56 protein-coding genes and 1 tRNA gene (2 of these 57 only partly in view) are annotated in these 57,414 nt (G+C 44.2%); 32 read left to right on the forward strand and 25 right to left on the reverse strand.

Going from position 1 to position 57,414, the window contains the following annotated elements; all coding sequences use genetic code 11:
- The 5 genes from D0T92_RS02845 to D0T92_RS02865 form a co-directional block, all read left to right on the forward strand.
- On the forward strand, positions 1-405 hold the 3' end of the coding sequence (locus tag D0T92_RS02845; protein WP_151050035.1) for a cytochrome b. The gene continues 945 nt to the left of window position 1, outside the view; the window shows 405 of its 1,350 coding nt (coding positions 946-1,350); the start codon falls outside the window, past its left edge; the stop codon is at positions 403-405.
- Entirely contained in the window at positions 405-1,202 is a 798-nt protein-coding gene (locus D0T92_RS02850; protein ID WP_151050037.1) for a cytochrome c1, read from the forward strand. Before D0T92_RS02845 ends, D0T92_RS02850 begins: the two co-directional genes overlap by 1 nt.
- A gap of 240 nt (positions 1,203-1,442) precedes the next feature.
- Positions 1,443-2,006 (forward strand): nucleotide exchange factor GrpE, encoded by a 564-nt coding sequence (gene grpE / locus D0T92_RS02855; RefSeq protein WP_151050039.1) that lies wholly within the window; start codon positions 1,443-1,445, stop codon positions 2,004-2,006.
- Positions 2,007-2,261: 255 nt separating this feature from the next.
- The gene (gene dnaK / locus D0T92_RS02860; RefSeq protein WP_151050041.1) at positions 2,262-4,190 is read left to right on the forward strand and encodes a molecular chaperone DnaK; all 1,929 of its coding nucleotides are present in this window, start codon (positions 2,262-2,264) and stop codon (positions 4,188-4,190) included.
- A gap of 373 nt (positions 4,191-4,563) precedes the next feature.
- Positions 4,564-5,727, forward strand: a complete 1,164-nt coding sequence (locus D0T92_RS02865) for a polyamine ABC transporter substrate-binding protein (protein WP_151050043.1) — start codon at positions 4,564-4,566, stop codon at positions 5,725-5,727.
- A gap of 140 nt (positions 5,728-5,867) precedes the next feature.
- On the opposite strand, the gene D0T92_RS02870 is transcribed toward D0T92_RS02865, so the two are convergent.
- The 5 genes from D0T92_RS02870 to tpiA form a co-directional block, all read right to left on the reverse strand.
- Positions 5,868-6,734, reverse strand: a complete 867-nt coding sequence (locus D0T92_RS02870) for a YoaK family protein (RefSeq protein ID WP_151050045.1) — start codon at positions 6,732-6,734, stop codon at positions 5,868-5,870.
- Positions 6,735-7,072: 338 nt separating this feature from the next.
- On the reverse strand, positions 7,073-7,285 hold the full coding sequence (locus tag D0T92_RS02875) for a hypothetical protein (protein ID WP_151050047.1): 213 nt from the start codon (positions 7,283-7,285) through the stop codon (positions 7,073-7,075).
- A gap of 399 nt (positions 7,286-7,684) precedes the next feature.
- Positions 7,685-7,770, reverse strand: a tRNA-Leu gene (locus tag D0T92_RS02880).
- Between the two features lie 19 nt (positions 7,771-7,789).
- A complete protein-coding gene (secG, locus tag D0T92_RS02885; RefSeq protein WP_151050049.1) occupies positions 7,790-8,143 on the reverse strand; it encodes a preprotein translocase subunit SecG in 354 nt (117 codons plus the stop codon).
- A 5-nt stretch (positions 8,144-8,148) separates the two neighbouring features.
- Positions 8,149-8,904: a triose-phosphate isomerase gene (gene tpiA, locus D0T92_RS02890; RefSeq protein ID WP_151050051.1), complete on the reverse strand. Its 756-nt coding sequence runs from the start codon at positions 8,902-8,904 to the stop codon at positions 8,149-8,151.
- A gap of 295 nt (positions 8,905-9,199) precedes the next feature.
- Between tpiA and aroE the strand changes: the two genes are divergently transcribed.
- Both aroE and mtgA read left to right on the forward strand, forming a co-directional pair.
- A complete protein-coding gene (aroE, locus tag D0T92_RS02895) occupies positions 9,200-10,021 on the forward strand; it encodes a shikimate dehydrogenase (protein WP_151052949.1) in 822 nt (273 codons plus the stop codon).
- Positions 10,021-10,716 (forward strand): monofunctional biosynthetic peptidoglycan transglycosylase, encoded by a 696-nt coding sequence (gene mtgA / locus D0T92_RS02900; protein ID WP_151050053.1) that lies wholly within the window; start codon positions 10,021-10,023, stop codon positions 10,714-10,716. The genes aroE and mtgA overlap by 1 nt, the downstream gene beginning before the upstream one ends.
- 94 nt (positions 10,717-10,810) lie before the next feature.
- On the opposite strand, the gene D0T92_RS02905 is transcribed toward mtgA, so the two are convergent.
- The gene (locus tag D0T92_RS02905) at positions 10,811-12,940 is read right to left on the reverse strand and encodes an AsmA family protein (protein WP_191963660.1); all 2,130 of its coding nucleotides are present in this window, start codon (positions 12,938-12,940) and stop codon (positions 10,811-10,813) included.
- Positions 12,941-13,059: 119 nt separating this feature from the next.
- Between D0T92_RS02905 and D0T92_RS02910 the strand changes: the two genes are divergently transcribed.
- From D0T92_RS02910 to D0T92_RS02955, 9 genes are all read left to right on the forward strand, one after another.
- On the forward strand, positions 13,060-13,965 hold the full coding sequence (locus D0T92_RS02910) for a chorismate mutase (RefSeq protein ID WP_151050057.1): 906 nt from the start codon (positions 13,060-13,062) through the stop codon (positions 13,963-13,965).
- A 17-nt stretch (positions 13,966-13,982) separates the two neighbouring features.
- Positions 13,983-14,183 (forward strand): hypothetical protein, encoded by a 201-nt coding sequence (locus D0T92_RS02915; protein WP_151050059.1) that lies wholly within the window; start codon positions 13,983-13,985, stop codon positions 14,181-14,183.
- 283 nt (positions 14,184-14,466) lie between these two features.
- Positions 14,467-15,465: a tRNA dihydrouridine synthase DusB gene (gene dusB / locus D0T92_RS02920; protein ID WP_151050061.1), complete on the forward strand. Its 999-nt coding sequence runs from the start codon at positions 14,467-14,469 to the stop codon at positions 15,463-15,465.
- Between the two features lie 87 nt (positions 15,466-15,552).
- On the forward strand, positions 15,553-15,798 hold the full coding sequence (locus D0T92_RS02925) for a Fis family transcriptional regulator (protein ID WP_151050063.1): 246 nt from the start codon (positions 15,553-15,555) through the stop codon (positions 15,796-15,798).
- A gap of 71 nt (positions 15,799-15,869) precedes the next feature.
- Positions 15,870-16,310: a hypothetical protein gene (locus tag D0T92_RS02930; protein WP_151050066.1), complete on the forward strand. Its 441-nt coding sequence runs from the start codon at positions 15,870-15,872 to the stop codon at positions 16,308-16,310.
- 122 nt (positions 16,311-16,432) lie between these two features.
- A complete protein-coding gene (purH, locus tag D0T92_RS02935; protein ID WP_151050068.1) occupies positions 16,433-18,010 on the forward strand; it encodes a bifunctional phosphoribosylaminoimidazolecarboxamide formyltransferase/IMP cyclohydrolase in 1,578 nt (525 codons plus the stop codon).
- 194 nt (positions 18,011-18,204) lie between these two features.
- Complete coding sequence (rpmB, locus tag D0T92_RS02945) at positions 18,205-18,438, forward strand: 50S ribosomal protein L28 (protein ID WP_085364522.1); 234 nt, start codon at positions 18,205-18,207, stop codon at positions 18,436-18,438.
- 29 nt (positions 18,439-18,467) lie between these two features.
- Positions 18,468-18,623 (forward strand): 50S ribosomal protein L33, encoded by a 156-nt coding sequence (gene rpmG, locus D0T92_RS02950; protein ID WP_004283097.1) that lies wholly within the window; start codon positions 18,468-18,470, stop codon positions 18,621-18,623.
- A gap of 383 nt (positions 18,624-19,006) precedes the next feature.
- A complete protein-coding gene (locus D0T92_RS02955) occupies positions 19,007-19,267 on the forward strand; it encodes a hypothetical protein (RefSeq protein ID WP_151050070.1) in 261 nt (86 codons plus the stop codon).
- A gap of 90 nt (positions 19,268-19,357) precedes the next feature.
- On the opposite strand, the gene D0T92_RS02960 is transcribed toward D0T92_RS02955, so the two are convergent.
- The 6 genes from D0T92_RS02960 to D0T92_RS02985 all read right to left on the reverse strand — a co-directional run bounded on the left by D0T92_RS02960 (position 19,358) and on the right by D0T92_RS02985 (position 25,395).
- Positions 19,358-20,917, reverse strand: coding sequence for a TerC family protein (locus tag D0T92_RS02960; protein ID WP_151050072.1), 1,560 nt, complete (start codon positions 20,915-20,917; stop codon positions 19,358-19,360).
- 198 nt (positions 20,918-21,115) lie between these two features.
- Entirely contained in the window at positions 21,116-22,150 is a 1,035-nt protein-coding gene (gene queA / locus D0T92_RS02965) for a tRNA preQ1(34) S-adenosylmethionine ribosyltransferase-isomerase QueA (protein WP_151050074.1), read from the reverse strand.
- A 161-nt stretch (positions 22,151-22,311) separates the two neighbouring features.
- Complete coding sequence (gene ptsP / locus D0T92_RS02970) at positions 22,312-24,063, reverse strand: phosphoenolpyruvate--protein phosphotransferase (protein ID WP_151050076.1); 1,752 nt, start codon at positions 24,061-24,063, stop codon at positions 22,312-22,314.
- Between the two features lies 1 nt (position 24,064).
- On the reverse strand, positions 24,065-24,334 hold the full coding sequence (locus D0T92_RS02975; protein ID WP_151050078.1) for an HPr family phosphocarrier protein: 270 nt from the start codon (positions 24,332-24,334) through the stop codon (positions 24,065-24,067).
- Positions 24,328-24,747, reverse strand: a complete 420-nt coding sequence (locus D0T92_RS02980; RefSeq protein WP_151050080.1) for a PTS sugar transporter subunit IIA — start codon at positions 24,745-24,747, stop codon at positions 24,328-24,330. The genes D0T92_RS02975 and D0T92_RS02980 overlap by 7 nt, the downstream gene beginning before the upstream one ends.
- A gap of 87 nt (positions 24,748-24,834) precedes the next feature.
- The gene (locus D0T92_RS02985) at positions 24,835-25,395 is read right to left on the reverse strand and encodes a hypoxanthine-guanine phosphoribosyltransferase (protein ID WP_151050082.1); all 561 of its coding nucleotides are present in this window, start codon (positions 25,393-25,395) and stop codon (positions 24,835-24,837) included.
- Between the two features lie 1,302 nt (positions 25,396-26,697).
- Here D0T92_RS02985 and D0T92_RS02990 point away from each other — a divergent pair.
- Positions 26,698-27,372, forward strand: coding sequence for a DUF2625 domain-containing protein (locus tag D0T92_RS02990; RefSeq protein ID WP_151050085.1), 675 nt, complete (start codon positions 26,698-26,700; stop codon positions 27,370-27,372).
- A gap of 339 nt (positions 27,373-27,711) precedes the next feature.
- Positions 27,712-27,957, forward strand: a complete 246-nt coding sequence (locus D0T92_RS03000; RefSeq protein WP_151050087.1) for a hypothetical protein — start codon at positions 27,712-27,714, stop codon at positions 27,955-27,957.
- Between the two features lie 253 nt (positions 27,958-28,210).
- On the opposite strand, the gene D0T92_RS03005 is transcribed toward D0T92_RS03000, so the two are convergent.
- Together D0T92_RS03005 and D0T92_RS03010 are read right to left on the reverse strand one after the other, a co-directional pair.
- Positions 28,211-28,837, reverse strand: a complete 627-nt coding sequence (locus D0T92_RS03005; protein ID WP_151050089.1) for an alpha-ketoglutarate-dependent dioxygenase AlkB family protein — start codon at positions 28,835-28,837, stop codon at positions 28,211-28,213.
- Positions 28,838-28,932: 95 nt separating this feature from the next.
- On the reverse strand, positions 28,933-29,667 hold the full coding sequence (locus D0T92_RS03010) for a BUD32 family EKC/KEOPS complex subunit (RefSeq protein WP_151050091.1): 735 nt from the start codon (positions 29,665-29,667) through the stop codon (positions 28,933-28,935).
- A 466-nt stretch (positions 29,668-30,133) separates the two neighbouring features.
- On the opposite strand from D0T92_RS03010, the gene D0T92_RS03015 reads away from it, so the two are divergent.
- The 3 genes from D0T92_RS03015 (at position 30,134) to fabF (ending at position 34,209) form a co-directional block, all read left to right on the forward strand.
- Positions 30,134-32,146 (forward strand): prolyl oligopeptidase family serine peptidase, encoded by a 2,013-nt coding sequence (locus tag D0T92_RS03015; protein ID WP_151050093.1) that lies wholly within the window; start codon positions 30,134-30,136, stop codon positions 32,144-32,146.
- A 431-nt stretch (positions 32,147-32,577) separates the two neighbouring features.
- On the forward strand, positions 32,578-32,814 hold the full coding sequence (gene acpP, locus D0T92_RS03020; protein WP_151050095.1) for an acyl carrier protein: 237 nt from the start codon (positions 32,578-32,580) through the stop codon (positions 32,812-32,814).
- A gap of 147 nt (positions 32,815-32,961) precedes the next feature.
- Positions 32,962-34,209 carry a beta-ketoacyl-ACP synthase II gene (fabF, locus tag D0T92_RS03025; RefSeq protein ID WP_151050097.1) on the forward strand — a complete coding sequence of 416 codons (1,248 nt, stop codon included), beginning with the start codon at positions 32,962-32,964 and terminating at the stop codon, positions 34,207-34,209.
- 163 nt (positions 34,210-34,372) lie between these two features.
- Here fabF and D0T92_RS03030 read toward each other — a convergent pair whose 3' ends face one another.
- The 5 genes from D0T92_RS03030 to hslO all read right to left on the reverse strand — a co-directional run bounded on the left by D0T92_RS03030 (position 34,373) and on the right by hslO (position 39,212).
- Positions 34,373-34,996 carry a glutathione S-transferase family protein gene (locus D0T92_RS03030; protein WP_151050099.1) on the reverse strand — a complete coding sequence of 208 codons (624 nt, stop codon included), beginning with the start codon at positions 34,994-34,996 and terminating at the stop codon, positions 34,373-34,375.
- A 119-nt stretch (positions 34,997-35,115) separates the two neighbouring features.
- Positions 35,116-35,820 (reverse strand): helix-turn-helix transcriptional regulator, encoded by a 705-nt coding sequence (locus D0T92_RS03035; RefSeq protein WP_151050101.1) that lies wholly within the window; start codon positions 35,818-35,820, stop codon positions 35,116-35,118.
- Between the two features lie 133 nt (positions 35,821-35,953).
- The gene (locus tag D0T92_RS03040) at positions 35,954-36,466 is read right to left on the reverse strand and encodes an RNA pyrophosphohydrolase (RefSeq protein ID WP_151052950.1); all 513 of its coding nucleotides are present in this window, start codon (positions 36,464-36,466) and stop codon (positions 35,954-35,956) included.
- 197 nt (positions 36,467-36,663) lie between these two features.
- Positions 36,664-37,833 (reverse strand): methionine adenosyltransferase, encoded by a 1,170-nt coding sequence (metK, locus tag D0T92_RS03045; protein WP_151050103.1) that lies wholly within the window; start codon positions 37,831-37,833, stop codon positions 36,664-36,666.
- A gap of 455 nt (positions 37,834-38,288) precedes the next feature.
- A complete protein-coding gene (gene hslO, locus D0T92_RS03050) occupies positions 38,289-39,212 on the reverse strand; it encodes an Hsp33 family molecular chaperone HslO (protein WP_151050105.1) in 924 nt (307 codons plus the stop codon).
- 267 nt (positions 39,213-39,479) lie between these two features.
- On the opposite strand from hslO, the gene D0T92_RS03055 reads away from it, so the two are divergent.
- Both D0T92_RS03055 and D0T92_RS03060 read left to right on the forward strand, forming a co-directional pair.
- Positions 39,480-40,208: a YebC/PmpR family DNA-binding transcriptional regulator gene (locus D0T92_RS03055; protein WP_151052951.1), complete on the forward strand. Its 729-nt coding sequence runs from the start codon at positions 39,480-39,482 to the stop codon at positions 40,206-40,208.
- Positions 40,209-40,486: 278 nt separating this feature from the next.
- Positions 40,487-41,329 (forward strand): class II glutamine amidotransferase, encoded by an 843-nt coding sequence (locus D0T92_RS03060; RefSeq protein ID WP_151050107.1) that lies wholly within the window; start codon positions 40,487-40,489, stop codon positions 41,327-41,329.
- Between the two features lie 77 nt (positions 41,330-41,406).
- On the opposite strand, the gene D0T92_RS03065 is transcribed toward D0T92_RS03060, so the two are convergent.
- Positions 41,407-41,826, reverse strand: coding sequence for a stringent starvation protein B (locus D0T92_RS03065; protein ID WP_263641703.1), 420 nt, complete (start codon positions 41,824-41,826; stop codon positions 41,407-41,409).
- A 70-nt stretch (positions 41,827-41,896) separates the two neighbouring features.
- Entirely contained in the window at positions 41,897-42,502 is a 606-nt protein-coding gene (locus tag D0T92_RS03070; protein ID WP_151050111.1) for a glutathione S-transferase N-terminal domain-containing protein, read from the reverse strand.
- Positions 42,503-42,870: 368 nt separating this feature from the next.
- Here D0T92_RS03070 and D0T92_RS03075 point away from each other — a divergent pair, with 368 nt between their 5' ends.
- Together D0T92_RS03075 and D0T92_RS03080 are read left to right on the forward strand one after the other, a co-directional pair.
- On the forward strand, positions 42,871-44,067 hold the full coding sequence (locus D0T92_RS03075) for a family 20 glycosylhydrolase (protein WP_318527728.1): 1,197 nt from the start codon (positions 42,871-42,873) through the stop codon (positions 44,065-44,067).
- A gap of 506 nt (positions 44,068-44,573) precedes the next feature.
- Positions 44,574-45,386 (forward strand): factor H binding protein domain-containing protein, encoded by an 813-nt coding sequence (locus tag D0T92_RS03080; protein WP_151050113.1) that lies wholly within the window; start codon positions 44,574-44,576, stop codon positions 45,384-45,386.
- A 137-nt stretch (positions 45,387-45,523) separates the two neighbouring features.
- Here D0T92_RS03080 and D0T92_RS03085 read toward each other — a convergent pair whose 3' ends face one another.
- The gene (locus tag D0T92_RS03085) at positions 45,524-46,726 is read right to left on the reverse strand and encodes a uracil-xanthine permease family protein (protein ID WP_151050115.1); all 1,203 of its coding nucleotides are present in this window, start codon (positions 46,724-46,726) and stop codon (positions 45,524-45,526) included.
- 279 nt (positions 46,727-47,005) lie between these two features.
- Here D0T92_RS03085 and cmk point away from each other — a divergent pair, with 279 nt between their 5' ends.
- The 7 genes from cmk to D0T92_RS03120 all read left to right on the forward strand — a co-directional run bounded on the left by cmk (position 47,006) and on the right by D0T92_RS03120 (position 55,036).
- Positions 47,006-47,665, forward strand: a complete 660-nt coding sequence (gene cmk, locus D0T92_RS03090) for a (d)CMP kinase (protein WP_151050117.1) — start codon at positions 47,006-47,008, stop codon at positions 47,663-47,665.
- A 155-nt stretch (positions 47,666-47,820) separates the two neighbouring features.
- A complete protein-coding gene (gene rpsA / locus D0T92_RS03095; RefSeq protein ID WP_151050119.1) occupies positions 47,821-49,506 on the forward strand; it encodes a 30S ribosomal protein S1 in 1,686 nt (561 codons plus the stop codon).
- 9 nt (positions 49,507-49,515) lie between these two features.
- Positions 49,516-49,821 carry an integration host factor subunit beta gene (locus D0T92_RS03100; protein WP_151050121.1) on the forward strand — a complete coding sequence of 102 codons (306 nt, stop codon included), beginning with the start codon at positions 49,516-49,518 and terminating at the stop codon, positions 49,819-49,821.
- 440 nt (positions 49,822-50,261) lie between these two features.
- A complete protein-coding gene (locus D0T92_RS03105; RefSeq protein WP_191963661.1) occupies positions 50,262-50,984 on the forward strand; it encodes an excalibur calcium-binding domain-containing protein in 723 nt (240 codons plus the stop codon).
- A 215-nt stretch (positions 50,985-51,199) separates the two neighbouring features.
- Complete coding sequence (argS, locus tag D0T92_RS03110) at positions 51,200-52,921, forward strand: arginine--tRNA ligase (RefSeq protein WP_151050125.1); 1,722 nt, start codon at positions 51,200-51,202, stop codon at positions 52,919-52,921.
- A gap of 131 nt (positions 52,922-53,052) precedes the next feature.
- Positions 53,053-54,240, forward strand: a complete 1,188-nt coding sequence (locus D0T92_RS03115) for a hypothetical protein (protein ID WP_151050127.1) — start codon at positions 53,053-53,055, stop codon at positions 54,238-54,240.
- 196 nt (positions 54,241-54,436) lie between these two features.
- On the forward strand, positions 54,437-55,036 hold the full coding sequence (locus D0T92_RS03120; RefSeq protein ID WP_151050129.1) for a hypothetical protein: 600 nt from the start codon (positions 54,437-54,439) through the stop codon (positions 55,034-55,036).
- Positions 55,037-55,103: 67 nt separating this feature from the next.
- Here the strand turns inward: D0T92_RS03120 and D0T92_RS03125 are convergent, their stop codons facing one another.
- The 3 genes from D0T92_RS03125 to D0T92_RS03135 all read right to left on the reverse strand — a co-directional run.
- Complete coding sequence (locus tag D0T92_RS03125; protein ID WP_151050131.1) at positions 55,104-55,550, reverse strand: universal stress protein; 447 nt, start codon at positions 55,548-55,550, stop codon at positions 55,104-55,106.
- Positions 55,551-55,808: 258 nt separating this feature from the next.
- A complete protein-coding gene (locus tag D0T92_RS03130) occupies positions 55,809-56,228 on the reverse strand; it encodes a DoxX family protein (RefSeq protein WP_151050133.1) in 420 nt (139 codons plus the stop codon).
- Positions 56,229-56,504: 276 nt separating this feature from the next.
- On the reverse strand, positions 56,505-57,414 hold the 3' portion of the coding sequence (locus D0T92_RS03135) for an extracellular solute-binding protein (RefSeq protein ID WP_151050135.1). It continues 872 nt past the right edge of the window; 910 of the gene's 1,782 nt are visible here — the last part of the coding sequence; its start codon lies off the right edge, out of view — the gene reads right to left on this strand; its stop codon occupies positions 56,505-56,507.

Raw genomic sequence — 57,414 nt, forward strand, 5'->3', positions numbered from 1 at the left:
CGTGCCATTCCTTCTTTCTTCGGTACACAAGTTTGGGGTGTGATCGGTATGGGTGCGGCAGTAGTATTGATTGCCTTATTGCCTTGGCTTGATCGTTCACCGGTTAAATCCGTCCGCTATCGTGGCCCGATTTTCAAAGTGATGCTGGTGTTGTTTATCATCTCTTTCATCGGCTTAGGTATTTTAGGTGCAATGGTTGCAACCGATACCCGAACCCTTGTGGCTCGTATTCTGTCTTTCATTTATTTTGCATTCTTCTTGGGTATGCCGTTCTACACCAAACTGGATAAAAACCATCCGGTTCCGGAACGTGTCACCATGAGTACAGGTAAACAGAAACTGATGTTCTTTGTTTATGTTGCCATTACCGTAGTCGGTGCATACCTGTTTGCAAGCAATATTTAATGAGGGCAGCGAAAATGAAAAAAGTTTTAACAAAATGGGTTGCTGCCTTAGTATTGGCAGCGCCACTAAGTGCAGTAGCCGCAGAGGGCGGTCATTATGAAAAAGTTGATATCGACTTAAGAGACCAAGTAAGTTTGCAACGTGGCGCACAGATTTTTACAAACTACTGCTTATCCTGCCACTCGGCAACAGGTATGCGTTTTAACCGTTTACAGGATATAGGGTTGTCTGAAGATGAGATTAAGAAAAATCTGATGTTTACCACCGATAAAGTCGGTGATGTGATGCAGTCGGCAATGAATCCTCAAGATGCAACCAAATGGTTTGGCGCAGCACCTCCGGATCTAACATTGATTGCCCGTTCTCGCGGAGCAGATTATCTTTATGCCTATATGCGTGGTTTCTATAAAGATCCGACACGTCCAACAGGTTGGAATAATACTGTTTTTGATAAAGTCGGCATGCCGCATCCGTTATGGCAGCACCAAGGCGTACAAGCGGTAGAGCTGGATGCAGATGGTCAACCTGTTATGGAAAAAGATGAGCATGGTAATATGGTGCCCAAGCTGTATTGGGAATCAACCGGGTTGCAATCGCGTCGTTTGCCTAATGGTAAAGTAATTACTAAAGAATACGACGATTATGCGCGAGACTTAGTCAACTTCTTGGTATATATGGGTGAACCGGCTCAGTTGCAGCGTAAACGTACCGGCTATCTGGTGTTGATTTTCTTGATGGCGTTTATGTTGCCTTTGGCATATTTCTTGAAGAAAGAATATTGGAAAGACGTACATTAAATTCCGCATTTTAGTTAAAAAGCAAAGCCAATATGTGCTTTGCTTTTTTTATTTCTCTAAAATAGATATTAAAAATCCAATCTGTTCGTTTTGCACATGCTGTTGATTAAAACTATAGATGCATACTTATTATCAAATAATAATAGTCGGATTATTACTTATAAACTGCTTGAATATTATTCAGACGGCCTTATATAAAACACTATTAATTTTCTCCCTGTAGATATAGGAAAAATAAAGATGACTGAACAAAACCAACCCACAGAAGTTGAGGATGTATTAGAAACATCTGAAGCCAATGAAAATGAAGCAGAAGAGCAAGCGCAGGAAAAGCCTTCTTATGAAGATTTAGAGGCTAAAGTAGCAGAGTTAGAGGGCTTATTGAAGGAGGAACAGTTGCGCGGATTGGCCAATGAGCAAAATTTGCGCCGTCGCCATCAAGAAGAAGTTCAAGCTACGCATAAATATGCAGGTCAAAAATTTGCCGCAGAAATGTTGCCGGTTAAAGACTATTTAGAAATGGCGTTGCTTGATCAAAGTGGTAATTTTGATGCTTTAAAAACAGGTGTTCAAATGACTTTAAACGAACTAAATAAAGCATTTGAACATACTCAAATCACTGAAATCAACCCTGCTCAAGGTGATAAATTAGATCCTTATTATCATCAGGCTATACAAACGGTTGAAAGTGAACAGGAGCCGAATACTATTGTAGGTATTATGAAAAAAGGCTACCAACTCGCCGACCGTGTATTGCGTCCGGCTATGGTAACGGTGGCTAAGAAGAAGGAAAGTGAAAGCTAATCAATTTTTTGCAAGATGTGATTAGAGAATAGAAGTTGATTTTTCAGATGGCATGAAATTATAGGCCGTCTGAAAAAATCTTGTGGATAAGTAAATCAAGCACTTGAATTAAAAATCAATATTGAATTAAGATTTAATGAAAAAAATGACATTTCAGGCTTGAAAAGTGACAAAACCGCCTTATTTACGAATCCGACAAGAGGATAACCTCGAATAAAGTTTATAAATTATTATTTAAATTTAAGGAGCAACACAATGGCAAAAGTTATCGGTATCGATTTAGGTACAACCAACTCTTGTTTGGCTATTTCGGAAAACGGCCAAACTAAAGTAATTGAAAATGCAGAAGGTGCGAGAACCACGCCTTCGGTGATTGCATACCTTGATGGTGGTGAAATCTTGGTAGGTGCGCCGGCAAAACGACAAGCCGTAACCAACGCTAAAAATACCATTTATGCTGCCAAACGGCTAATCGGTCATAAATTCGAAGATAAAGAAGTACAAAAAGACCTTGATTTAATGCCTTTTGAAATCGTTAAATCAAACAATGGCGATGCTTGGGTGAAAGCGCAAGGTAAAGAATTATCTCCTCCTCAAGTTTCTGCCGAAGTATTGCGTAAAATGAAACAAGCTGCAGAAGCTTATTTGGGCGAAACTGTAACGGAAGCTGTGATTACTGTTCCTGCTTACTTTAATGACAGCCAACGTCAGGCCACCAAAGATGCCGGCCGTATTGCCGGTTTGGATGTAAAACGTATTATTAACGAACCGACTGCCGCCGCATTGGCTTTCGGTATGGATAAAAATACCAAAGGCGATCGCAAAGTTGCCGTTTATGACTTAGGTGGCGGTACATTCGATATTTCAATTATTGAAATTGCTGATGTTGACGGTGAAAAACAATTTGAAGTTTTGGCAACCAACGGTGATACTTTCTTGGGTGGCGAAGACTTCGACCAACGTTTGATTGACCACATTATTAGTGAATTCAAAAAAGAGCAAGGAATTGATCTAAAACAAGATGTTATGGCCTTGCAACGTTTGAAAGAAGCTGCCGAAAAAGCCAAAATCGAATTGTCTAGCGGCCAACAAACAGAAGTAAACCTGCCTTATATCACTATGGATTCAACAGGCCCGAAACACTTGGCCATGAAAATTACCCGTGCCAAATTTGAAAGCTTGGTTGAAGATTTGATTGAACGCTCTATCGAGCCCTGCCGCGTGGCCGTAAAAGATGCCGGCTTGAGCGTAGGCGATATTGATGATGTGATTTTGGTCGGCGGTCAAAGCCGTATGCCTAAAGTGCAAGATGCTGTTAAAGCTTTCTTCGGCAAAGAGCCGCGTAAAGATGTGAACCCTGATGAAGCCGTTGCTATCGGTGCCGCTATTCAAGGTGAAGTATTAGGTGGCGGCCGTAGTGATGTTTTACTGCTTGACGTAACCCCGCTGTCTTTGGGTATTGAGACTATGGGCGGTGTGATGACCAAGTTGATTAATAAAAACACCACTATTCCGACTAAAGCATCACAAGTGTTCTCAACTGCCGAAGACAACCAAAGCGCAGTAACCATTCATGTGTTGCAAGGTGAGCGCGAGCGTGCATCTGCCAATAAATCATTGGGTAATTTCAATTTAGGCGATATCGCACCGGCTCCTCGCGGTATGCCGCAAATTGAAGTAACTTTTGATATCGATGCCAATGGTATTCTGCATGTGTCTGCCAAAGATAAAGGTACCGGCAAAGAAGCGAAGATTACCATTCAAGGTTCTTCAGGTTTGAGCGAGGAAGAAATCGAACGTATGGTTAAAGATGCCGAAGCCAATGCGGAAGAAGATAAAAAACTGACCGAATTGGTAGCATCACGCAACCAAGCCGAAGCTTTGATTCATTCTGTGAAAAAATCATTGGGTGACTATGGCGATAAATTGGATGCTGATGAAAAAGCCAAAATCGAAGACGCTTTGAAAGCTGCTGAAGAAGCGGTAAAAGGTGAAGATAAGGCCGATATCGATGCTAAAGCGGAAGCTTTGGGTACAGCCAGCCAAAAATTAGGCGAGATGGTTTATGCGCAGGCACAAGCCGAAGCCAATGCGGCAGAGGGACAAGCCGAAGGCGGTGCTAAAAACAACAATGATGATGTTGTAGATGCCGAGTTTGAAGAAGTTAAAGATCAGAAAGATTAAGATTTTTTATTTTCAAACCCAATATCTATTATTCATTTGGTAACCGGAAACAGCCGAAACCTAATAAAAGGTTTCGGCTGTTTATATTTTCTTCAGAAGTGTAGGCAGAGGCCGTCTGAAAGATTCAGACGGCTTTAATATTGGGTTATGTGCAATAATTAGGTAATAGGATGTGATGTTGTTTCATGGAAATAGTAAGATTGTTCTGTTAAAAAATGTTTGTTTTTTTATAGTAAAGCCTTGCATTGGAAAGTGTTTTGCCGTTTAATGCGCTCTATTGCCGAGTGTTTGGCATTTGCTGCATATAGTTTGAGTAATTGTAGTAGGGTAATTTTTGTGCCTGTTAGGGTACAGTATTTGAAGGATATTAAAGATGAAAAAAACTTGGTTAGTTTCTGCACTGGCAGGCTTGGTTTTGGCTGCATGTGGTGGTTCGGGAAGCGATACGCAACAAGTTGCAGACAACGCAGCAGCAAGTGGCGGGGAGCAAAAAGAAACCGTACAGGCAACGGGTGATTTGAATATTTATAACTGGTCGGATTATGTGGCGCCGGAAACCGTTAGTGAATTTGAAAAAGCCAACGGCGTCAAAGTACGTTATGACTATTATGATAGCAATGAAACGCTGGAAGCTAAAGTGCTGACCGGTAAATCGGGATATGATTTGGTAGCACCCTCAATTGCCAATGTAGGCCGTCAGATTAAAGCCGGAGCTTATCAAGAAATCGATAAAAATCAAATTGCCAATTATGGCAATATTGATTCCGAATTATTGACGATGATGGATAAAGTGGATCCCGGTAATAAATATGCCGTACCGTATTTCTGGGGAATTAATACGTTAGCGATAAATAAAGAGCAAGTTCAAAAAGCGCTTGGTACAGATCAGTTGCCCGAAAATGAATGGGATTTGGTGTTTAATCCTGAATATACGGCTAAGTTGAAATCATGCGGTATCAGTTTTTTAGATAGCCCGACCGAACAAATTCCTTTGGCTTTGAATTATTTGGGCAAAGATGCCAATAGTGAAAATGCCGATGATTTAAAAGCGGCGGTAGATATGATGAAGAAAGTGCGCCCTGATGTGAAGCGTTTCAGCTCGTCCGGCTATATCGACGATATGGCTGCCGGTAATCTATGTGTGGCAATTGGTTATGGCGGTGATTTGAATATTGCCAAAAACCGTGCCAAAGAAGCGGGCAACGGCGTGGATGTTCAAGTATTGACGCCGAAAACTGGTGTGGGTATTTGGATTGATTCGTTTATGATTCCGAAAGATGCACAAAATGTTGCCAATGCACATAAATATATCAGCCATACTTTAGATCCTAAAGTGGCTGCACAAAATGGTAATGCCGTTACCTACGCACCTGCCAGCAAACCTGCCCGTGAACTGATGGATAAACAGTATGCGGAAGATAATTCTATCTTCCCAAGCGATGAGGTTAAGGCAAAAAGTTTCGTTGTATTGCCGAAATCACCTGATGCGGTAAAACTCAGTGTCCGTTTGTGGCAAGGCTTGAAAGCCGGTCAGTAAGGCCGTCTGAATGTATTAAGTGATAAGTAAAAACACGGCATTTGTTGATGCCGTGTTTTTCTTTCGTGTGATGAATGAGTACATTTGGGGCTATATGATTCAGACGGCCTTTGTGATTTAAAGATTCTTGTGTATATATTTTATTTGCTATGAGTTTTTTTATTTCTACGCATTCTATGGTGTTTCAGGCGGCGTATTAATCTTAGTTTCAGCCTTAATTTAACATCATAGCCGACAGAACCAAAACCCAGTATAAATAAAATTAGTGCGACGGGTAGGGCGAAATGGTGGCCGACGGTATGGTAGCCCCATGCGCCGATAATGCCGCCGGTGATAAAAGCAATAAGTAATCCGCTGAGTAGTTTGGCTTTGGGAACATTAACGCTAACATGAGGCAGCTTGGGGTTATCGCTGCGGCTGTAATAAAGCATTTTGGAAATTTCAATCCCTAGATCAGTTGCCGTGCCGGTCATATGGGTTGAACGGATAGCCCCACCGGATAAAATGGTTATGACCGTATTGTGCATGCCCATAATAAAACACAATGAAAATATGGCAAATAAGGGCATATTGCTGTTGTCCCATTGAAATGCAGTAACCCCCAATATTCCGAAAATCAGTAGATATAAGCTTTCTACCCACATAGAGAAACCAAAACCACCACGAAAACGTCTTCGTTTTGCCCACAATACAATCCAGCTCGAATGTGCTGCTCCGAGAATAAAACAACTTAGGCTCAGCATCGCCACGATAAAAATTTTCCATTCCCCTAGGTAAGCCATATCGGCTGCTTGAGAAACGATTCCGGTAACATGGGAAGTATAGCGGGCAACGGCAAAAAATCCGCCGGCATTAATGGCACCGGCCAATAATGCCATTAAATAGCCGAGAATACGGAAACGAACGTCACTAATGTTGTGTTCATGCAAATAAGGTTTATCAGCCTGCCAAAAGGGCGGGGCTGATCGGGTTCTGTGTCGAATACGGGGCGGTATTTTATTTGCCATGAAATGTTGAAATCGGAATAAATGGATGCACAGCTTATTGTATATAACTGTCTGAAAAAAGAAAGCTTCAATATAATATAATGTTTGGTTCTGGATGAGTATTTATTTTATGGTTTTATCTTATTCGGTTGCATATATTCAGACGGCCTATTTTATTTGAATAGTTTATTTGGGCTGGGGGGATTGCTGGCCACTTTTGATATTATTAATTGATTTTTTCGAGAAAAAAAGCCTGTTTTTAGAAACAGGCTTTTTATGGCTAAAATGACTTATCAAGAAAATAATGATTAGGTGCTTATCAGTGTAATACTACCTAAGATTTTCTTTTATTCAGTCTTTTAAAAGTTTACGCCACTTGCGGTTTTGGCATCAGAAGCATTAATAGGTTTTGCATCAGTCGTTGAGCTTTTAGATTGGCTTTGGGTTGTTTTGCCGGTTTTTGCTGCAGTAACTGTATTGTCTGCTTTTTTAGCTCCTGTTCCATTGGCAGGGGCAGCCATAACAGCAGCAGACATCAGGGCGGTTGAAATCAATAAGGTAAATTTTTTCATCTGTATATCCTTTTATGAATTGAAATAAAAAATAGCATGTTACGAAACATGTGTTGATAGGAGTGGTACGGTCTAGAAAAGTTTGCGTATTAAATTTATTATGGAGTTAAAAAATATTAAATTAATTCAATGATATAAATATATTTTATATTGGGTTTTATTGTTTGGAAGGTTGAAAAAGCTGCCTTTGAGATAGATTGAAGGTATCTTGTTGATGTTAATGATTTATACGATAATGTAAGATTATATTGATAATAAAAGTGATAGATATGGATTGGATATATTTTTAATGGAAGTATATTCAAGTATTTGAAAATCAGTAGGATATATGGCTAAGAAATAGGTGTGATATCATAAAAAGAAACCGGCTCTTTATTAAAGAGCCGGTTTCTTTTTATGTGGTGCCGACAATGAGACTTGAACTCATACGACCTGCGGTCACTACCCCCTCAAGATAGCGTGTCTACCAATTCCACCATGTCGGCATAAAATTTAATTATTAAATTATTGACCCTGTGAGGCCGGTGTTTGAGGTGCAGTATCTGTCGATATGCTTTGTGTATTAGCTGGTACGCTTTGTTCGACAGTACTGAAATCTAAACCATGTTTATTTGAATGGGTGTTAATATAAACCATCGCCATGCAAGTAGCAAAAAATATTGTTGCAGCAATGGCCGTGCTTCTGCTTAAAAAATTGGCATTACCGCCGGAGCCGAATACACCTTGTGCACTACCGCTTCCAGAGCCGAATGTGGCACCCGCATCCGCACCCTTACCATGTTGCATTAATACAAGGATGATAACGGCTAATGCGGAAAAGATGTTGATAATCCAAATAACGGTTTTAAAGGCTTCCATAATTTCTATGCTTCTTGTGCGGCATCAATAATAGCGGCAAATGAGTCGTAAGACAATGATGCGCCGCCTACCAAAGCACCGTCTACATGCGGTACGGAAAAAATATCGGCCGCATTTTTTGCGTTGACACTTCCGCCGTAAAGGATGCGGATATTAACATTGTTACCGCATAAAGACAAGATTTGTTTGTGAATAAAAGCGTGCATGGCGGCAATTTGATCAGTCGTGGCAACTTTGCCGGTACCGATAGCCCATACTGGTTCGTATGCGACAGCGATATTGTCAGTGCCTAAATCTTCTAAAATAGATAATTGGTGGGCAATGACTTCCTGCTCCCTGCCTGCTTCTCTTTCTTCCAAGCTTTCTCCAACACATAATAATGGTGTTAGTCCGACATTCAAAACATTGACCATTTTTTGGCGTTGGATTTCATTTTTTTCACCAAAATAGAGGCTGCGTTCCGAGTGGCCGATAAGAACAATATCCACACCGATATCAGCCATCATTTCAGCGGAAACTTCACCGGTGTATGCGCCATTACCGGGAAAACGGCTTACGTCTTGTGCACAAGTCAGAATACGGTTGTTTAAAACAATCTGCATGGCATTGTGCAATTGGAGCAGGTAAACAGTTGGTGCGGCTAGGCCGATAACAACATGGTCGGCAGTCGGCATAATGCGGAAGCGGTGCATCAGTGTATTATTGTTTTGCAGACGGCCATTCATTTTCCAGTTGCCGATAACCCATTTTTTATCCCACATATTTGCTATCCTTGAATTTTGTTTGTTTTGGACTGAGTGGTTTTCCATGTATACAGAGGGAGATGCCTCAATAAATTATTATATGTCGTATTGAATATCGTTTTGTGTCAAAGTGTAATAAATATTGTTGCAACAGGCAATATGAAGCTTTGGTAAGGTAAAGAAAAAAGAATAGCAGGCCGTCTGAAAGCAATGGGTTATATCAAGCTGATTATGTATTGATATTGTTGAAATATGCTTGGATGGGTGTTTCGATATTATAATGATACGAATTTGAATGTTTGATGATATAGATATGGATAATCTTCCCCGCTATGCGGTTTTTGGTAATCCCGTTGCCCACAGCAAATCGCCGCAGATTCACCGGCAGTTTGCCTTGCAGGAAAATGTGGCGATTCAATATGACCGTATTTTGGCCGAGCCGGATACGTTTGCCCAAGTTATCAGGCGGTTTTTCGATGATGGCGGGCAGGGTGCCAATATTACCGTACCGTTTAAAACCGAGGCATATCAGTGGGTGGACGAGCTTTCGCCGCGTGCCGAAGTTGCCGGTGCGGTGAATACGGTTATTCCGTTGGGTAACGGGCGTTTCCGTGGCGACAATACCGATGGTGTGGGTTTGGTGAACGATATTGTTCAGGCCTGCGGAGTGGCTGTACGCAATCGCCGCATTTTGATTTTGGGCGCCGGCGGTGCGGTACGGGGTGTAGTGCCCGAACTTTTGGCGCAACATCCTGCGGGCATCACTATTGCCAACCGTACCGAAGCGAAGGCTTTGGATTTGGCTGTACGTTTCGGTATTCAGGCATTGCCGTTAAATCAATTGCCCGAAGATTATTTCGATATCATTATTAACGGAACTTCGGGCAGTTTGAATGGTGCACTGCCCGATGTATCGGCAAAAGTATTCGGGAAGTGTTTGTTGGCCTACGATATGGTATATGGTGCGGCAGCGGCCGGTTTTCTATCTTTTGCCCGTGAGAGCGGAGCGCAGCAAACGGCGGACGGTTTGGGCATGTTGGTCGCCCAAGCGGCCTGTTCTTATCAATTATGGCGGGGCTTCAAACCGGATATTGTGCCGGTTATCCGTTATATGAAAGAGGCGGAGGTGTTGTAATGCGTGTGTTTAAATGGTTGGTTGCTCTGCCGTTTGCCGTGTTTATTCTTTTTAATGCCTATGTGTACGGCAGCATTATCACCTATCGTGCTGTCGCACCGAATCAAACGGCTTTTATGCGCATGCGGATACAGTCTTTCAGCGAGCAAGGGAAAGATATTGCATTGGATTATCGTTGGGTGCCTTATCATCAAATTTCGGTGAATTTGAAAAAAGCCCTGATTGCATCGGAGGATGCCCGTTTCGCCGCACACAGCGGTTTTGATTGGGACGGTATCCGCCATGCCTTTGAGCGCAACCAGCGTAGTGGCAAAATACGCGGTGGCGGATCGACCATCAGTCAGCAGTTGGCTAAAAATCTGTTTTTGAATGAAAGCAGAAGCTATTGGCGCAAAGCCGAAGAAGCCGCGATTACCGCTATGATGGAGGCGACCACCGATAAAGACCGTATTTTTGAGCTGTATCTGAATTCGATTGAATGGGGGTACGGTATTTTCGGGGCGGAGGCGGCTTCTCAGCATTTTTATAAAAAGCCGGTGGTAAAGCTGACCAAGCAGCAGGCGGCACAATTGGCTGCCCGTGTGCCACGTCCGTTGTATTATGTGGAACATCCGCGCGATAAAAGCTTGAGGGCGCGAACCAATATTATTTTGAAAAGAATGGGTTCTGCGACCCTGCCCGATACAGGTGAATAAACCGATAGTTTGATTGGGTTGGCATGATTGTTTGGTGTCGTATCTTATTGATTAAATGAAAGGCCGTCTGAAAGGTTTCAGACGGCCTTTCATATTATTTAGATGGTTTATTGAGCCATTGCCATTGTTCGCGTAATGTTTCGGCCAAAGCGCGTTGCCGTTCTTCGGGGGAGTCCAATCCATCGGTGAGGCGGTTGTAATCTAGGGTGACGGACGGATTGTTGATCGAGCCGCCGATGGTTATCGGCACAGGTTTGGCTTTCGGGTTGGCAGCATTTCGGATAAGCAGGTTTTCCGAAACGGTTTGGGTATTGAGATTGGTTTGGCCGTAGCTGCTGATATGCAGGATATCGGAGGTTAATTCTGTATTGTCATGGCGGCTGATGCCGTTGCTGATTTCGCTGTTGAGGGAGAAGCGGCGGAACCGTGTTTGTACATCCGCCCCGTTTTTACCCGGTGCATGATTATTGCTGAGATTTTTTAAAATATTGGCCATATCAACGCCGTACCAAGCACCGTCGGCAACGTTCAATTGCAGATTGCCGTTTAGGGTTTGTGTCAGGCTGCGGCGGTCTGTTCCTGCGGCGGTGAGGTCTATCACGGCATCACCCGTGCCGCCTATGCCGTGATAGTTTAATAAATCCTGTAATAACGGGCGGATTTGTACGCCATGGGTGTTTTGTTGCAGGTGATAGGCGGGCGGGTCGGTATTGGCAATGCTGATGCCGCCTTCGGTATGGCCGCCGTATAGTCCGGCGCGAAAGTTGGTGAGGGCGATACGGCGGTTGTCGGCATAAAGTATGGTGTCTATCTCATCTATTTGCAGGCCGGGTATGGCGAGGTTGCCGATATGGATATCGGCTTTGATTTGCGGTATCTGTTCGCGGTTTAAAAAGGTTGGGAAAAGCCGACCGCCTTTGGCTTGAAGGTCTTTCCAATAGGGGGCGAGTAAGAGTTTGCTGAGGCTGAGTTGTGCTTCCAGTGTGGCAGCTTGCTGTCGGTTGGCCGCAATATAGTCGGCTGAAAATCGGGTGGCCTGCCGGTCGAATAGGCCGTTTAATTGTAGTTGCCAGTTTTTATTTGCCGACAAGGTAAACTTACCAGTCATTTGGCTGGAAAAACGTGGTTGCGGGGCGGCATTTAATTGGTTTTGATAGGTGGTGAGTGTCAGGCCGTCTGAAGTTAGCGCACGGTTTTTCTGCCAATCCAAAGGAGCGGAAAAGTTGAAGGTGGTTTGTTGTGCGTTGTGTTTGAAACTGCCGCTTAAATCGATTTTGGCCACTGTTGCCGTTGTGGGGCGCAGATTGAGGCGGGATAGGGAAAATGATCCGTCCCATCTGCCTTCTTCTTCGGAGCCGGCGGTAAACACGCTGCGTATATCCCCCGAGCTGATGCGGTTTCCGTTCCATAAAATCAGTGGGCTTTGCGCTGTCAGGTGCAGATCATGGTAGCTACTGTCGGCACGCAGGCGCAGGTTGCGGGTTTGCAGGGTGTTTTGTTGTGACTGCCAGGTAAGATCGGCATCGGCCATGAGCTTGGTTTGATGGTTTTGAAAAGGAATATCCGCTTCGATATGTACGGCAGGCAACAGCCATTGTCGGTTGGCAGATTCGGCCTTGCCGTTGCTTTCCCACGTTATGATGGTATCGTCGGTGCGGTTGGTATGGCCGTTGATGTCAAAAATATAGCTACGTTCCGAAGCACGGCTCAGTTTGAGGTTAAATTGTTTGGTGAGGTAGCTGCTTGCGGGAGTGTGGATGTTAATCCGGCTGTTTTCAATAATGAAACGATTAATACCGATATGGTCATTACGGTTGCGCCATAAATCTTGAAAAGTCCATCTGCCGTTTTTGTCGTGGGTAATATCAGCTTCGGCTTCTTCCCATACCCATTTTTCGATAGACGGATGCCCCCATAAACTTTGCCACGATAAGCCGATACGCATTTCTTTAACATGCAGGTCGGGTTTGCCGCTGTTGCGCGCGCCGAGGGTAACGTTGGTGAGGGTAACGGTAGGGCGGGGCAGCCATGTGCGGCCTATTTTACTGCCGAAACGTACTTCGTAACGGTTACCGACGGCCTGGTCTGCCGCGGCTTGGATATGCTCGTTACTAAACAGATAAAGTAGTAAGGTGTGCATACCGATTCCGGCGGCAATAACAGCCAGTAAGCCGAAAACACTGAAGCGTAGCCAGAACTTTCCCGAATGGAGCAGATTTTTCATGATATCAGAATAATAAGGGTTGTTTGAAGTATAGCATATAGGCCGTCTGAAACAGTGTATCGGTAGCATCTGCGGCCGATTATTGTTACTATTCGGTCAGATAAAATGTGGAGATTGTGATGATTATCGTCATGCAGAAACAGGCTTCGCCGGAATCGGTAACGCGCGTGGTGGCATTTATCCGCAGCAAGGGTTTGCAGGGGCATGTTTCCCGTGGGGAAGAGCGCACGATTATCGGTGCGGTGGGCGATGAGCGGGTGTTTCATCCCAATGAGTTGGAAAGCTTGCCGGGTGTGGAGCGGGCGATTCGGGTGTTAAACGAATGGCGGATTATCAGCCGCGAAAGCCAAGCTGACAATACGGTGATTACCGTGCGCGGCGCATCGTTCGGCGGCGGCAAACGGTTGGATATTGTTGCGGCCGATGTCGGCAGGCAGGATGCGGATGTGGTGTTTGCCGATCCGTTTTATATGCCCGCCCGCCCTTATGCGGTAACGGAACATAGCAATGAAAAAAACCATATCCGCGCCATGCAGGCAGTGGTTGCTGATGCGCATGAACGCGGCAAACCTGTGATGGTTCGGATACGCGATGTGCGTCAGATTGAATCGGCATTGGCCTCGGAGGCCGATGTGTTGTATTTGGGCGGTGAGTTGATGAGTAATCGTACTTTGCAGGATGAAGTAGGCCGTCTGAATACGCCGGTGGTTTTGTGTAAAGACAAACATCACCGTGCCGATGAATGGTTGGTTGCCGCCGAGCATATTGCTTTGCGTGGTAATCACCATATTATTCTCGGTGAGGCCGGCACGCTCAGTTTCGAGCCGGATCATCCTTATCGCTTGGATGTAGATGCCATTGTCCGCGTGCGTAAAATCAGCCATTTGCCCGTTATCGCGAATATTACCCGTTTGTGGCATGGCGATATGCCGCAGGAAGTGTTGTATCGATTGGCGGAAGCGGCGGGTGCGGATGGGATTGTCAGCAGCTTGGCAGCGCGGCCGGTTATGCGCTTAGCCGATTGATTAGGGAGGGCAGATAGATGGATCAGCAAACGAAACAAACCGTGCAAACCATACGCCGTGTGAAACACGAGCTAACCGATGAGGAAAGATTGCAAGGCTGGCAGGAAGCCTGTGCGGAAAAAGGTTTCAGCGGCGAATTTGTTTTAGCCGCTAAAATTAACGGCGAGGCTTATACCGAAGAGCAGGTTAAAATGGTGTCGGAGTTGTTCGGCCGCTAGCCGTTGGTGACGATTAAAAACATCAGGCCGTCTGAAACCCTTTTTCAGACGGCCTGATGTTGTTTTTTTTAGGCAATAATATTTTTATGCTTTTAACATTTTATCTTAGTGTTGGTTTTATGCATTTAAAATATAAAGTGTTGGCGTAAAACTATTTTATCGTTCGGGTGTGCGTCGGCGGTGGTAAAATGACTATGGGTTTTATAGTGGATAACATGCATTTCAAACTGGTAAAAACTGCTTAAAAATTGTACAATCCTGATTTTATCAAATGTGGATTTTTATGCGTATTGGTGCTTATTCTGTCCGTACGCCCATTGCGCTGGCGCCGATGGCGGGAATAACCGATAAGCCTTTCCGCCAACTATGCCGTGAATACGGAGCAGGTTGGGCGGTTGGCGAGATGCTTAATAGCGATCCGGCCTTGCGTCATACGCGTAAAACCTTGCGTCGTAGCGATTTTAACGGTGAGGACGGTGTGGTTGCCGTGCAAATTGCGGGCAGCGATCCCGAACAAATGGCGGAAGCGGCGCGTTATAATGTCGAGCAGGGCGCGCAGGTGATTGATATTAATATGGGTTGCCCTGCCAAAAAGGTTTGCAATGTGTCGGCAGGCAGTGCGCTGATGCAGAACGAGCCGCTGGTGTCGGCTATATTGAATGCGGTAGTTCGCGCGGTTGATGTGCCGGTAACTTTGAAAACCCGTTTGGGTTGGCATGATGAGCATAAAAATATCCTGACCGTTGCCCGTATGGCGGAAGATGCCGGTATCAGTGCGATTGCCATTCACGGGCGTACCCGCACCCAGATGTATAAGGGTGAAGCCGAATACGGCCTGATTGCCGAAGCCAAAAGCCGTCTGAATATTCCTGTGTGGGTTAACGGCGACATTACCAGCCCGCAAAAAGCTTTAGATGTGTTGGCGCAAACCGGTGCCGACGGCATTATGATAGGGCGCGGCGCACAAGGGCGGCCGTGGTTGTTTCGTGATTTGAAATACGTTGCCGAACATGGTTGTTTGCCCGAAGCATTGAGTATTGCCCATTGTAGTGAAACGGTCTTGCGGCATCTTTATCAGATGTATGCGTTTTATGGCGAGCGCGACGGCGTTAGGATTGCGCGTAAACACATTGGTTGGTATATCGTCGGTTTGCCCGGCGGTGAGGATGCCCGCCGTAATATCAATAAGATAGACAGTGCGGCAGGACAATATGATGCGGTTGCGGCGTTTTTAGACAAGCTGCCGCAGCTAACCGATCATTGGTCTTGTGCGTATCGCTAATACGCTTTCAGACGGCCTGTAGGGTTGTATTGGCATAGGCCGTCTGAAACAATATTTCTTCAATAATAAATAATATAAGAGAAACTTATGAAACAGAATGTTCCTGAAATAGCCCATTGTATCGAACAAAACCTATACCGGTATTTCCATGATTTAAACGGTGAAACCGCTTGCGGCGTTTATGAAATGGTTTTGGAGCAGGTGGAGAAGCCGATGCTTAAATGTGTGATGGAAGAATGCGGCGGCAATCAATCGAAAGCGGCTGCTATGCTGGGGTTGAACCGTAATACATTGCGTAAAAAATTAGTGCGCTACGGGCTGTTGGAAAATTAAATTTGGGCCGTTTGAAAATCATCTAGGTTTTCAGACGGCCTTTAATCACTAGGTGACTATAGGGAGAAATCATGATGAAAAAAATATTATTTATGATTGCCATGTGTTTGACTGCCGGTGTTGTGGGTGCTCAAACCAAAGATGTGGTATTGGAGAAAAAAATTATCCGTGCGGTACAGCCGGTTACGCAAAAATTAAAGTATGTATTGCAAACCGGACCCAATGTTGAAAATCAAGAAGGTATTCATTTTACCGATAAGTCTGCCTGCGAAGGCAGCGTATGTTGTGATGGTACGCACTACTGTACCCATTTAGCTATTTATTATGATAAGCAAAAAAATTGCCGCCGTAATTTTGGTAAGGAAGGTTTGGGTTTTGTCGATACCAGTCGTTCGGGCGGTAATGGAAGTAATTATTATAATATGGTGCATAAAAATATCTGCTATGTGATTTCCACGCATAAGAAAAAAGACGCGGAAGCTTTGGCCCGTGCGATAAAAAGTAAGATATAACTCTGTTTCTGTTGCCATATAGCCGAAATATTAATAACAGGCCGTCTGAAAGTAGAATATATTAAGCATATTGTATTTTCAGACAGCCGGATTTTTCATTAAACAAACCATAAGGAAACAATATGGCCGCCGTAAAACGTGCCTTAATCAGTCTGTCCGATAAAACGGGCGTTGTTGAATTTGCCCAAGCCTTAAACGGGTTGGGTGTGGAAATCTTGTCTACGGGCGGTACGGCCAAAATGCTGGCGGATGCCGGCGTGCCGGTGGTGGAAGTTGCCGACTATACCGGTTTTCCCGAAATGCTTGATGGCCGAGTAAAAACCCTGCATCCGAAAATCCACGGCGGTATTCTCGGCCGTCGTGACTTGGAAGAGCATGTGGCCAAAATGAAAGAACACGATATCGGTAATATTGATTTGGTATGCGTGAATCTGTATCCGTTTGCCGCCACTGTTGCCAAGCCCGGTTGCACTTTGGAAGATGCGATTGAAAATATCGATATCGGTGGGCCCACAATGGTGCGTTCTGCGGCTAAAAACTGGAAACATGTCGGTATTGTTACCGATAATGCCGATTTTGACCGTGTGATTGACGAATTGAAAGCCAATGGCGGCGCGTTGAGCGATAAAACCCGCTTTAACCTGTCGCGCAAAGCGTTCAGTCATACCGCACAATACGACGGCATGATTTCCAACTATCTCACCAGCGTATCTGATGAAAAATTATCGGGCGAGCCGGAAATGGGTGAATTCCCGCAACAGTTCAATCAAAGCTGGGTAAAAGTGCAAGAAATGCGCTATGGTGAAAACCCGCATCAAGATGCCGCGTTCTATCGCGATTTATATCCGGCTGCGGGCAGTTTGTCGGCATATAGCCAATTGCAGGGCAAGGAATTGTCTTATAACAATATTGCCGATGCCGATGCAGCTTGGGAAGCGGTAAAAGCCTTTGACCAACCTGCCTGTGTGATTGTGAAACACGCCAATCCTTGCGGTGTGGCGGTGGCAGATTCCCCGCTTAACGCCTATAAATTGGCTTTTGCGACCGATACGACCAGCGCGTTCGGCGGCATTATCGCGTTTAACCGAGAAGTGGATGCCGATACGGTGGAAGCGGTAACCGGTCAGTTTTTAGAAGTATTGATGGCACCGAAATTTACCGATAAAGCAAAAGAAGTGATTGCGGCTAAGAAAAACGTGCGCGTATTGGAAGTGCCGTTGATGGCCGGTGCCAACCGTTTCGAGCTAAAACGTGTCGGCGGCGGTTTATTGGTGCAAACGCCGGATATTCACCGTATCCGTCGTGAAGATTTGAAAGTGGTATCGAAACGCCAGCCGAGCGAGCAGGAATGGCATGATTTGATGTTTGTGTGGAATGTGGCCAAGTTTGTGAAGTCTAATGCGATTGTATTCGGTAAAGGCGGGCAGACTTACGGTATCGGTGCGGGGCAAATGAGCCGTGTCGATTCGACCCGTATTGCCGCACGCAAAGCGCAAGACGGCGGATTCGATTTGAATGGCGCCTGTGCCGCTTCCGATGCATTCTTCCCGTTCCGTGACGGTATTGATGTGATTGCCGAGCAGGGCATTAAAGCGATTATCCATCCGGGCGGTTCGGTGCGTGATCAGGAAGTGTTTGATGCGGCGGATGAACACGGTATTGCTATGGTGTTGACCGGTATCCGTCATTTCCGCCATTAATTTCAGATAAACCAAGGCCGTCTGAAAACTTTTTCAGACGGCTTTAAAGTTTTATTTTGAATGTTGCAGAGTACACAACATTTATCAGTAATCGAAAGCAAAAAATACCGCCGTTTCAAAAAACAAGCTTGAAACAAAACCGATTTTTATGGTATAAATCGCGTTTTACTATTTTAGAAGTTTGGAGACTAACCATGGCACGAGTTTGCAAAGTGACCGGTAAACGCCCGATGTCTGGCAATAACGTATCACACGCCAACAACAAAACCAAACGTCGTTTTTTGCCTAACTTGCAATCACGTCGTTTCTGGGTAGAAAGTGAAAACCGCTGGGTTCGCCTGCGCGTATCCAACGCTGCGTTGCGCACCATCGACAAAGTAGGCATTGATGTTGTATTGGCCGAAATGCGCGCCCGCGGCGAAGCCTAATTTAAATCGGTTTTATAAGGAATACTGCAATGCGCGATAAAATTAAATTGGAATCAAGTGCCGGTACCGGTCATTTTTACACCACGACCAAAAACAAACGCACTATGCCCGGCAAACTGGAAATCAAAAAATTTGATCCGGTAGCCCGTAAACACGTTCTGTATAAAGAAACCAAGCTGAAATAAGCCGGTTTTTTAAATACAAATCATCAAGCCCTTGCTTTTTGCAAGGGCTTTTCTATTGTGGGTATTCAAACTTTTATTTGTTGCTAATCAACTGTTAGAGCCGTCTGAAAATATTGATGATTTATACCAAACTTAAAATATGAATGATTCAAATGCATCCTATTTGATTGTGTATTTTGCTGTATACGTTTGAAAACTTGGCAAGCAATGAGAGGGATTCTTTAAAATTTATAATTTCCTATTGGGAAATGAATGTTAAATAAAATTGGTGTTTATCAAATATTAAGCATTTTATACAATACACACATCAACAAAGCAGACAGCCGTTTAAATACGGCCGAATAAAACACAAACACATCATAATATTAAAAGGATTTTTTATCATGAAAAAAACTGTATTTACTTTCGCCGCTTTAGCTACTTTTGCCGCTTCTTTTGCCTCTGCCAAAGGTGCTCATATGCCTAAATATGACCATGCCAATGACTCAGGCCCGATTGCCGGTTTACAAGCAGTACAACATGAAGGCATGATCCGTGCCGGAAAAAATGATGACAGCGTTAAATTTATCGCACCCCGCGGTCAAACTTCCGATGCTGTATTTCAATACCACTATGACCACTTAGGCCGTACTGAAAGCCGTTAATAATCGGTCATTACTTAAACTGAAGAAGCCGTCTGAAATGTTTCAGACGGCTTCTTTATTGATAAAACGATAATGCCGATATGGTTCAGCTTATTCTTCGGGCGGCAATCGGGTAATTTTAACACGCTCGATTTTTTGGCTTTCTTTTTCGATTACTTCAAAACGCCAGCCATGAAAGTCGATATATTCGCCTTCATTCGGAATACTTTGCAATTCTTCCATAATCAAACCGGCAATAGTATGGAAATCGGAATCTTCTTCCGGTAGCGGCAAACCGAGTTGCGGCGCGAGTTCGACATATTCTAAAGCTCCGTCTACGGTGAGGCTTTCATCGGCATTGGCCTGAAGCGCTGGCTCTTCTTCGCGTTCAAATTCTTCGGGGAATTCTCCGGCAATGGTTTCCATTAAGTCTTTCATAGTGACCATGCCGAGAATGGCACCAAATTCGTCTACCACCAAAGCATAATCGGCACTACTGTTGCGGAAAAGTTCGATAGCTTTAAGGGCGGTTGTACTATCGGGCAATATCAAGGGCTGTTTTAAAGCTTCTTGGATATTTAACTCGTGGCCTTCCAATATTTGTGCCAATAAGTCTTTTTTATTGATATAACCCAAGGGATCATCAACACCGGCTTTACCGACAACCAATAAGCGGCTGTAAGGTGTGTTTTGCAGTTGGTGCGATTGCTCTTCTTTGCTTTGGGAAATATCCAAGCGCTCGATATCGCGGCGGGGAATCATCACGCCTAAAATCGGCCGCTCTGCCAGCATTAATACGCTGCGAATCATGGATTTTTCATTTTCGGCAAAATGGGAGCCATCTTCAGCCTGCTCGCCTGTTTGAGCCAGAATACTTTCGCGTATGCCCATCATGCCCAAAACATTTTCTGCCGTACGCTTCCTCCATGAACTGCTGGTATAGGCGTTTTTACGGGCATTTCTCTGCGATATCTGATTAAAGGCTTCAATGAGGATGGAAAAGCCGATGGCGGCATATAGATAGCCTTTGGGGATTTCGAAATGGAATGCTTCGGCAATCAGACTAAAGCCGATCATTAACAGGAAGCCCAAACACAACATCACCACGGTAGGGTGCTTATCGACAAATGCAGTGAGCGGTTTGCTGGCCATAATCATCAGAGTCATGGCAACCACAACGGCACCCATGGCAACCACAATATGTTCGACCATGGCAACGGCGGTAATGACGGCATCAATAGAAAAAACGGCATCCAAGATCAGGATTTGTACCACCACGCCCCAAAATCCGGCATGTTTTTTATTGGTATCGGCAATAGCAAATTGATTATGCCCCTCAATCCGTTCGTGTAGTTCGGTGGTAGCTTTGTAGAGTAGGAATAAGCCGCCGACCAGCATAATCAGGTCTTTGCCGGAAACAGACAGTCCGCCGACAGTAAAGAGGGGTTGTGTGAGGGTAATGATGTGTGCCATAAACCCAAGCATTACCAAGCGCATAAGAACCGCCAGAGTGAGGCCGGTAATCCGCGCTTTATCACGCATTGACGGTTTGACTTTATTGGCCAGAATAGCCACAAAAACCAAATTGTCGATGCCGAGTACCACTTCGAGTATGATTAATGTTGCAAACCCTATCCATGTTTGCGGTTCGGCCAACCAACTCAAATCCATTTGTGTTATATCCTTGTTTTATAAAACAAACAGGCAGTCTCCTGAGTCAACAGGGCTGCCTGTATGGGCACATACATGAAGGGCGTAGAAATATTGCTACTCTGCTCTGCGTCGTCCATGGTCGTGTATATGCTTGCAAGTTAAATTAAATCAGCAGTTTATCATTTTATGCCGGATAACGCAAAATCAGCCGGCGGATTATTTGTGCTTATCGTACCCCAACAGCATGGCATCACCATAGCTAAAAAAACGGTATTGTGCTTCGATAGCGTGTTGGTATACGTGGCGGATATGTTCTATACCTGAAAATGCGCTGACCAGCATTAATAATGTGGACTTAGGCAGGTGAAAGTTGGTAATCAATCTATCAACTACGTTGAATTGATAGCCGGGCGTAATAAAAATATCGGTATCGCCGGTACCTGCTTTCAGACGGCCTGTTTCTTTTGCGGCCGACTCAAGTGCGCGCATGGAAGTTGTACCGACCGACCAAACATGATTGCCGCGTTGCTTGGCCGCTTCAATCGCGGCTACGGTTTCGGGCGGTACTTCAAACCATTCGCTGTGCATTTTGTGTTCTTCAATATTATCCACCCGCACCGGTTGGAAAGTGCCGGCGCCGACATGCAAGGTAACTTCTGTGGTGTGTACGCCTTTGGCACGGATGGTTTCCAGCAGGCTGTCGGTAAAGTGTAGGCCGGCGGTCGGGGCGGCAACGGCGCCTTGATGTTTGGCATAAACGGTTTGATAGCGGGCATCATCATGATCGTCGGCGGCGCGTTCGATATAAGGTGGCAACGGCAGGTGGCCGGCTTGCTCGAGAATCTCATAGACGCTGTTGCTGCTGTGAAAACGTAGTCGGAATAATTCGCCCGCCCGTTCTTCCATGACGGCATGGATGTCACCTTCAAAAATGAGTTCCGTACCTGGTTTGGGGGATTTGGATGAGCGGATATGTGCCAATGCTGTATCATGATCAATCACCCGTTCAATCAAGGCTTCGATTTTTCCGCCGCTGGCTTTGGCACCGAACAATCGGGCTTTCATCACTTTGGTGTTGTTGAAAACCAATACATCGCCGTCGGCCAGATAATCGGGCAATGATGTGAACACGGTGTCTGTGAGCGGTTGCCCGGGCAGTGCGGCCAATAGTCGGCTGCTGCTGCGTTCGGCGGGCGGGTATTGTGCGATAAGGGATTCGGGCAGTTCAAAATCGAAGTCGGAAATGTGCATTTTGTTTTTGGATTTTTAAAGTTAAAGAGTATTCGTTAAAGACGTTTTTAACGCTTGAGCGCAACAGGATATGAAATAAAGGCCGTCTGAAAAAATAGCACCATATCAAGCAGAAACGGGCATTATGCCGTTTCTGCTTGGGTTTATATGGCATGAGTGTTTCAGACGGCTCCTTCTTCCGTGTTTATGTTTTTCAATAGTTTTTCCACTTTTTCGGGGTCGTCGTTACGCATTACACGGGCGGCTTCGCTTTCCAATGCTAAGGTATTGCTGTGTAACACAATATCTTTTACAGCCAATAGGTTATTGGGATTCATGGAAAAACGTCGCAAGCCCATGCCGAGTAGCAGACGGGTGAAAGTGGTATCTCCGGCCATTTCACCACATACCGATACGGCTTTATTCATGCGGTCGGCGGTTCGGATAACAGTTTGTATCAGTTTTAATACGGCTGGGTGCGCGGGCTGGTAGAGGTAGCTGACGGCATCATCACTACGGTCGACCGATAACGTGTATTGGATTAAATCGTTGGTGCCGATGGAAATAAAATCAATATGTTTCAACAGGCTGGCAACGGTTAGCGCGGCAGAGGGAATTTCTATCATACAGCCGACCGATACTTCGCCAAACGGCTCGTCGCGCTCGGTGAGTTGTCTTTTGGCGGTTTCCAAGTGCACTAGGCACTGTTTCAATTCGGTAATGCTGGTAATCATCGGCCACATCATGCTGACCGGCCCGTGTGCGGCCGTGCGCAAAATGGCACGCATTTGGGTGCGGAACATCACCGGCTCGGCCAAGCATAAACGGATGCCGGTTAATCCGAGTGCGGGGTTTAGGCTGCCGTTGGGCGTGCCGTTTTGGCCGAACCAGCGCGGGTTTTTATCCACGCCTAAATCTACGGTGCGGATGGTGAGGTTTTTGCCTTTCAGCTTTTTCACAAAGCGGCTGTATACCTCGTATTGCTCGTCTTCAGACGGCATGGTATCGCGGTTGAGATAAAGAAATTCACTTCTGAACAAGCCTACGCCGTCGGCACTCATATTGTGAACGTGTTTGATGTCGTCCACGGATTCGATATTGGCCAACAGTTCGATATTGATACCGTCTTCGGTAGCGGCAGCAGTTTTTTTGATTTTATTCAGTTTGCGCGTGCGGGCACGATGTTCGCGTACACGGGCGCGGTATTCGGCCAAAACGATATCGTCGGGGTTGATAATCAATATGCCGTTAATGCCGTCAACAATCACCCATTCGTCTTCACGAATCAGTTTACGCGCATTGTGCAGGCCGATAACGGAGGCGATATTCAGGCTGCGGCCGAGTATGGCGGTATGGCTGGTCGGTCCGCCGGCATCGGTTACAAATCCGGCAACACGTTGTTGCTTGAAATATACGGTATCCGCAGGCGATAAGTCGTAGGCAACCAAAACCGTATCTTCTGCCAGTTCGGGGTCTAAGTTTAAGTCATTGCCTTCCCCTGCCAAATTGTTGTGTATGCGCTCCACCACTTGCAACATATCTTGTTTGCGTTCGCGCAGATAGGCATCTTCGATTTCGTCGAATTGTGCGGAAAGTTTGTCTGATTGTAATTTCAACGCCCATTCGGCATTGATATGCTGTTCTTGAATAATATCGACCGGTTCCCGCGATAGGGTTACATCGGTCAGCAGCATCAGATGTAGCGAAATAAATGCGCCCAATTCGGTAGGGGCATTTTCCGGAATGGTACTGCGCAATTGTTCCAGCTCTTTGCGGGTAGCTTTGATTGCGGCTTCATAGCGGGCGGTTTCGGCAGGCAGTTCGGTTTCGTCGATATCGTGTTGCGGAACTTCGTTCATGCCCCGCATAATGATATGGGCGCGGCCGATGGCAATGTTTTTACCCGCACCGACGCCGTGTAGCATGATAGACATATTATTCGCCTTCGCCGAAATAGTCGTTAATCAAATCTACCAACGCCTGCATGGCGGCGGCTTCGTCTATGCCGTCGGTTTCCAATTCGATAACCGTCCCTTGGGAAGCAGCCAACATCATCAGCCCCATAATGCTTTTGCCGTTAACGCGGCGGTCGCCACGGCTGACCCATACCTCGCATTGGAAGTTGGCGGCGGTTTGGGTGAGTTTGCTGGATGCACGGGCATGTAGGCCGAGTTTGTTGATGATTTGAACAGACTGCTTCAGCATGGGTTGCCTCCTAAGGAAGGTGCGGGCACATTAATAATGCCGTTAATCGCTGCTTCTTTAACGGTTTGGGTAAATGCCGCCAAATCATGGGCATTACCGGAATAATTGATGGCTTTAATCATCATGGGCGCATTTAATCCGGTTAACATGGCGGTTTTGCCCTCTTCAACCAGACTGCGGGCGGCATTACAAGGTGTCGCCCCGAATATATCGGTCATAATCAGGACACCTGCATCGCTATCGAGTTCCGTAACCAGTTTCCGTGCGCGCTCGATAATATGTTCATGGCTTTCATCGGTTTCGACACCTAAGATACGGATATTTTCCGGCGTATTACCAAGGAAAAAGTGATGTGCCAAGCCACGGTAGGCTTCGCCTATGGTATCGTGGGTGATAATTAATAAGCCTATCATAAGTGGCTCCTGTTTATGGCCGTTTGAACGTTTTCAGACGGCCTGATATGGTAATGAATGATAAAAATGTGTTTGTATTCACACAGTTTAAGAGGTTTCATTCATGGCATAAACGGCACCGAGATTACGCCATGCGCCGGCGGCATCCATGCCGTAGCCGAACACATAGCGGTCGGGCACGTTGATGCCGACATAATCGGCAGTAATCGGTTTGTCTTTGTTGATCAGTTTGTTGGCAAAAACGGCGGTAGCACATGAGGCGGCACCCAAACCCAACACCTGCTCTTTGATGGCGGCCATGGTATGCCCTTCATCAAGAATATCGTCCAGAATCAGCACATGTCGCCCGGCAACACTTTCTTGCGGTTCGCGCAACCAATGGAAATCGCCGCCTTTCAGTTTGTCGCCATAACGGGAAACGTGAACATAATCGAAATCCAGTGGGAAACGCAGTAAGGGCAGTAATTGTCCGGTAAACACCACCGCGCCGCCCATAACGGGCAATAACAAAGGGTATTTGTTGCCTAAATCAGCAGTAATTTCGTCTGCCAGCCGTAGCAGTTCGCGACGGCAGGTTTCTTCATCAAACAGTAAATCGGCATGTTCTAATAGCGATTGCGTGTGTAAACGTTTGGTATCAATATCCATAAATATGGGGATTCGGGAAAGAAAAAGAGGTAGGTATTATAAACTTTATTTTTCTTTGCGACGATTGGCATGGCTCTGTATGGTTTATTGGCAGATAAATTTATTTTATCTGATTGAAACTTATCATGATTAATCGGTTGGCCAATCGTTGCGTATAACAGACCAACGAGTAATGCTGTTTCTGAATTAATTTATGCTCTTTATGATAAAACGAATGATTTAGTAGGCGGGCGATTGCCTCTTGCTTCGGCAGAAAAAATGAATATCAAAATTTATGATTATGCGAAGCAAAATAACTATCAGCTTGATCTTAATAATCATAGTCGAGGAGGTTTAACAGCGAGTGTTGCTTTACAGAGAGCGAATAGAGAAGGATTAATAGGGATACCTAATTGATCAGAATGGGAAGAGAGTGAGTAAGGCAGTTGAAAATCCTTATTTAGATGATTTTGATAAAAAGTGGGATCCTAAAGATATCAAAAAAGATAATCCATTACTACCAATTTTAATTAAGCCAAATAAAAATTAAGGAGTTATGAAATGAAGCGTTTTTTTATTTTAGCAATATCTTTTCTGAATTAAGTGGTTGTATGACTAGTAGAGATCCTGTGGTTTGGTTTTGGAATCATGATTTTAAAATGTCTGATAAGGAAAGGGAAGTATATAGATTTTGCAGAAAGTATCATCAAAAAAGAAAATAATTATGTTAATTATTATAACCATATAAAATAAAGGGGATATGTAAAATAAGTAAATTTTCTAAAAAATAGATAAATTACTTAATAAATAATTTCCGCCAAAACAATAAGAAAAACAAATGAAATATGAATATAAAATGATACAACCTCCTCTACATATCATTGCACATAGAAAAATATTCACACAGCTGCTGCAGAATATCTAGAAGATTTGGTAAACAGATATGCTATAACATAGATGAGATGCTCAATAAAATCCCACTTACTGAGCTCAACTACGATCTAACATTCCTTCAGCAAGTCAGTTTTTTTATTGCTGGCAAAATGAAAATCAACCCTAAAGCTAAAATTGGAAAGTAGTTAGAGCATACTCAATTGCCAGCCACATAAAATTCAATCAATAACTACCCTATTATTTAGCAATTAAAGCAGTGAGATTATGGGTATTTTTTGTAAATTTAAAAAAACTCTATTTTACCACTGGTACCAATAATTGACGTTTATATCATTGGTTACACAATAATGGCATAATACTTTTCGTAAAACCTGAGTTATAGTTTTTTTAACTTGAAAAACTTATCTATTTACCGAGGAATAAGAAAAAATGAAAGAATTAAAAGAATTAATTAATTTAGAAGAATCGGGCTGGGACTTCATTTCAGAGTGGTTGGAAGAAGCAACTAATGATTACGAGATTTTAGAAAAAGATCCCAAGAGAGCTGAACAAGAATTGATAAATACCCAAGTCACAACACGTTCTCCGATGGGTGCATTGATTTACGAAACTGGAGGAATACTGATAGATAGTGGTTGGCTTAGAATTTTAGGTTCGGGAAGTACGAAATTGAACAGAGGTTTAATGGAATGGAATCAAGGAAAAACCTATGAAAAATTGGGTGAGAGACCTACACATTTATTGATTGCGGATGATATTGTGGGTGGATATTTTGCTATCAACGCTGGTGGTATTGGTAATGTGATAGGAAATATTTATTATTTAGCACCTGACTTTTTGGAGTGGGAAGACACCGAGTTGGGATATTCTGACTTTTTGTATTGGACATTGACAGGCAATCTTGAGATGTACTACGAAAATGTACGTTGGTCAACATGGAAAGAAGATATTAAAAAAGCAAATGGAAATCAGACTTTTTCGTTTGTTCCATTTTTATGGACAGATGAAGGTCAAGACATTGATAAAACAGATAGAAAATTAGTTCCAACGGAGGAAAATTATCATTTTATGATCGAAATGCAAAGACAATTGAACAGAGAATAATATTATTTAAAAAATAGTTTCCTGTTCTTTGGAAAGAATCAGGAAACTCTACTACCTTATCCTTTTAGTCTATTCAATCCGATCAATAATGATCTATCACAATTACAATTTTATAAAACGGTATTGAATCTTATGATTATAAAGCTCGTTTGCTTTTGTGATTCCGCCAACCCTCCACCATTAGGTTTGAACTTAGTTGTTCCGTTTATTGATAGAGTTGGTCGTAAAATTAATATGATGGAACAAGTGCTTGATATTCCATCGCATAAGGAAGTTGAAAATTCTTACTTTCAGGATTAATTACCAGTGTTAGTCAATCCAAAAACTAAACAGGAGTAAATGATGAAAATTATGAAAATGTTCGCTGTGTTAGCTTTAATAATACCTTTATCAGGCTGTATGAATACTGCTACAAGTTTGTGGGATGGTGGGGGTAGTCACTCTTTTGGAGAAGCTCCTGAAAAATATCTTAAAGATGAAGAGGGTTATAATATTGATCAGAATGGAAATAGGGTGAGTCAGCCAGTTGAAAATCCTTACTATCAGGATTATAGGGATAAATTGGAAAAAGAGAGAGCTAAATAAAAATCATATTTCATTACCCGTATGAATCAATCTAAAAACTAAAGGGGAGAAAAAAGAAGATGATTTGCTATTTTAATTAAGCCCAATATGAAAAATACTGGAAATAATCTTGATAAAAAAAGCGGTGAGTTATTGCTGAAATTTTGCAAAAAGAAAAGCGAAACTCACCTCTTTATTGGTGATTTTGATTTATTGAAAGGATAAAGGCTTGACCGGCTTATATTGTGTTTTCAGACGGCCTTGATTGGGCGCATTATTCAATAATGGTTCTAAACGTTAGGCTGACTCGCGGTTCGTGTATTTTGGTGCTTTTCATAATGGCATGCAGCCAATGACGTTGTGTTTCGCCGTGCATAACCAACAATTGGCCGTGCGTTAGCATCATGGCGGTTTTTTCCTGTGTTTGTTTGTGTTTGAAAACAAATTTCCGTGATGCGCCGAAACTGACTGAAGCGATAATAGGGCATTGCCCCAATTCGCGCTCGTCATCGCTATGCCAAGCCATTCCCTCGTTGCCGTCGGTATATAAATTCAATAGGCAGGAATTAAATTGCGTCGGTGTATAAGCGGCTATATGCCTCTCGACTGCATCTTTGATTTCCGATAATACGGGGTGCCATGGTAGGGCAAGGCGGGTGATGCCGGAATAAGTATAGGCCAAAGAGCGTTCGCCATACCAAGCCACACGGCGTGCCGTGTGGATGCGTTTGCCATATAACACGACTTCGTCATGTTGCCACGGAATGTCGTTCATCAATATATGGAAATAGCGGTCGGCCTTGTTGCCGGAAAAAATCACACCGTAGTCGTTAACGATACCGTCGGCGGGCAACAGGTTATGTTCCGGCGCGGGTATCGGAGTGAATAAATCGGGAGTCATGCTGTTTTCTTTCAGACGGCCTTGTGTTGTGCTAGTGGGTTTTCTATAAGAAAAGAAGCCAATGTGAATCAGCTTCTTATATTTCCGTAATCCACCTAAAGAAGTTTTTCAGTCAAAAATATATCAAATAATCTATAGACTGCAATTAAATCCGTTCCAAGGATAGATTTAAACGGACGTAATATATGGTAAGCAAATTGATATTTGGTGAGGAGTTGAATAAATACTTGCCATAGCTGAGGATCGCAAATATTTTGATATTGTGTGATTGCATATTTGATTTCATCATCAGAGATAAATTTTTTTCGACATAAACCATGGAAAAAAATAGCCATATCTCTTGCTTTTTGCGATTGAAGATTTTGTCTCTTTGGGCAGACTTCAAAGTCGATAAAAAGTACGTGATGATTATCCCAAGTCATATCACGAATAGCAGGCCTGCCATGAATAAGGTTGGCTTTATGTAGGTTATTTAATGCTTTTATGCTGTCTGACAACAGTATTTTCTTAAATTCCGGATTGTTCGTGTTGGCTGCAAGAAGATTGTCGATTGTTTTCCCGCCATCCTCCAATATAAAAAAATTGTTGTTAAATAAAATTAATTTAGGAATGGGCGCATTCTTGATGGAAAAGCAACGGAGCCTTTCAATTTCGCCTAAAAAAGATTGTTTTGGGTGAGGTTTTAATAATCTGGATATTCCGTGTGTGTGCTCAGGTTGTTTTAGCCAGAACCGTTTCCCTTGAAATTTAAATGGAAAAATGCGTTCATCTTTATGTTCTATTAACAATTTATGAGCATACTCAGACAGTGAGTTGATATTTTCGCTCATGGTGTTTCCTTAAATTAATAAATAATCCATCATCAAATAAGTATTAAGTTGTGTAGGCATATAAATGGTACTGTGGATTAGACTGCGTATTTGATTTCAGATAGTACGAAATATCTCGGCAGGGGAAAGATGGTTGTGCTGAATACTAATATATTAATATGTCATAAGAAACTATAATAGGCAAATGGGCAACACGGTGTGCTATTAAGGGTATATTTACCATGCAATATAATTTCATCATATTGAGACATAATATGATTTATCAAGATGTTGAATTATAGTCTGAGCTGCCTTGATGTTAATATTAGCAGAGCAGATAAAAAGGCTCGGTTAATATGAGTGTAAATAAAGTAAATGCTCTTCACTCTCTGAATATTGATCATACAAAGGAAAGCGGCTGTGACAGCGTACTAATTGCCGATAAGCTATAATCCGCCCATTACTTTTCAGACGGCCGCCTACTATCATGCAAGACCCTTATCACCTTTTCGAAGATCTCAACGATCCGGAAACCCGACGGTTTGTTTCGGACGCACATGCCGAAACGCAAGCTGCTTTTGCCAGTGGTGCGGACTTTGACCAAACTGTCGCCGATATGGTGAAACAGTTGCAAAACCCGCGCCAGATTGCCTTTTGCCAAGAACACCGCGCCAGAATGTATCATTTTCATCAAGATGAAATCCATCCGAAAGGGGTATACCGCGTCTGCAGCGCCGCTTCATATCGTTCCGGTTATCCCGAATGGCAGATTTTGTTTTCCGTCGCCGATTTTGATGACATCTTAGGCGATGATGTTTATCTCGGCGGCGTATCCCATTATGTTGCACAGCCCGAAATGGTGTTGCTCACCCTCAGCCGTTCCGGTTCGGATACGGTATACACGCTTGAATTCAATCTCAATAGCGGCACCATTGTGGAAAACGGCTTTCATTTTCCGGCAGGTAAAAACCATATTTCATGGCGCGATGCAGACAGCGTATGGGTATGCCCCGCTTGGGACGAACGCCAAACCACACAAGCCGGTTATCCGCGTGAAGTGTGGTTGGTAGAGCGCGGGCAAAGTTTTGAAGAAAGCACCCCTGTTTATCGTATGGATTCGGACGGTATGATGGTGAACGCTTGGCGTTATCTCGATGCGCAAGGCGCTGCTATCGACCTGATCGAATCTTCAGACGGCTTCTATACCAAAACTTATTTTCAAGTGTCGCCCGAATGCGAAGCCTTGTCGTTGAATCTGCCCGCTGATGGCGAAGTGTCCGGTTATCTGGCCGGGCACCTATTGATTCATTTGCGCAGCGTATGGCAGCGTGCGAACCATAGTTATCCGGCCGGTAGTCTTGTTGCTGTCAAATTAAACAAGGGTGAGTTGGGTGCCGCACATGTATTGTTTGCGCCCGACAGCACGCAGGCCTTGGAAAGCGTCGAAACCACCAAGCATTTTGTCGTAGCCAATTTATTGGATAACGTATCGGGCCGTCTGAAAGCATGGCGGTTTTCAGACGGCCTTTGGCGGGAAGTTAGCTTGCCCAAGCTGCCGCAAGGTACATTAGAACTCACCGATCAGCCGTGGGGCGGCGATGTTCTCTATATTGCCGCCAGCGATTTCACAACCCCGTTGACCTTGTTTGCCCTGGATTTAAATGTGATGGAATTGGTTGTGGTTCGCCGCCAGCCGAAACAATTTGATGCCGACGGTATCCAAGTGCGCCAGTTTCACGCCGAATCTGCCGACGGTACGCGCATACCTTATTACTTTGTTGGTAAGAATCCGTCGCCCGAGACCCCCGTGATTGTGTATGTTTACGGCGGTTTTGCCGTTCCTGAACTACCGCATTATATGGGAACGATAGGTAAATATTGGCTCGAACAGGGCAAATCTTTTGTATTGGCCAATGTGCGCGGCGGCGGCGAATTCGGCCCGCAATGGCATCAGGCGGCACAAGGAATCAATAAACATAAAAGCGTAGATGATCTGATTGCCGTTATTGATGATTTAAACAACCGCCAACTCAGTTCGCCACCTTTTATCGGTATTCAGGGCGGCAGCAACGGCGGATTAATCGTTGCTTCGGCTTTCGTACGCACACCGCACAGTATCGGTGCCATGGTGTGCGAAATGCCGCTGACCGATATGTTGCGTTATCCCTATTTATCGGCAGGTGCCAGCTGGATAGATGAATATGGCGATCCTGAAAACCCTATTTTTCAGACGGCTTTGGCTGAGCTATCGCCTTACCATAATCTTTCCGATACAGCTGACTATCCACCGGCGTTGATTACCACCAGCTTGAGTGACGATAGAGTCCACCCCGCACATGCATTAAAATTTTATGCAAAACTGCGCTGCAATAAAGCCCCTGTGTGGCTGTATGCTGGTGGTGCAGGAGGACATACGGGAAATACGACACAGGAAGAATCGGTTATTGAGTTTGCCTGTATTATTGAATTTTTCAATCTTCAGTTGGTTGCGAAACACTAAGGCTAAGTAACCACTTTTAAATAAAATAATTAATTTATACAAACATATAAAACAATAAGTATCAAAATATCGTATTATAAAAAATATATTAGTCAGTCACTTGTTGATAATTTTTCCAAACAAATTAAAGGGATTGACGGCAGATAAAGCTGGTTAGGCGGTATTTTCACAACAGCTTATTTAAGTAACTGTTATCATTTTTGATGTTGGATATGCGCCAAATTTTGTATTTAACATTTTGATTAAAAAAAGAAAACAAAAGTCGCTTGTCGTTTAAAATAAGCCTATGATAATATGCCGCCTAACACCGTGTGGTTCGGGGCGGTATTGCCGCACCGCATGTTTCAATAGAAAATGTAAAAAGGATTCGGTAAAATCCAGCCAAATCCGATTTTTAAAACCCGCCGTAAGGCATATAAGGACTGATTAACATGTCAAACATTGAACAACAAGTTAAAAAAATTGTTGCCGAACAACTGGGCGTTAACGAAGCCGAAGTTAAAAACGAATCTTCATTCCAAGATGATTTGGGCGCAGACTCTCTGGATACCGTTGAGTTGGTAATGGCTTTGGAAGAAGCTTTCGGCTGTGAAATCCCTGATGAGGATGCTGAAAAAATCACTACCGTGCAATTGGCTATCGACTATATCCAATCACACTCTGCCTAAGCGCACAGTGTCTCAAAACGAAACAGCCTCTGCTGCGGGAATCCCTGCCGACAGAGGCTTTTAGCTTATTAAATAAACCATTACTCACACGGTTTCAGACGGCCTGTTTTTAAGAAAACCGTCAAACCTAACCCAAGCGAGAATACTATGAGTCAGCGAAGAGTCGTCATTACAGGTTTAGGACAGATATCGCCTGTCGGCAATGACATTGCCACCGCCTGGAACAATCTCTTGGCCGGAAAAAGCGGCATCAGTGCCATTACCCGTTTCGATGCATCCGATATTAACTGCCGCGTTGCCGGTGAAGTGAAAGATTTCGATATCGGTACCTATATCAGCCCTAAAGAAGCACGCCGTATGGATGTTTTTATCCACTATGGTATTGCAGCTGCGTTGCAAGCCATTGCCGATTCAGGGCTGGATGATGTAGAAGGTTTGGATAAAGACCGTATCGGTGTCAATATCGGTTCCGGTATCGGCGGGTTGCCCACTATTGAAGCTACCGGTAAGGCCGTGATGCAAACCGGCGCGCGCAAAATCAATCCATTTTTTATTCCCGGTTCGCTGATTAACCTTATTGCCGGCCACGTTACCATTCTAAAAGGCTATCGCGGTCCTAGTTACGGCATGGTTTCTGCCTGTACCACCGGTGCACATTCCATTGGCGATTCCGCCCGCCTGATTAAATATGGTGATGCGGATGTGATGGTTGCCGGCGGTGCTGAAGGTGCTATTTGTACATTGGGCATGGGTGGTTTTGCCGCTATGAAAGCCTTGTCAACACGCAATGATGACCCGGAAACCGCTTCCCGCCCTTGGGATAAAGGCCGTGATGGTTTCGTGATGGGCGAAGGTGCCGGTGTGATGGTGCTGGAAGAGCTTGAGCATGCCAAAAAACGCGGTGCAAAAATTTATGCGGAAATTGTCGGCTTTGGTATGAGCTCCGATGCCTACCATATTACTGCACCTAATGTAGAAGGCCCTGCGATGGCGGTGAACCGTGCATTAAAAGATGCCGGTTTAAATCCCACAGACGTTGATTATGTGAATGCGCATGGAACCTCTACTCCTTTAGGCGATGCCAATGAAACCAATGCATTGAAAATCGCATTGGGTGATCACGCTTATAAAGTGATTGTAAACTCTACCAAATCTATGACCGGCCATCTATTGGGTGCTGCTGGTGGTGTAGAGGCTGTTTATAGCGTATTGGCCGTGCATAATCAAAAATCACCACCGACCATTAATCTGTTTGAGCAAGATATCGAAGTCGGTTGTGATTTGGATTACTGTGCCAACGAAGCCCGCGATGTCAAAATAGACGTAGCGATTTCTAACTCGTTCGGCTTCGGTGGAACCAACGGTACTTTGGTATTCAAACGTTTTAAAGACTGATAAAACCACACAGGTATCTATATTTTATAGATTGGTGTTGTAACAATACAAAAAAGGCCGTCTGAAAGTTTGAACTGCACCTTAATGGGTTGGAGGAGTGTCCAACTTTTGGGGGTCAGTTCAAACTTTCAGACGGCCTTTTTGATGAGTGAATCTATTTTTCTTATTGTGTTGCTTGTGCCGCAAGCTTTTGGTCTATGGCTTGTGCCTGTTGGAAGGCAGGGCGGGTGTAGAGGCGGTCGAAATAGGCGGTTAATATGGAGTTGGCGGGAAATACTTGGGCATATTGGGTAAACCAAGTTAATAAACCGCCGTAATAGATATCGAGTGCGCTGAAATGGTTGCCGACCATATATTCATGATTGCCGATATGTTGGCATATCATATCAAAAGCTGTATCAAAGTCGCCATAGCCGACGGCACTGCGTTGCGCTTCGTTATTTTGAATATTCCGTTGTTTATCTCGTGCCGCATATTCGAATTGAATCGAAAATAGCAGCCAACGGTAATATTGCCCGCGTTCTTCGCTGGTTGCATCGGGAATCAACTGCTTCTCGGGAAACTGTTCGGCTAAGTAAGTAATAATGGCGGCTGTTTCGGTGATGATATGGTCTCCGTGCCTTAGGGCGGGCACTTTGCCTAAGGGGTTGATGGCAAGGTATTCGGGGGATTTGATGCTTTGTTCCGATAGGGCGACGGTATCGTAACGGGCGCCGCACTCTTCAAGCATCCAAAGAACATTGGTGCCGCGTGATTGGGGCATGGTATAGAGGGTAAAGTTTTTCATCGGTATCTCCGTGTTGTCGGGGTAGGACGGAACTAGGGTTTCGGTAGGATTCCGTTTTCTGCTATTGGCGATAATACGGGTATGCGGTGTCAGTTTTTGTCAGGAGTGTTTCAGACGGCCTAAAAATCAAAGGGTTGTAGGTTGATATTTTCTTGCCGCCGCCATTCGCCTAGTAAAATCATGTGTGGGGTTGGGTAGGGCTCCCCAATTATCGCCTCTCTGATGCGGTCGGAGCGGAAATGGCGGAAATCCTGCCTGAGTTCGCACCATGCTGAAATTAGGCGGGTATGGTCGAAATAGCCGATGGCAAACGGCCAGACGCAGCGGTTGCTTGGCCGGCCTTTGGCATCGGTATAGTTGAAAGAGAGCTTGCGGTTGCTACGGATGGCAGCACGGACGGTATTGAGAATATGTTGCTCGTGTTCGTCGTAGCCGCTAGGTTGTTTAACCGGATAAAGTACCTGAGTTTCTATCAGGCCGGATAAGTTGTCGGGTAAGATATTGTGGATTTTGGTTAACACATTTTTGGCTTCTTCACGCAGTGTGTTGTCGGTATAAGCAACCACCCAGCGCAGGCCGAGCACCAAAGCTTCGATTTCGTTTTCATTAAACATCAGCGGCGGCAATAGAAAATCTTTGTGCAAAATAAAACCTATGCCCGCTTCGGCACGAATATCCGCACCTTGCCGCCGCAGGGCTTCGATATCGCGGTAAACCGTTCGGATGCTGACAGATAAAGTGTCTGCCAAAGTTTCGGCGGTAACGGGATGGCGATGGTTGCGCAATAATTGCAATAAGCTGAGTAAGCGTTCGGATCGGGTCATAAAAATAGGCGGTAGGGCGGGGTTGTCGGATAACGAATATGGTAAGGCATTCTGATAATGATTTATATGACTAAACAGGCCGTCTGAAAAGAAAAACGCTTTCAGACGGCCTGAAAGCGTTGGGGGTATTGGTTTATTTTTCTTGCTTGCGGGTGAATTCTTCTAAGCTTTCCAAACCACGCAAAAAGCGGGAAAGTTCGCTTAACGCGCCTTCATATACATTACGTTTAAAATCAATTACTTCATCTATCGGTGCCCAATATTGATGCCAACGCCAACCGTCGAATTCGGGGTGGCTGGTAGCGCGCAGGTGAACATCGCTTTCCCGACCGACCAAGCGCAGCAGATACCAAATCTGTTTTTGCCCGCGATAAGAACCGCGCCATTCGCGGCGAACCCAATGGGAGGGAACGTCGTAACGCAGCCAGTCTCGGGTGCGGCCTAAAATTTTAACGTGGTGCGGGAGTAGGCCGACTTCTTCTAAAAGCTCACGGTACATGGCGGTTTCCGGACTTTCCCCCGGTTTGATGCCGCCTTGGGGAAACTGCCACGAATGCTCGCGCACACGTTTACCCCAGAATACTTCATTGCGGTCGTTGGTTAAGATGATGCCGACATTGGGGCGATATCCTTCTCTATCCAGCATAGTTTGCCGCCCTTTGCATAAAAATTTAATCTTTAGATTTTCCCACAATGCCGATGGTTTGACAAATTTATCCACAGGCAGACTCGGCTGTATCAGGCGCTTTAAAGCCTATGTATCCGGCCATAAAACAAGCCGTCTGAAAATGTTTTCAGACGGCCTGAACAGGGTCTATGCGGACCGGGTTTTGCTCGAAAAATTTATAAACCTGCCGCCGCTTTCAATGCCGCTACTTTATCGGTACGTTCCCAACTGAATTCGGGTTCTTCCCGTCCGAAATGGCCGTAAGCTGCGGATTTGCTGTAAATCGGCCTTAATAAATCAAGCATTTGAACAATGCCTTTCGGGCGTAGGTCGAAATGTTCGCGCACCAGTTTGATTAATTCCGCTTCGCTGAGTTTGCCGGTGCCGAAGGTATCAATGGAAATAGAGGTCGGTTTGGCAATACCAATGGCGTAAGAAACTTGAATCTGGCATTGGGTTGCCAAGCCGGCGGCAACGATGTTTTTAGCGACATAACGGCAGGCATAGGCGGCGGAGCGGTCGACTTTGGTCGGGTCTTTTCCGGAGAATGCACCCCCGCCATGCGGTGCGGCACCGCCATAGGTATCAACAATGATTTTGCGGCCGGTTAAGCCGCAATCGCCCTGCGGGCCGCCAATTACAAATACGCCGGTCGGGTTGATCAGGTATTTGGTTTCTTCGGTCAGCATGTCTGCCGGCAATACCGGCAGAATAATATGTTCTTTAACTGCGGCAATCAATTCTTCACGGCTGATATCGGGGTGGTGTTGAGTGGATAATACGACGGTATCAATGCGTTTGACTTTTCCTGTTTCGCTGTCGTATACGCAGGTTAATTGTGCTTTGGCATCGGGGCGAAGCCACGGCAGCAGGCCGCTTTTGCGTACTTCGCTTTGGCGTTGCATCAGGCGGTGGCTGTAATAAATCGGGAAGGGCATTAAGGTGGGTGTTTCATCGCAGGCATAACCGAACATCAAGCCCTGATCGCCGGCGCCTTGCTCCAAATCAACCCCTTCGCCTTCATTAACACCTTGGGCGATATCGGGCGATTGTTCGCCGAAATTTTGCAGTAGTCGGCAAGAGTTGGCACTAAAACCCAATTCGGGATCGTTATAACCGATACGGGAAATTGTATCGCGTGCCACCTGTTCGTAATCGACTTTGGCCGTTGTGGTGATTTCACCGGCCAAAACACATAAATCGGTGGCAACCAATGTTTCGGCGGCAACCCGTGCCGTAGGGTCTTGTGCCAGAATGGCATCTAAAATGGCATCGGAAATTTGATCGGCCACTTTATCAGGGTGGCCTTCGGAAACAGATTCCGAAGTAAACAAGTATTCGCTCATTTTATCGTAATGCTTTCATGAAAAAGAAAATGTTTGTTTATGGAGCCTAGATGCGGCTAGAAAACGAATTATGGTAAAAATTGTGGTTAAAGAAAAATAAAGATAAAAAGCTGTTTGTTAACAGTTCGATTCTTTGTCTACACAATATTTAATTGAGCGGAATTATAACAGAGATAAGGCAATGGCTTTTTAAACTTTAATGAATATTGCAAATGCTTGTTTGAGTATGGTTATTTTACTGTTGAGTTGTCACATATTTAGTTATTCGGCTTAAATATAGCTACGCTGGCGTTTCCTAACGGTCGCAGCCCTGCTAGAGCAAGCCCAATGTCGGTACTTTTAGAAAATTATTGTAGAAAATCAATAAAGTTTTTTGATTCATATAAGGCCGTCTGAATGCTATTTCAGACGGCCTTATTTATTATTCTTGAAAAGAATATAGTTGGATACAGATTTTATTGCAGCTGGGCGGCATTTCTTGATTCACGGTATGCTGCGGCAATATCGGTACCGAATAGTGTATTAACATCAGTTTCATCAAAAACATATTGGGCGTGGCAGAAGTCACAATCGATTTCGATGCTGCCTTGCTCCGCCAATACCGAGCCGACTTCTTCGCCACCGAGCAGAAGCAGCATATCGCTCACTTTTCCGCGCGAACAGGTGCAGGCAAATTCGATGGGTTCCGGTTCAAAAAGGCGTGGCGGTGTTTCATGGAATAAACGGTAGAGTATGTGCTGTACACTAAGCGAAAGCAGCTCTTCTTGTGTAGCGGTTTGTGCCAATGTTACGACATGCTCCCATGTTTCCGGATTAGGCTCTGATTCGGGCAGGCGTTGTACCAATAGCCCGCTGCATGCGGTATCGGAAGCGGCCAAAGTAATATAGGTATCCAATTGCTCGGAACGCTTCATATAGTTCATCAGCATTTCCGCAATACTGCCGCCTTCTAAAGGCACCACCCCTTGCCAAGGGTCGCCGTCGCGCGGTTGTAGGGTAATCACAAATACCCCGTTTTCGCCTAAAAGTTCGGCAAGGCTGTCGTCATCGTTGATTTGAGCCTGTTCATCCCAACGGGCGGTAGCGCGACAGGTGTCGGCAGAGCCGGCTTCTACCACCAGCATTTTCAGACGGCCTTGCCCTTGTACTTGCACGGTTAGGGTGCCGTCGATTTTCAGATTGCTTGATAACAATACGCCGGCTGCCAATAGCTCGCCCAGTGCGCGCCGTATAGCGACAGGGTAGTGTTTTTGGCCGACAATATGCTGCCATACTTTTTCAAGTAATACATGTTGCCCGCGGATAGGCATATCATCAAAAATAAAACGGGTGCGGTTGTCGGCGGCGGTGATTGCCGGTGTGTTGGTTTGTGTTTGCATACTTATATTTTCCTGCTTAAATTTTTCAGATGGTTTGAATATGGTTGCAAGCCGTTTTAAATCAAGTATCCCTGTAAAAACAGAATATTTTCCGGGTATTGCCGCATGGTGTTTATTGGCATTGTATTTTGGCGTAGCCTGAACGAAATGGCCGAATCGGTGCTGTTTGGCGTAGGTTTTAAAATGTTTTTTCGCTATGTTAAAATAGACGGCTTAAAAATGAATTCGGCCGTATCGCGGTGCGGGCGGCAAGGAAAGGAAAGAATAATGGCAGGCCATAGTAAATGGGCGAATATCCGCCACAAGAAAGAGCGTCAGGATGCCAAGCGCGGCAAAATTTTTACGCGCTTGATTAAAGAAATTACCGTAGCGGCCAAAATGGGCGGCGGTGATCCGAATTCAAACCCCCGTTTGCGTTTGGCTATGGATAAAGCTTTCGACAACAATATGCCGAAAGACAATGTGCAACGTGCGATTGATAAAGGTACGGGCAATCTGGAGGGGGCGGAATACGTTGAATTGCGCTATGAGGGCTACGGTATCGGCGGTGCGGCTTTGATGGTGGACTGCTTAACCGATAATAAAACCCGTACGGTTGCCGATGTGCGCCATGCTTTTAACAAAAATGGCGGTAATTTAGGCACCGATGGTTGTGTGGCCTTTAACTTTGTTCATCAAGGCTATCTGCTTTTTGCACCGGGTACGGACGAAGATGCGCTGATGGAAGCAGCATTGGAAGCGGGTGCGGAAGATGTGGTGAATAATGAAGACGGTTCGATTGAAGTGATTACCGCGCCGAATGATTGGGCTGCTGTAAAAGCCACTTTGGAAGCAGCAGGCTTTAAATCGGAAGACGGCGACGTGACCATGCGCGCGCAAAACGAAACCGAATTGAGTGGCGAAGATGCCGAGAAAATGCAAAAACTGATTGATGCACTTGAAGATTTAGACGATGTTCAAGATGTTTATACTTCTGCGGTGTTGAATTTCGAGTAAAGCTTGTTTCAGACGGCCTATTATTATTGTAAAAAGCAGGTGCTTCGCAATCGGCACCTGCTTTTTTATAAGAGAGCCATGTAATAAAGCTTTGCATTGAAAGGGCAATATAAAGTATGTTGGTTTTTCAGACGGCCTTCAATATCAGAATAATATGGTGCATTATTTGGCTGTAAAATTGTTATCGCATACTTGGAAACTACTTTAAAAAATAGTAGGTTTGCCCCACAATATAGTTCTCTGCCATGAAATAAAAGATTAAAGGAAAGGCAAATATTATGTGCCAGCTGCTCGGCATGAACTGCAATACCCCTACCGATATTGTGTTTTCTTTCGAAGGGTTCCGCCGTCGTGGTGGTTTGACTGACCATCATGCTGACGGTTTCGGTATTGGTTTTTTCGAAGGCCGCGGTGTGCGTTTGTTTCATGATGACAAACCCAGTGCGCATTCGCCGGTTGCTGATTTAATCCGTGCGTATCAAATCAAATCTGAAAATGTGATTGCCCATATTCGAAAAGCAACACAGGGGCAAACTTCGTTGGCCAATACCCATCCGTTTATGCGTGAAATGTGGGGGGAATATTGGTTGTTTGCCCACAACGGGCATTTGAAAAACTTTTTCCCCGAAATTGGGCAATATTACCATGCCGTCGGTAATACCGATTCGGAGCGGGCTTTTTGCTATATGCTCGAACAGTTGCGTACCCGTTTTCCAGAACGTCCCGATACAGATGCTTTGTTTGAAGCGGTTAAAGAGCTGACAAAAGAAATACGTGAATATGGTTTGTTTAACTTTATGATGTCAAACGGCGATTATCTGTTTGCGCATGCCAGCACACTGCTGCATTATATTGTCCGCAAAGCACCTTTTGGCGAGGCGCATTTGTTGGATGATGATGTCAGTATCGATTTTGCTGCGGTTACTACGCCAAACGATAAAGTGGCGGTGATTGCCACTTTGCCGCTAACGGCTAACGAGCAGTGGTCGCAGTTGGCGGTAGATGAGTTGGTGATGTTTTATCAGGGCGATATTGTGCGCAGAGACCGACCGGAACCGCCTGTTTATATGGGCACGGAAGAAGGTTTGGAAATTGCCCGTGCGGTAGGCGTGAGTGTTTAAGTTTGCTGGGTTTTCAAGTTAAAACTGGCCGTCTGAGTGATTCAGACGGCCAGTTTTTATGGATATAAACAGCAGCTTTATTTCACCAGTTTCAAACCTTTTTTAGGTTTCGTACCGCCATTTTCAGGTGGGGGCGTATCGTCTTTGTTTTCAGACGGCTTCTCTTCAGCACTGTCGGCGGTTTCTTTTTCGACTAAGTGCAACGGCTCGACACCCTGTTTTTCACTTTCGGTTTGATAGGGTTCCACTTCAAACCCCATGCCTTCACCGCTTTCGCGTGCGAAAATACTGATCACATGACCGATCGGAATCCAGATTTCATGTGCGACACCGGAAAAACGGGCGGAGAAATTTATCCATTCGTTATCAATGTTTAAATTGTGGCTTGCCGTTGTGCCGATATTCAGTACGATTTCATTTTCACGCACGTATTGCATGGGAACTCGGGTATGTTCGTTTACCCAAACGGCAATATGCGGTGTTTGATTATTGTCCATACACCATTCATAAAGTGCGCGAATCAGGTAAGGTTTGGTGCTGTTCACAGTTGTTTCCTTTGGGGGCGGCTTAACGTCGCATAGCTTTTTCAGCGGGCGTCAGTGCTTCGATAAAGGCTTCGCGTTGGAAAATACGTTCCGCATATTTGAGAATCGGGGCAGCGGATTTGCCGAGTTTGATGTCATAATGGTCTAAGCGCCATAATAAGGGCGACAAGGCAACATCAATCATAGAAAATTCGTCACCCATAATAAATTTGGTTTTTGAGAAAGCGGGGGCAAGCATGGTTAACCCGTTGGCAATGGCTTCGCGTGCTTTAGATTGCTCTTTGCTGCTAGCATCAGCAGATTCGAGCAACTGCACGTGTCTGAACAGCTCTTTTTCCATGCGGAACAATACCAAACGGCCACGACCGCGCATAACAGGGTCGCCGGGCATTAATTGAGGATGAGGGAAGCGTTCGTCGATATATTCGTTGATAATATTGGATTCATGAAGAATCAAATCGCGTTCAACCAAAACAGGCACTTGGTTGTAGGGGTTCATTATGGCTAGATCTTCGGGTTTGTTGAAAATATCTACATCTTTGATTTCAAAATCCATACCTTTTTCAAACAACACAAACCGGCAACGTTGGCTGAAAGGGCAGGTAATGCCCGAATAAAGTGTCATCATAATTTTTTATACTCCTACGGTAGTGCCCGTCTATATATTCAGACGGCCTGCTTCATTAGTGTGAAAATAGGTAAGATTATAGCTTATTTTATAGCTTTAAGCCAAGAAAATGAGTTTAACATCATGTTTATAAAAATAAATTTATTATTTTAAATGATTTTGAAAAGTAAAATATTTTGGTTGGTTCTAGTTCGTGCCAATAACCAAGAGTTACATCTTATCGGGAAATTATTATAAAAATTAGCGCACATTAAAAAAGAATCACGTTATAACGCATTACATTAGAAACCATTACAATATAAAGTTTAATTATGCTTAAAAAAACAAAATCTTATATGACATGCTCATCAAATTATATTCATCCGTTTATGCGTTTGAAAACTGTGTCTGTTTATCTTTTATTGAGCTTGGTGTTGGGCGGTGTAGCTGCTTGCGGTGCAACATCGGATAATAGTGGTACGACATCTTCGGCCTCTTCTGCTCAATCAAATAAATCGAATACTTCCGCGCATAAAGAAATCGGATTAATGTTGGATACTGCCCGTCATTTTTATTCGGTTAATGTGATTAAAAATTTTATTGATAATTTAGCCGCATCGGGCGGTAGTTTTTTACATTTGCATTTTTCCGATCATGAAAATTATGCTTTGGAAAGTGATTTGCTCGGGCAGAAAGTGGAAAATGCTACCCGTAGGAAAGACGGTGTATATATTAATCCGCAAACCGGTAAACCATTTTTAAGTTATCGGCAACTACAAGAGCTTATTCGTTATGCGCAGTCTAAGAATATCGAAGTGATACCGGAAGTTGGCAGCCCTAACCATATGGATGGTATTTTTAGGCTTTTGGCACATAAACATGGGCAAGGCTATGTGGATTCATTGAAATCTACTCAGGTTGATGATGAAATCAATATCAATAAGCCTGAAAGTATTGAGTTTATGAAAAAACTGATTACCGAAGTTGCTGATGCATTTGGTAGCCAGAGTAAGCATTTTCATATAGGTGGTGATGAGTTTGGTTATAGTGAAGAAAATAACCAGGAGTTTATCGACTATGCTAACAAACTGGCTTCTTTTCTGGAACAGAAAGGATTAACACCCCGTTTATGGAATGATGGGTTAATTACCAAAACGGTAGATGGATTGAACCGTAATATTCAGATTACTTATTGGAGTTATGACGGTGATACTGAAAATCAAGTTGCTGCTGTCAGACGGCGTAAAATACGTGCCAGCATGCCGGATCTTATAGATAAAGGGTTTACTGTTTTAAACTATAATTCATACTATCTCTATCTTGTACCCAAAGAGGGCGGTAATTTTAGCCATGAAGCAAATTTTGCGGGTCAAGATATTGAAAAACGTTGGAATCTGGGGGTATGGGATGGCGAAAATGTGAATAATGCGGTTCGAAATACCGACAATATTTTGGGCGCGGCATTGGCTATCTGGGGAGAGGATGCAGGCAGATTAAGCGATAAATCGATTCAGGAACATTCTTCTGGCACATTAAAAGCTGTGATCCGTAAAATCCGTGCCAATGATAATCAGGCTGGTGAATAATAATATTTTTTACCTTTATCCTGCATAATTATTTTCGTATCAAGCCGCTATCTCCTATCAGGTAGCGGCTTTGTTTATTTGTGTTTGCTATAGGCATCGTTATTATGATTTAGCTTAATAATCATTTTTTGATAGGAGATTTTTATTTCTATATTGATTTGTAAATAAAATGTAAATTATATGGATTATATTTTTATTATTTGTTTAAAATAGTAACTGTTGCAATTAAAATACAAAAACTACTCATGATATGATTTTGTTAAAATTAATTTAAATTAAATATTTATATTTAAAACAATTGTATATAAAAATAATTATGAAATATAAGTATTGATATGTCATTTTTAAAATAATTTAAGTGAAAACAAGAAAATATTTTTATAGGTGCATGGCATTTTTTTATGATGGGTGGTTGTTAAGATATGTTGGGAATTGATAATATATCCCCCGTGGCAAAGAGAACCACATTTAACCTTTACTAAAAAACAAACACAAGGATTACGGAAATGTCTACTTACAATAAAATCGGTTTGGCAGTGTTTTTAGCATTTGGTTTGGCTGCATGTGGTGGTGGCGGTAGCGGAAGTCCTTCTGCTGCAGCAACATCTACCAATCAATCGTCTAATGCTGCTTTCCGCGATGCTATGCCGTCTGCCAGCGCACAAGCGGTTAATCTTACCGATGCATCAGCCGGTTCTGTTTATAATGCGGCGGCATATAAAATTAATTTAGATGGTAAATCTTATAAAGTATCTGATTTGGCTTCTGATAAAGTGACTAACCTTGTTAATCAGGAAGGCAATGAAACTGTTCGTACATACCGTCAACAATTTTCTATCATTGCCGGTCGTTTCAGTTCCGAAAAAATTGGTGGTGAAAACCTCAAAGACGATCCGGAAATGACAACGGCGGTTGCGGAAGTAAAAAACCCGATGGTAGTCGGATTGGTTAATGGTGAGGCTACCCAAACGCTGCCGACTTCAGGTAAATATGCTTACAATGGTGCTGCATTCGGTGAAACTGAAATCGGTAAACTGACTTACAATGTCGACTTTGATAAGAGAGTAGGTAGTGGTTCAGTAACAGGTTTGGCGTCATCTGGTAAGATTGATTTGTTAGAAGCAAGTATTAAAAATACATCATTTAACAATGAAATTGATGGCACGCTTGTGACTACTCAAGGTATCGAAGGCCATTCAAACTCAGAAAAACTGGGTAAAGGTGATTACAAAGTTCACTTCTTTGGTAAGAATGCCGAAGAAATTGGTGGTGCGATTATGCAAAAGAATGGTGAAATCGGTATTGCCGGTAAACGCTAAATCGATATTGATTTGCTTTTTAGCAATGGGTTAATAAAGCCGTCTGAATAAATTCAGACGGCTTTATTTGATTGAGGAAATAAATATAAGGCCGTCTGAAACAACAACCGGCGGTTATTATTTGGTTTGGATAAAAATTATTCGTCCGGTAACAGCCTGTTCAATATAATAGCCAGAATGGCACACAGTCCGACGCCGGCAAAACTGATGCTACCGAATTTAATGACCATGCCGCCTACGCCGGTGGTTAATACCGAACTGACAATCACTAAATTTTTGGGCTTCATTAAATCCACATGTGCATCAATCAAAGTTTTCAAACCCAGTGATGCAATGGTACCGAATAGTAAAATCATAATGCCCCCCATAACAGGCAAGGGGATAGAGGCCAGAAAAGCATTGAACTTACCAAAGAAAGCCATACAGATAGCAAAAATGGCCGCCCAAGTCATGATTTTGGGATTACTGTTTTTGGTAATCATCACGGCACCGGTTACTTCACCGTAAGTAGTAACAGGCGGGCCACCGATTAAGCCGGCAACGCATACGCCTAAACCGTCACCGGCCAGTGTTTTATGTAAACCTGGGTCTTTAACATAATCATTTCCCGTGACTTTACCAATCGCCATAACCCCGCCGATATGTTCAATGGCCGGAGCGATAGCCACGGGCAGCATAAAGAGCGCGGCCTGCCAGTTGATTTGCGGAGTTATGAAGTCCGGTTTGGCAAACCAAGGTGCATTGATAATCGGTGTGGTATCTACTAACCCCATGAATAAGGCGGCAATATAGCCGGCTACCACACCGATTAGGATCGGAACCAGTTTCATCATTTTACTGCCGAACACGGCAACAATGACGGTTACGGCAAAAGTAAAACCGGAAAGTATTAATGATTGGGTATAGTCTACAGCTTGTTCGCCACCGGCCTGACCCATAGCCATTTGACTGGCTACCATGGCAACCGATAAACCGATAACCATAATGACAGGGCCGATCACAACGGGTGGAAGTAGGCGGTTAACCGTAGCCAAGCCGCGCCACTTCACCAATCCGGCAAAAACAAAATACATAAAGCCGGCAGCGAATAAGGCAAACATGGTAGAGGGCAGGCCCCACTCGCTAATCGAATAAATAATCGGTGCGATAAAAGCAAATGACGAACCGAGAAATACCGGTACTTTAAAGCGGGTGACGACTTGAAACAGCAGCGTACCGATACCGGCACCTAGTAAAGCCATAGAAGGGTTTAATCCTGTGAGAAGCGGTACCAAGACCATAGCGCCGAATGCCACGAATAAAATTTGTGCACCTGAAATGGCGAGCTTGAGTTGCTGCATGTTAAATTCCGTCATTTTTTGAGGTTGAGATGTTGCGGATTATAACGCTGCCGTTAGGTTTTGTATGCAGTAGCGGCTTGTTCGGATATTAAGGAATTTACACATTATGTTAATAATAAGGCTATAAGATAATAAAAATTAATTACAATTAAACGTGAAAGCTATATAATTCCAAGCTATCAGATTATCTATGTTTCAGACGGCCTTATATAGATAAATGAGGCCGTCTGAAAACTATTTCAGCCATTTGAACCAGTCGTAAATTGAGACGAAGTAGATATGAATTTAAACCGTAAAATCATCGCTATCGACGGGCCAAGTGCATCGGGCAAAGGAACGGTAGCATCACGCGTTGCTGCAGCACTGGGGTTCGACTATTTGGACTCGGGCGCATTGTATCGCTTGACCGCTCTTTATGCGCAGCAACAAAGTGTTAGCTGGGAAGATGAAGATGCCGTAGCCGGGTTGGCTGAAAACCTGCCGGTTGTGTTTGAAGCAAATATAATACGGTTAAATGGTCAAGATGTTTCCGATGCTATTCGTAGTGAAGAAATCGGAATGGGTGCTTCCACTGTGGCACGATTTCCAAAAGTCCGAGCAGCATTATTACAGCGACAACGCCATTTTTTAACAGATAAAGGATTGGTGGGTGATGGCCGTGATATGGGGTCGGTAGTTTTTCCCGATGCGGCTTTAAAGGTTTTTTTAACCGCATCTGCGCGAATCCGTGCCGAGCGTAGAGCGGCGCAAATTGGGATTCCTACCGAAGGCGTAGCGTTCGAACGTATTCTTTCCGATATTGAAACCCGTGATGAGGCGGATCGCCGCCGAGCTGTTGCCCCGTTAAAACAATTACCGGATGCATATTTATTGGATACATCGGATTTGAGCATTGAACAAGCTGTAAAAAAAGTGCTTGATTGGTATGCACAAATCTAACGATAATGTATAATTAAACCATATTTTCAGACTGCCTTTGATTTAAGGAAGGCCGTCTGAAAATTTTTGTATTATTGTTTGCCGCGCCAAGGGCGGCAGACTGTTTTTAAAACCAACCCCGCACGCCTTGGCAGTGTATTGAAAAGAGTTACTATATGACTATGGAAAATTTTGCCCAGCTTTTGGAAGAAAGCTTTACCCTTCAAGAGATGAATCCCGGTGAGGTGATTACCGCTGAAGTAGTGGCAATCGATAATAACTTTGTTACCGTAAATGCCGGTCTGAAATCAGAGTCTTTGATTGATGTAAGCGAATTCAAAAACGCTCAGGGTGAGATTGAAGTAAAAGTCGGTGATTTTGTTACCGTAACTATCGAATCTGTTGAAAACGGCTTCGGTGAAACCAAATTATCCCGTGAAAAAGCCAAGCGTGCTGCCGATTGGATTGCTTTGGAAGAAGCTATGGAAAACGGCGACATTCTGTCTGGCGTAATCAATGGCAAAGTAAAAGGCGGCCTGACTGTTATGATCAACAGCATCCGTGCATTCTTGCCGGGTTCTTTAGTTGACGTACGTCCTGTTAAAGATACTTCTCACTTTGAAGGTAAAGAAGTTGAATTCAAAGTAATCAAACTGGATAAAAAACGCAATAACGTAGTGGTATCACGCCGTGCCGTTCTGGAAGTGACTTTGGGCGAAGAGCGCAAAGCATTGTTGGAAAACCTGCAAGAAGGCGCAGTGGTTAAAGGTATCGTTAAAAATATTACCGATTACGGTGCGTTCGTTGACTTGGGCGGTATCGACGGTTTGCTGCACATCACCGACTTGGCATGGCGCCGTGTGAAACATCCAAGCGAAGTTTTGGAAGTCGGCCAAGAAGTTGAAGCCAAAGTATTGAAATTCGACCAAGAAAAACAACGTGTTTCATTGGGTATGAAACAATTGGGCGAAGATCCTTGGACTGGTTTGACCCGCCGTTATCCGCAAGGTACCCGCATGTTCGGTAAAGTATCTAACTTAACCGACTACGGTGCATTCGTTGAAATCGAACAAGGTATCGAAGGTTTGGTACACGTTTCTGAAATGGACTGGACCAACAAAAACGTACATCCGAGCAAAGTCGTTCAATTGGGCGATGAAGTAGAAGTCATGATTCTGGAAATCGACGAAGACCGCCGCCGTATCAGCTTGGGTATGAAACAATGTCAGCCTAATCCTTGGGAAGAGTTTGCCGCCAACCACAATAAAGGCGATAAAATCTCAGGTGCAGTCAAATCTATTACTGACTTCGGTGTGTTCGTAGGCTTGCCGGGCGGTATCGATGGTTTGGTTCACTTGTCTGATCTTTCTTGGACAGAAGCCGGTGAAGAAGCTGTACGCAAATACAAAAAAGGTGAAGAAGTTGAAGCCGTTGTATTGGCGATTGATGTTGAAAAAGAGCGTATCTCTTTGGGCATCAAACAGTTGGAAGGCGATCCTTTCGGCAACTTTATCAGCGTAAACGATAAAGGTTCTTTGGTTAAAGGTACTGCTAAATCAGTAGATGCCAAAGGTGCGGTTATTACTTTGTCTGACGATGTAGAAGCTTATCTGCCTGCTGCCGAATGGTCTAGCGAGCGTGTTGAAGATTTGCGCAACGTGTTAAAAGAAGGCGACGAGGTAGAAGCGGTTGTGGCAACGGTTGATCGCAAAAACCGCAGCATCAAATTGTCTGTTAAAGCCAAAGATGCTAAAGATAGCCGTGAAGCGTTGAATACTGTTAATGCTTCTTCAACTGCCAGCGCAGGTACGACCAGCTTGGGCGACTTGTTGAAAGCCAAACTTTCCGGTGATCAGGAATAAGGTGCCAATATGACCAAGTCTGAGTTAATGGTTCGTTTGGCAGAGGTTTTTGCTGAAAAGAATGGTACACAGTTGATGGCAAAAGATGTCGAATACAGTGTTAAAGTTTTGGTAGATACCATGACTCGTTCACTTGCAAAAGGCCAGCGTATTGAAATCAGAGGCTTTGGTAGCTTTGATTTAAACCGTCGTCCGGCTCGTGTCGGCCGTAATCCTAAAACTGGTGAACGTGTGGAAGTTCCTGAGAAATTTGTTCCGCATTTCAAACCTGGAAAAGAATTACGTGAACGCGTAGATCAAGCTATAGAAAGCTAATAAGGTTTTATCTATCAAATCAAAACGCCGCAAATGCGGCGTTTTTTTTATGACGTCACACCTTTGTAAAGTTGGTGGTAATCTGCTATTTCAGGCCATTTATCATGAATAAAATAATGAAAGCCAAATAAGAATTTACTCTTATTCAGTTTGATATGGTCAAAACTACTTCAAATCGGAATCCGCTGCCGTCTGAAAGGTTTTAGGCGATCTTTATGATGTTGCGGTTACCACGTTGGTTTAAATGTTGTTTTTTTATATAGGGTTACTTATTAATTTATAATGTTATTTTTTATTAATTCACAAATAAATTTTAAATATTTAAGAAAAGTATTCGGGAAGTGTAAAAAAATCACTATGTAAACCGCTTTCTTTGTAAAATATAGCACTTGCATAATGATGATAAATTAAGGGGACACATGCGCTATCACGGAACCATCATGCGCTGGGACTACGAGCTTGGCTTCGGATTTATTAAAGAAGAGCAAAGCAAAGCGGAAATTTTCGCCCATATCGGCGAGTTTGAAACTGAAAATCCACCGCCACGCGATGGGGAAACGGTATCGTTTGATATTGTCAGCAATCAGCGCGGTGTGGAGGAAGCAAAAAATATCCAATACAGTAACCGAACCCGTAAGCCGGCTGCCCAAGACATTGATTTTGATGATGATACACCGAAAAATTTACCGGGCTGGCTGCGCGGCATGGTTGCGGCTATTGTCGGTATCCCTCTATTGGGTGCGGCCGCTTATTATGGGCTTGACTACTGGGATAGCTATCGGGCGACACATGCCGGCAATGAAGTAGTGGTTGATGAAGTGGCCGAAAAAATGATGGCTGAACGTGCTGCATGGAAGCAAGCTGTCGAATCTACCGGTAAAAGACAAGCAGCAGGCCAGTTTCACTGTGACGGCAGGCAGTATTGCTCGCAAATGAAATCTTTTGCAGAAGCTAAGTTTTTTCTGGCTTACTGCCCTAATGTGAAGATGGATGGTGACAAAGACGGTATCCCGTGCGAAGACCAGTTTGAAGATGATGTTCGGCGTGAGCATCCCGAATTATTCAGCGGTAATGATAAAGGAGAGAAAGACGGGCTATTTGGTTGGCTTAAAAGTGAGGATGGAGAACATGGTAGCAGGCCGAAAAGAAGCAAACGCCGTTAACCATATTCTGTGGCCGTCTGAAAATATTTGATTGCTTTCCGAATAGTGTTATGTTGCGTGGCTGTATGTTAAATAATATTGGTGGATGAATTAAGTAGTATGAAACAAGAAAAAAGTGTTGGTAAATACAAATTTCTTTTAAAATAAGACTATTTTCGAACCAGGCCGTTTTCAGACGGCCTTTCTATATTGATATTCAGCAGGGCATAACCATTATGAATTTACAGCAGATCATTACAGCAGAAGCGGAAAAAGCCTTTATTCATGCAGGTATCGGTGGTGAGGCAGTGATTCTACAACCCGCTAAAAATGCCGATTTCGGTGATTTTCAAATCAACGGCGTGATGGGTGCTGCTAAAAAAGCCAAGCAGAACCCGCGCGAGTTGGCACAAAAAGTTGCCGCAGCGTTGACAGATAACAGTGTGATTGAAAGAGCCGAAGTGGCCGGGCCCGGTTTTATCAATCTGCGTTTACGCGCCGCTTTTCTTTCAGACGGCCTTCAAAAGGCTCTAGCCGATAAGCAACGCATGGGCATTGCTGAAACGGCCGATAAAAAAACCGTTGTGATTGATTATTCGTCACCCAATTTGGCCAAAGAAATGCATGTCGGCCATTTGCGTTCCAGCATTATCGGCGACAGTATCGCCCGCATTCTCGGCTTCTTGGGCCATAAGGTGATCCGCCAAAATCATGTCGGCGATTGGGGCACGCAGTTCGGTATGTTGGTGGCCTATATGGTGGAACAGCAAAAAGCCGATGCCGGTTTTGAATTGTCGGATTTGGAACAGTTTTACCGCAATGCCAAAATCCGTTTTGATGAAGATGCAGCGTTTGCCGATACCGCCCGTGATTATGTGGTGAAGCTTCAAAGCGGTGATGAGGCCGTGTTGGCATTGTGGAAGCAGTTTGTCGAAATCTCATTGCAACACGCGCAAAATGTTTACGATACTTTGGGCTTGTTGTTAAAGCCTGAAGATGTGGCCGGTGAATCTACCTACAATCACGATTTGCAAGCCGTAGTAGATGATTTGTCTGCCAAAGGCTTGGCGGTGGACGACCAAGGCGCGAAAGTGGTGTTTTTAGATGAATTTAAAAACCAAGACGGCGAAGCGTCTGCCTATATCGTACAAAAAAAAGGCGGTGGTTTCCTTTATGCCAGTACCGACTTGGCTTGTATCCGCTATCGCGTAGGCCGTCTGAAAGCCGATCGGTTGTTGTATGTGGTCGATACCCGTCAAAAACTTCACTTCGAACAGTTGTTTACCTTATCGCGCAAAGCAGGTTATTTGCCTGAGAATGTAGAAGCCGAGTTTATCGGTTTCGGCACCATGATGGGCAAAGATGGCAAACCGTTTAAAACTCGTAGCGGCGATACGGTAAAACTGGTGGATTTATTAGATGAAGCGGTAGAACGCGCTACTGAATTGGTGCGGCAGAAAAATCCTGAATTAAGCGGCGAGGATGCTGCTGAAATCGGACGGGCTGTCGGTATCGGTGCGGTTAAATATGCCGATTTGAGTAAAAACCGTACTAGCGATTATGTGTTTGATTGGGACAATATGCTCAGTTTCGAAGGCAATACCGCCCCTTATCTGCAATATGCTTATACCCGCGTTCAAAGCGTGTTCCGCAAGGTGGGGGATTGGGATACTGCTGCCGATCCGGTGTTGACGGAGCCGTTGGAAAAACAATTGGCGGTTGAATTATTGAAGTTTGAGGATGTGTTGCAAACCGCTGCCGATTCTTCTTATCCGCATTATTTGGCGGCTTATCTCTATCAGGTGGCGACACTCTTCAGCCGTTTTTATGAAGCTTGCCCGATATTAAAAGCAGAGGGTGAGGCACGAAATACCCGCTTGCAATTGGCGTTGTTAACAGGGCGTATTTTGCAGCAGGGATTGGCGCTTCTGGGAATTCGTAGTTTAGAAGTGATGTAATTCGGATAAACAGGAGGGTGAAGATTATATTTAAGTGTTAAATATATTATACAGAGTGGGTAGAAGCTGTATAATAACTGCCCCCTTTGGTATTTATTACTATATAAATTAAATAATCGGAATAACATAAAATGAAAATAAAACGCAATACAAACTACTATGCAATTGCCTGTTTGACTATGGCATTAACTTTATCCGCCTGCGGAAGCGGTGGAGGCAGTGGTCCTAGCGTTATGCCGTCGCCACCTGTACAACCAGAGAAAGAACAGCCACAACAGCCTGAAGAAATGCCGCAACCCCCGGCTAAGCCGGAAGCCGAAGCGCCACAACAGCCTGCGCCGCAACCACCCGTGGATCCAAAGCCTGAGCAGCCACAGCAGCCTAAACCTGAAGAGATGCCACAACCTCCGGTTAAGCCTGAAGCTGAAGCACCAAAAGTGCCTGCTCCGCAGCCGCCGGTGGAACCAAAGCCTGAGCAGCCAAAACAGCCTAAACCTGAAGAAATGCCACAACCCCCGGCGCCCCAACCACCGGTAGATCCAAAGCCTGAGCAGCCACAACAGCCGCCTAAGCCGGAGGACGTACCGCAACAGCCGGATACACGCTTAAAAGCGGATCAGGAAGCGTTAAGTAAGCTTGAAATTAAGAGTCCGCATTCAGGCGGAGTTTTGTCCAGTATTCCACTGAAATTGGTTATAAATGATAATAATCGAAAAGTAGAGCTTCAAGTGTTGCCACCTCATAGTTTTGTCGGTATGCCTAACTTGGAAACATTGAGAGATAGTGATGGCAAACTTATTGGTTATTACGGCCATGTAAGATATAGCGAACAAAGCATAGATATTAATAAAGAGGAACAGGCATCGCTTCGCCAATACTTTTTACAAGATATTGATACGAGTACTAGGCAGCAACCAGGAGGTATGAGCGATATTGCTTATCAAGGAAAAATGATTTATCGATATGATAATAATGGTAATAAGGCTGATGAGGCCACTGTAAAAGCTAATTACCATTGGCGCGATAAAACCTTAGATATGCGGATTACCACAAAGGATCAAGATGTTTGGACACTACATAATGGTAAAACGCAGAATAGTCCTGCATTTGTTAGTGTAGGTGAAGATGGTTCAATCGGTGGGAATTTGATATTTACCCACAATCAAGATTCCAAACCAAAATTCAACGGTCAGTTTACCGGCGGTCTGTATGGCAAAAACGGTAGTGTGTTAGCTGGTGAAGCATCATTTGTAGATAGGGAAAATGGTTGGAAAGGTGTGGTAGGTGCAACAGCTGTACCGGCACCGGAAAAACCTTAATCAATCTGATATTGATATAAAATGATAATAAAAAAGCAGAAACTTTGTTTCTGCTTTTTTTATCTGTTTTTCTTTTGCATACAATATCCTGGCATTGCGATACAATGCGTTTATCCAACATTTTCATTTTTTAGATAGTCGGAACAAAATGAATTTATCCAAGCTTAGCACGGTTTTTTTATGCCTCGGTACCTTGATGCTGAGCGCGTGCAGCCCGAGTGAAAATCAGGCACTGGCTGCGGAGCCGAGTGTACCCGTCGTATCGTCCACATCGGTGACAAAACCGGTACCGGTTTATCGGGGTAATTTTCTCAAAGATGCGGCTGCATTGGCTAAGGCGGAACATGATTTGAAAACATTACCGCGTTTTCATGGCAAGAGTTTGAAGTTTTTTGACAATATCGTTTTTTTCAGCGGCCCGCGTCCGCGCATTGAATTGGATATTCAAAACCCGGAAAACCCTGAAAGAATTGATCATTATGTTTATTGGCAGGGAACATGGCGCCGAAATGATATTTTGCGCAAACCGCCTCCGCCGGAAAGCCTTAATATTGCCCAACATCTGACACCGCTTTCGCAGGTTCGTTTTGCCGATGTGGCAGTGGTGGCTAAAGAATGGGAGCAAAAAGCCCGTTCGGTTAATGCGGTGGAGACCGATGCTTATTATGTTTCATTTGTTTATTTGAGAAGTGAAAATAAGCATTTTTGGCATACTGCAACCATTGAAGCCATTGGTGCACAATATTATTTGAGTTTTCATACCGATAAAACGGTATGGGAGTTTAAGAAATTATAATGTTATTAATATGAATACAAAGGCCGTCTGAAAATATTTCAGACGGCCTGTTCGGTATGGTTTTATCTTAGTCTTGGCGTCGAACCAACAATACCGGAATATTAGATTGGCGGACAACACCTTCTGCTACGGAGCCCATCAGTAAATGTTTCAAACCGGTGAAACCGTGTGTGCCCATAACAATCAGATCACAATGCTCGGAGCCGGCTTGGCTAACCAATACATCGGCAATTTTATCGCCGGCACTTTCCATAATAAGGTTTTCACTTTTTACGCCGGCTTGTCGTATTTCTTGCTCCGTACGCTCCAAGATTTCAATACCGGCTTTTTCAACGGCTTTTCTTAAAGCAACCGTATCGGTTATGCTGACGGTGCTGAATTCAAATTGCGCAATATCAACCACATGCACTGCCAAAACAGTTGCATCGAGCTGTTTGGCCAGTTTACAGGCTTCTTTTAATGCATAAAGAGAAGCTTTACTGTCATCGACGGGAACCATAATTCGCTGATACATTTGTTACCTCCTTATTATTTGTAGTAAAACGGTTGCTGCCCTACCGGCATGATATTGCTTTGCTGATATTTACTTATAGACTATTTTAAATAATTTTAGTTGCAATGATTGGTATATTTATTACTTTAAATCAGATTTTTGCCGGATTTTGTATAGATAGATGAATTGGTAGGCCTATTCTATTTTTGATATAAAAAACCTGTCGGCCGGCTAGCAGACAGGTTTTTTATTAGTCATTAAGACAATAGGAGGTGTGTTTTATTTTTTCTCAATCAGATGATCTATACTCCATGCCCCGGCACCGGTCAACATGAGTAAGAGGAAACCACCGGTAATACCGAAGTTTTTCATCATCTGTACTGCATCTTCCGGCGCAGCGTGGAAGATAAGGGCGGAAATTAATGTGAAGGCAGCCAATAATAAAGCAAGGATACGCGTTTGGAAACCAAACAGGATAGCAATGCCGCCACCTACTTCAAGTAGAATGGTTAATGGCAATAATGCTCCTGGAACCCCCATGCCTTCCATGTGGGCAACTACACCGTCAAATTTGTCAATTTTCCCCCAACCTGAAACAAGAAAAAGATAAACTAAAAATGCACGTGCGATTAAGGAAATCAAAGCATGCATTGTTGGGTTGGTGACGATATTTTTGACTAAAACATTCGGATTGAACATAAATATTACCCTCGTTGAAAAATTTTATGGGAATTATATATTCTCCTGCAAAAAAAAGGAGTGCATATTAAGAAACAGTGAATAAACAGATAAGAAAAAATGCTGTAAATTTAATCTAATAGTAAATTATTATTTTTTTATCAATTATTTATAATTATTTTTGCTATTGTTTTATATGATTTCAATTTAAATAAACAAAACTGCTTGGTTAAAATTATGTTGTGTCGGTGTCTGACTATCAGGTCAACACCGGTTTTTATTTATTATCAGTATTGATTATTTCTGCCATGCGGTGCTCAAGATCCAGTCGGTTGCACTGTAATATTTCGGTTGCTTGGCGGGAATGCCGAGCGTGTCGCGATAAACCACACGGTAGCGGTTGGTATACCAGTTGGGAATGATAATGTATTGATGGCGCAGTGTGCGGTCGAGGGCGCGTGCTACGGCAACCAATTCGTCACGGCTACGGAAGTTTTCAAAGCGTTTCAATAAGGTTTCGACGGCAGGATCGCATACGCCCGCCCAATTTTGGCTGCCGTTGGTTTTGGCGGCATCACAACTGAAATAACTGAATTGCTCGTTGCCGGGGCTTTCGCTGTTGCCATAGACCACGGTAGTGATATCGAAATCGAAACGATTGAGCCGTTGTTGATAGATGGCCGGATCGGCAAGGCGTATATTCAGGCGGATGCCGATTTTGGCCAAGTCGCGCTGCCATTTGGCCACAACCCGTTCAAAGGTTTTGCTGTATGTCAGGTATTCGATTGCCAATGGGGTGCCTTGTTTATCGACCAATACGCCGTTTTGATAACGGTAGCCGGCTTGCTCCAGCAGGGCGCGGGCTTTGAGCAGGTTGGGGCGGATGCCGAGTACGGCATCGGTTTTCGGTGGCTCGGGTACGTTTTTAGTGAATACGGCTGCGGGCAGGTTGCTGCGTGCGGTATTTAGTATGGCCAATTCCCGGCCTTCGGGTTTGCCGGTAGCCGCCATTTCGCTGTTGGTAAAAAAACTATTGCTGCGGGTATAGAGGCCGTAAAACAGGCGGTTGTTGAGGCTTTCGAAATCGAAGCTGAGCATCAGTGCCTGCCTTATCCGGATATCGTCAAACGGTTTGCGGCGCAGATTCATCACAAACCCCTGCATACCGGCCGTGCTTTGTTGTGTCCAATCGTGTTTGCTTAAGTTG

The organism is Neisseria zalophi (assembly GCF_008807015.1).
In the GTDB taxonomy this organism is placed as follows: Bacteria; Pseudomonadota; Gammaproteobacteria; order Burkholderiales; family Neisseriaceae; genus Neisseria; species Neisseria zalophi.

What these genes read in the sequence shown, in the direction of transcription:
- D0T92_RS02850 (WP_151050037.1), top strand. Translation starts at nt 405, where the DNA reads ATGAGGGCAGCGAAAATGAAAAAAGTTTTAACAAAATGGGTTGCTGCC.
- grpE (WP_151050039.1), top strand. Translation starts at nt 1,443, where the DNA reads ATGACTGAACAAAACCAACCCACAGAAGTTGAGGATGTATTAGAAACA.
- dnaK (WP_151050041.1), top strand. Translation starts at nt 2,262, where the DNA reads ATGGCAAAAGTTATCGGTATCGATTTAGGTACAACCAACTCTTGTTTG.
- D0T92_RS02865 (WP_151050043.1), top strand. Translation starts at nt 4,564, where the DNA reads ATGAAAAAAACTTGGTTAGTTTCTGCACTGGCAGGCTTGGTTTTGGCT.
- D0T92_RS02870 (WP_151050045.1), bottom strand. Translation starts at nt 6,734, where the DNA reads ATGGCAAATAAAATACCGCCCCGTATTCGACACAGAACCCGATCAGCC.
- D0T92_RS02875 (WP_151050047.1), bottom strand. Translation starts at nt 7,285, where the DNA reads ATGAAAAAATTTACCTTATTGATTTCAACCGCCCTGATGTCTGCTGCT.
- secG (WP_151050049.1), bottom strand. Translation starts at nt 8,143, where the DNA reads ATGGAAGCCTTTAAAACCGTTATTTGGATTATCAACATCTTTTCCGCA.
- tpiA (WP_151050051.1), bottom strand. Translation starts at nt 8,904, where the DNA reads ATGTGGGATAAAAAATGGGTTATCGGCAACTGGAAAATGAATGGCCGT.
- aroE (WP_151052949.1), top strand. Translation starts at nt 9,200, where the DNA reads ATGGATAATCTTCCCCGCTATGCGGTTTTTGGTAATCCCGTTGCCCAC.
- mtgA (WP_151050053.1), top strand. Translation starts at nt 10,021, where the DNA reads ATGCGTGTGTTTAAATGGTTGGTTGCTCTGCCGTTTGCCGTGTTTATT.
- D0T92_RS02905 (WP_191963660.1), bottom strand. Translation starts at nt 12,940, where the DNA reads ATGAAAAATCTGCTCCATTCGGGAAAGTTCTGGCTACGCTTCAGTGTT.
- D0T92_RS02910 (WP_151050057.1), top strand. Translation starts at nt 13,060, where the DNA reads ATGATTATCGTCATGCAGAAACAGGCTTCGCCGGAATCGGTAACGCGC.
- D0T92_RS02915 (WP_151050059.1), top strand. Translation starts at nt 13,983, where the DNA reads ATGGATCAGCAAACGAAACAAACCGTGCAAACCATACGCCGTGTGAAA.
- dusB (WP_151050061.1), top strand. Translation starts at nt 14,467, where the DNA reads ATGCGTATTGGTGCTTATTCTGTCCGTACGCCCATTGCGCTGGCGCCG.
- D0T92_RS02925 (WP_151050063.1), top strand. Translation starts at nt 15,553, where the DNA reads ATGAAACAGAATGTTCCTGAAATAGCCCATTGTATCGAACAAAACCTA.
- D0T92_RS02930 (WP_151050066.1), top strand. Translation starts at nt 15,870, where the DNA reads ATGATGAAAAAAATATTATTTATGATTGCCATGTGTTTGACTGCCGGT.
- purH (WP_151050068.1), top strand. Translation starts at nt 16,433, where the DNA reads ATGGCCGCCGTAAAACGTGCCTTAATCAGTCTGTCCGATAAAACGGGC.
- rpmB (WP_085364522.1), top strand. Translation starts at nt 18,205, where the DNA reads ATGGCACGAGTTTGCAAAGTGACCGGTAAACGCCCGATGTCTGGCAAT.
- rpmG (WP_004283097.1), top strand. Translation starts at nt 18,468, where the DNA reads ATGCGCGATAAAATTAAATTGGAATCAAGTGCCGGTACCGGTCATTTT.
- D0T92_RS02955 (WP_151050070.1), top strand. Translation starts at nt 19,007, where the DNA reads ATGAAAAAAACTGTATTTACTTTCGCCGCTTTAGCTACTTTTGCCGCT.
- D0T92_RS02960 (WP_151050072.1), bottom strand. Translation starts at nt 20,917, where the DNA reads ATGGATTTGAGTTGGTTGGCCGAACCGCAAACATGGATAGGGTTTGCA.
- queA (WP_151050074.1), bottom strand. Translation starts at nt 22,150, where the DNA reads ATGCACATTTCCGACTTCGATTTTGAACTGCCCGAATCCCTTATCGCA.
- ptsP (WP_151050076.1), bottom strand. Translation starts at nt 24,063, where the DNA reads ATGTCTATCATGCTACACGGCGTCGGTGCGGGTAAAAACATTGCCATC.
- D0T92_RS02975 (WP_151050078.1), bottom strand. Translation starts at nt 24,334, where the DNA reads ATGCTGAAGCAGTCTGTTCAAATCATCAACAAACTCGGCCTACATGCC.
- D0T92_RS02980 (WP_151050080.1), bottom strand. Translation starts at nt 24,747, where the DNA reads ATGATAGGCTTATTAATTATCACCCACGATACCATAGGCGAAGCCTAC.
- D0T92_RS02985 (WP_151050082.1), bottom strand. Translation starts at nt 25,395, where the DNA reads ATGGATATTGATACCAAACGTTTACACACGCAATCGCTATTAGAACAT.
- D0T92_RS02990 (WP_151050085.1), top strand. Translation starts at nt 26,698, where the DNA reads ATGAAAGAATTAAAAGAATTAATTAATTTAGAAGAATCGGGCTGGGAC.
- D0T92_RS03000 (WP_151050087.1), top strand. Translation starts at nt 27,712, where the DNA reads ATGATGAAAATTATGAAAATGTTCGCTGTGTTAGCTTTAATAATACCT.
- D0T92_RS03005 (WP_151050089.1), bottom strand. Translation starts at nt 28,837, where the DNA reads ATGACTCCCGATTTATTCACTCCGATACCCGCGCCGGAACATAACCTG.
- D0T92_RS03010 (WP_151050091.1), bottom strand. Translation starts at nt 29,667, where the DNA reads ATGAGCGAAAATATCAACTCACTGTCTGAGTATGCTCATAAATTGTTA.
- D0T92_RS03015 (WP_151050093.1), top strand. Translation starts at nt 30,134, where the DNA reads ATGCAAGACCCTTATCACCTTTTCGAAGATCTCAACGATCCGGAAACC.
- acpP (WP_151050095.1), top strand. Translation starts at nt 32,578, where the DNA reads ATGTCAAACATTGAACAACAAGTTAAAAAAATTGTTGCCGAACAACTG.
- fabF (WP_151050097.1), top strand. Translation starts at nt 32,962, where the DNA reads ATGAGTCAGCGAAGAGTCGTCATTACAGGTTTAGGACAGATATCGCCT.
- D0T92_RS03030 (WP_151050099.1), bottom strand. Translation starts at nt 34,996, where the DNA reads ATGAAAAACTTTACCCTCTATACCATGCCCCAATCACGCGGCACCAAT.
- D0T92_RS03035 (WP_151050101.1), bottom strand. Translation starts at nt 35,820, where the DNA reads ATGACCCGATCCGAACGCTTACTCAGCTTATTGCAATTATTGCGCAAC.
- D0T92_RS03040 (WP_151052950.1), bottom strand. Translation starts at nt 36,466, where the DNA reads ATGCTGGATAGAGAAGGATATCGCCCCAATGTCGGCATCATCTTAACC.
- metK (WP_151050103.1), bottom strand. Translation starts at nt 37,833, where the DNA reads ATGAGCGAATACTTGTTTACTTCGGAATCTGTTTCCGAAGGCCACCCT.
- hslO (WP_151050105.1), bottom strand. Translation starts at nt 39,212, where the DNA reads ATGCAAACACAAACCAACACACCGGCAATCACCGCCGCCGACAACCGC.
- D0T92_RS03055 (WP_151052951.1), top strand. Translation starts at nt 39,480, where the DNA reads ATGGCAGGCCATAGTAAATGGGCGAATATCCGCCACAAGAAAGAGCGT.
- D0T92_RS03060 (WP_151050107.1), top strand. Translation starts at nt 40,487, where the DNA reads ATGTGCCAGCTGCTCGGCATGAACTGCAATACCCCTACCGATATTGTG.
- D0T92_RS03065 (WP_263641703.1), bottom strand. Translation starts at nt 41,826, where the DNA reads ATGGACAATAATCAAACACCGCATATTGCCGTTTGGGTAAACGAACAT.
- D0T92_RS03070 (WP_151050111.1), bottom strand. Translation starts at nt 42,502, where the DNA reads ATGATGACACTTTATTCGGGCATTACCTGCCCTTTCAGCCAACGTTGC.
- D0T92_RS03075 (WP_318527728.1), top strand. Translation starts at nt 42,871, where the DNA reads ATGCGTTTGAAAACTGTGTCTGTTTATCTTTTATTGAGCTTGGTGTTG.
- D0T92_RS03080 (WP_151050113.1), top strand. Translation starts at nt 44,574, where the DNA reads ATGTCTACTTACAATAAAATCGGTTTGGCAGTGTTTTTAGCATTTGGT.
- D0T92_RS03085 (WP_151050115.1), bottom strand. Translation starts at nt 46,726, where the DNA reads ATGCAGCAACTCAAGCTCGCCATTTCAGGTGCACAAATTTTATTCGTG.
- cmk (WP_151050117.1), top strand. Translation starts at nt 47,006, where the DNA reads ATGAATTTAAACCGTAAAATCATCGCTATCGACGGGCCAAGTGCATCG.
- rpsA (WP_151050119.1), top strand. Translation starts at nt 47,821, where the DNA reads ATGACTATGGAAAATTTTGCCCAGCTTTTGGAAGAAAGCTTTACCCTT.
- D0T92_RS03100 (WP_151050121.1), top strand. Translation starts at nt 49,516, where the DNA reads ATGACCAAGTCTGAGTTAATGGTTCGTTTGGCAGAGGTTTTTGCTGAA.
- D0T92_RS03105 (WP_191963661.1), top strand. Translation starts at nt 50,262, where the DNA reads ATGCGCTGGGACTACGAGCTTGGCTTCGGATTTATTAAAGAAGAGCAA.
- argS (WP_151050125.1), top strand. Translation starts at nt 51,200, where the DNA reads ATGAATTTACAGCAGATCATTACAGCAGAAGCGGAAAAAGCCTTTATT.
- D0T92_RS03115 (WP_151050127.1), top strand. Translation starts at nt 53,053, where the DNA reads ATGAAAATAAAACGCAATACAAACTACTATGCAATTGCCTGTTTGACT.
- D0T92_RS03120 (WP_151050129.1), top strand. Translation starts at nt 54,437, where the DNA reads ATGCTGAGCGCGTGCAGCCCGAGTGAAAATCAGGCACTGGCTGCGGAG.
- D0T92_RS03125 (WP_151050131.1), bottom strand. Translation starts at nt 55,550, where the DNA reads ATGTATCAGCGAATTATGGTTCCCGTCGATGACAGTAAAGCTTCTCTT.
- D0T92_RS03130 (WP_151050133.1), bottom strand. Translation starts at nt 56,228, where the DNA reads ATGTTCAATCCGAATGTTTTAGTCAAAAATATCGTCACCAACCCAACA.